Here is a 56,553-nt window from a genome sequence, read left to right as displayed (position 1 = left end):
CCGACCACATCGTGGTGATCAATCAGGGCACGCCTCTGGCCGATGGCACTCCGGAACAGATTCGTGACAATCCCGATGTGATCAAAGCCTACCTGGGGGAAGCGTAAATGCTGCAGTTCGAAAACGTTTCCACCTTCTACGGCAAGATCCAGGCGCTGCACAGCGTCAACGTGGAAGTGCGTCAGGGTGAAATTGTCACCCTGATCGGTGCCAACGGTGCCGGCAAGTCCACCCTGTTGATGACCCTGTGCGGCTCACCACGCGCCCACAGCGGCAGTATTCGCTATATGGGCGAGGAACTGGTCGGGCTGGAGTCGTCGATCATCATGCGCAAGAGCATTGCCGTGGTGCCGGAAGGCCGTCGGGTGTTTGCGCGTCTGACCGTTGAAGAGAACCTGGCGATGGGCGGCTTCTTCACGGAAAAGGCTGATTATCAGGAGCAGATGGACAAGGTCCTGCAGCTCTTTCCACGCCTCAAGGAACGCTTCAATCAGCGCGGCGGCACCATGTCCGGTGGCGAGCAGCAGATGCTGGCCATCGGTCGAGCACTGATGAGCAAGCCCAAGCTGTTGTTGCTGGACGAGCCTTCGCTGGGTCTGGCGCCGATCATCATCCAGCAGATTTTCGAGATCGTCGAACAGCTGCGTCGCGATGGCGTGACGGTGTTTCTGGTCGAACAGAACGCCAACCAGGCCCTGAAAGTCGCCGACCGCGCCTACGTACTGGAAAACGGCCGCGTGGTCATGCAAGGCACAGGCGAAGAACTGCTGGTCGATCCGAAAGTGCGGGACGCGTATCTGGGCGGGTAAGCGCACGCCACGCCCCTATAGGCCGAAACGGTTTTGCAGGAGCGAATCGGGTGACGCTTCGCTTGTTCGCGAAGGCGTTCGTTTAAACGATGTATTTTCGTCGAACAAAACAGCCCTTTCGCGAACACGTTCGCTCCTACTGTCAGCGTCAAACCTGAACGATAGTCAAAGCCACTGCTCGCGCGATAAGCATCCCGACCCTTGTGATGCACCTCCAGTCTGAGTAACGTGGCGGCACTTGTCTGGAGACCACATCATGTTCGCTGCCCGTTCCGTCCTCGTATTTGCTCTTCTACCGCTGTTTGCCGGGTGTCAGTTGCTCGGTAAACAGGCCGAGGAACCGAAGGTTTCCACGGCGGGCATGCTCCGTATGCAGGGCGACCTGACCGGAGAAAACGGCCAGCTGCTGTTCAAGCCTTGTAACGAGCAGCGTCGCTACGTGGTCAAGGATCGCGGCAACACCGGTATTCTGCAGGAAGCGGCCTCGCTGGCGGACAGCAAGGGCACGGTGTTTGCCGATCTGCGCGGCAGTTTTGCTGCGAGCAAGGCGGCCAACAGTGACGGACAGCTGGACCTGCATCAGTTGTACCGCGTCGAACGTCCCGGCCAGGCCTGTGAAGACCTCAATTTCAAACGCCTGACATTGCACGTCAATGGCAACAAGCCCGCCTGGAACGTCAATGTCAGCGGCAAGGGCATGGTTCTGGAGCGCGAGGGCGTTGCCCCACTGGCGTTGCCCTACGTGGAAGAGAAGCTGCCGGACGGCAGTTTCAGCATCAGCAGTGAAGCCAACAACCAGCGCATCGAGATCTGGGTCGCGCCACAGCGCTGCGTCGACAGCGTCGACGGCTCGGTGCAACACCTCACCGCAGAGCTGCGCATCAACGGCCAGGCCCAGCGTGGCTGCGGTTATTACGGCGGTTCGCGCGACGACTGATCGCCCAGGCTCGCCGCCAAAGGGGTTCAGCGCTTATAATCGCCGGTTCTTGTAGTGCTGTCGGGCTGAACCTGCGGCCCGAAAACTGGACCCCTTAATGTTACGAATCACCGAACTCAAGCTGCCGATCGATCATCCGGAAGAAGACCTGCGCGTTGCGCTCTTGAAGCACCTGGGTATCGACAGCGGCGAACTGCTGGACTTTACCCTCTTCAAACGCAGTTACGACGCGCGCAAAAAGTCTTCCGAGCTGTGCTTCATCTACACCATCGACTTCCAGGTCAAGGATGAAGAGGCACTGTTGCGCAAGCTGGCCAATGACCGCCACGTCGGCCCGGCACCTGATGTCAGCTACAAAGTCGTCGGTCACGCTCCCGAGGGCCTGACAGAGCGTCCGATCGTCGTGGGTTTCGGACCCTGCGGCATTTTTGCCGGGCTGCTGCTGGCGCAGATGGGCTTCAAGCCGATCATCCTCGAGCGCGGCACCGAAGTTCGCCAGCGCACCAAGGACACTTGGGCACTGTGGCGCAAAAACGTGCTCAACCCCGAATCCAACGTGCAGTTTGGCGAGGGCGGTGCCGGGACCTTTTCCGACGGCAAGCTTTACAGCCAGATCAAGGACCCGAAATTCATCGGCCGCAAGGTGCTGCACGAGTTCGTGAAGGCTGGCGCGCCGGAAGAAATCCTCTATGTCAGCAAGCCGCATATCGGCACGTTCCGCCTGACGGGCGTGGTCGAGAACATGCGCCATCAGATCGAAGCACTGGGCGGCGAAGTGCGCTTTCAGCAGCGCGTGACCGACGTGATGATCGAGGATGGCCAATTGCTGGGCGTGCAGCTCGACAGCGGCGAGCAGATCGAGTCCCGGCACGTGATTCTGGCGCTGGGCCACAGTGCCCGTGACACCTTCCGCATGCTGCACGGCCGTGGCGTGTTCATGGAAGCCAAGCCGTTCTCGGTGGGCTTCCGCATCGAACACCCGCAATCGTTGATCGACCGCGCGCGACTGGGCAAATATGCCGGTCACCCGAAGCTCGGCGCAGCCGATTACAAACTGGTGCACCACGCCAGCAACGGCCGCTCGGTCTACAGCTTCTGCATGTGCCCTGGCGGCACGGTCGTGGCAGCCACATCAGAGCCCGGCCGAGTGGTCACCAACGGCATGAGCCAATACTCACGCAACGAGCGCAATGCCAACTCGGGCATCGTGGTCGGTATCTCGCCGGAACAGGACTACCCTGGCAGCCCGCTGGCCGGTATCGAGTTGCAGGAGCGTCTGGAATCCCACGCCTATCTGCTCGGCGGCAGCAGCTACGAGGCTCCGGCGCAACTGGTCGGCGACTTCATTGCAGGCAGGGCCTCGACCGCTCTGGGCAGTGTTGAACCGTCCTACAAGCCGGGCGTGAAGCTGGTGGACCTTGCCGAGGCCCTGCCCGCCTTTGCCATTGAAGCTATTCGCGAAGCGTTGCCTGCGTTCGACAAGCAGATCAAAGGCTTCTCGCTGCACGACGCCGTGCTGACCGGCATCGAAACCCGTACCTCGGCACCGCTGCGCATTACCCGCGGGCCGGCGCTGCAAAGCCTGAACACCAAAGGCCTTTACCCGGCCGGTGAAGGCGCTGGCTATGCGGGCGGGATTCTCTCGGCTGGCGTGGACGGCATTCGGGTGGCTGAAGCGCTGGTGCGCGACATGCTGGGGATCGAGGGCTGACCCCAGGAAACAGGGCGTTCGATACATCGTTTTCGTGAGCAATGGGCATGGTATTCACGCCCATTTACGCCTGGCAATAAAAAACCCCGAGCATTGCGGCTCGGGGTTTTGCTGTGCGGTGTTGCAGATCAGTGAGTAACGCGGCTGGTGCCGTTGACGCTCATGATGCGCACACGCTCGCCGACCCGGAAAATCTCGTTTTCCTGAACCTGCTGCACGTAGGCACGCATGCTGCCGTCATCCTCACGCACGGTGATTTCAACACCTTGCGTACGGGTCAGGCCTTCCTCGGTCGCCGAACCCAGCAGGCCGCCGGCCACTGCGCCGATCACCGCTGCCACGATACTGCCGCGACCGCCACCGATAGCGCTGCCGCCCACACCACCAACGACTGCACCTGCCGCGCCGCCGATCGGGGTCTTGGTGCCCTCGATCTTGACCGGACGCAGGGATTCGATCGTTCCCATGCGAACTGTCTGTACGGTCCTGGCCTCGTCACGGGAGTAGGAATCACCGGTCAGATTCGAGGTACAGCCGCCCATCATCAGTGCCATGGCAGTGAACGAAGCAACCAGAAGAGCAGACTTGCGCATAAAAGGAATCTCCAGAGGAATCAGTGGCCATTAGACTACCCGACAAAGGCGCTGTCACGGCCCCGAGCCCGCAAATTAAATTGATTCAGGCCTCATACAGCCACGGCCCGTATAACGCTCAGACGATTGGCCAGACGAATAATTCAATCAGGGTGCAAGGCGCTCGCGTGTCCATCTGTCGTCTATCAAACGATAGTTCAAACGGTCGTGAAGTCGACTGGAGCGACCCTGCCAGAACTCGATCCGCTCGGGCAAAAGACGATAGCCACCCCAGTGCTCGGGGCAGTGTGGCTGGGTGTCTGCGAAGCGTTGTTCCGTCTGTCTGATCAGACCTTCCAGTTCGTCGCGATCGGCGATCACACGACTTTGTGGCGAGGCCCATGCACCCAGACGGCTGCCCAGAGGGCGCACCTGGTAATAGGCGTCGGATTCTTGCGCAGAGACTTTCTCGACCCGCCCCTCGATACGCACCTGGCGCTCCAGTGTCGGCCAGAAGAAGGTCATCGCGGCAAATGGACGTGCAGCGATCTGCTGGCCCTTGGCGCTTTCGTAGTTGGTGAAAAACGTAAAGCCCTGAGTGTCCAGGCCCTTGAGCAGCAGGACGCGGCAGTGGGGACGTCCTTGCTCATCAACCGTCGCCAATGTCATGGCGTTAGCCTCGACCGGCGGCTGCTCGGTGTTCACCGCGTCGGCAAACCATGCATGGAAGAGTGCAAAGGGCTCGTCCGGCGATTGCGCTTCGGTCAACCCGTCGCGCGTGTAATCACGGCGCATATCGGCCAGGGTCTGGGTCATGGTCTGGTTCCTGCGAGGTCACGGATCGACCCCACGCGAAGCGTCAGTGACGATCCGCGTGGGTGCTGACAGGCTTAGTTACTGGCCTGGCTGTCATCCTTCTTGGCGGGCGTTGCGGTTTTGGCCGGGGCCTTGGCGGTGGTTTTGGTCGCTGCCGGCTTCTTGGCCGCTGCGGTGGTCTTGGCTGGCGCGGCCTTCTTGGCGGTGCTGGCTTTGGCCGGTGCAGCTTTCTTGGCGGTGTCTTTCTTCGCAGTGGCTTTCTTCGCAGGTGCGGCGGCAGGTGCCGGGGTGACTGGCTTGACGTCCTGGGTCGCGACCATGGTCGGTGCAACTGGCGGCAGTGCGTAGCGGCTCATCAGCGCGCGCATGGTGTCCTGCGGCGTCATGAGGATCTCGACCCGGCGGTTGAGCGCACGCCCCTGCAGACTGTCGTTGGCGGCGCGCGGCATCACCGCCCCCATGCCACGCTGGCTCAGGCGATTACGCTCCAGGCCACTGAGACGGAAAATCGCGGCAACCGACTGCGCACGCTCCTGGCTGATCTTCTGGTTGGCTTCGGTAGGACCCGAAGTGTCGGCATGACCGAGAATCAGCACGGCAGTTTTCTGATCGCCTTCTACCACCTTGGCCAGACGGGTGATCGGCCCCAGCGTGTTGGGCAGCAGCATGGCCGGACGGTCGGGGTTGAACGAGCTGTCGACGGGCGCGGTGATTGCCAGCAGGTCTTCGCGACGCTCCAGCTGGAAAGGGCTGTCCTTGATTGCAGCGCGCAGGCGCGGCTCGTATTCGTCCAGCCAGGCCTGGGTCACTTTCGGATCAGGCATCGGCAGCGCTTTCGGCTCGTCCTTGGCGGAGTCATTGCCAAACGGCCACCACCACTTGCTGTCGGTCTCCGACTTGGCAACCATCGCCGGTGCAGCAGGCTTGGCGGCCGGCTTGTCGGCCACGGCATCAGGTTTGGCCTGCGCGTTATCGTTCGAGCCGAACGGCCAGTACCACCGCGCGCTGTTTTCAGCACCTGCCTCAGGTGCCGGCGTTGCAGCAGCCTTGGCAACCGGAGCCGGCGCCGGGCTCGGTGCCGGAGCCTTGGCAGCGGTGCCTGCGTCAGCGGAGTCGCTGCCGGAACCGAACTGCCACCAATGGCCTCCGGTTGCAGCAGAGTCGGATTGTGGGGTTTGCGCACAGCCGGTCACGGCGATGCACAGGGCGAGAACGAGGCTTTTATTAGACGACATGGGTAACCCGCAACGGTTTTGATCAGACAGAAGGACGTAACTACGCCGGTATAACATGCATAAAGATGCAGTTGGAAAAAGAAACCGTCGTACGGTTCCTGTTACAGCCATTTAACTGACAGTCGGTATGAAACAAGCACTTATAGCCGATACTTACTGCAAACACTCACGCAGAACCCCGACCAGTTTCTGAGCGCGTGGGTCCATCAGAATGTACGGCCCCAAGGTGTTGGTAACGAAGCCAAAGGCAACCTCGTCATCAGGATCGGCGAAACCCACCGAGCCGCCCGCCCCCGGATGGCCAAAGGCCTTTGGCCCCAGGCCGTAAGTCGCGTTGGCAACGCCCGGCTGATCGAGCATGCAGCCCAGTCCCAGACGGGTCGAGGTCAGTAATGTCTTGTCCTGACCGAGGCTGTGTTCACGGGTCAGCTCATTGAGCATGTCTGCTTCAAGCAGGCTGCCATCGAGCAGACCGCTATAGAAACCGGCAAGACTGCGCGCATTGCCGTGACCGTTGGCGGCTGGCTGCTGCATGCGGCGCCACTCCGGCTTGTTGGTGCTGGTCATGATCGACGGCGGGTTGGTGAACGCCTTGGCTGTGATCGAAGCCGGTTCGCGCATCGTCGCCTGAAGCACGCGCTGGGCAGCGTCGTCACCGGCATTGCCTTTGCCGCGCGCGATGTGGGCCACGCGATGAAACTGGTCATCCGCCAGGCCCACATGAAAATCCAGCCCCAGCGGGCGGGCGATACGCGCAGCAATGGATTCACCGGGACCTCGACCATCGGCGCGGCGCAGCATCTCGCCCACCAGCCAGCCATAGGTGATCGCTGCATAACCATGCCCCTGACCCGGTGTCCACCAGGGTTCTTCGGCGGCCAGGGCGGCGGTCATGGTGTCCCACTGGTAAAGCGCTTCGGCAGGCAACGGCTCACGCAACGCGGGCAGGCCGGCCTGATGGCAGAGCAATTGGCGCAGGGTGATGGAGGCCTTGCCCGCCGCGGCGAATTCGGGCCAGAGCCTGGCCACGGGTTCGTCCAGCTTCAACTTGCCCTCTTCGACCAGTTGCAGAACCGCCACGCTGGTGAAGGTCTTGGTGCAGGAGAACAGGTTGAGAATGGTGTCGGTGTGCCAAGCCTCGGCACCGTCCTTGTCGGCAGTGCCCGCCCACAGATCGATGACGGTCTGGCCGCCGACCTGAATGCACAAGGCAGCACCGCGCTCCTGCGGGTCGTCAAAGAGCGCCGCAAAGGCTTCACGTACTGCTTCGAATTGAAGTTCGTAATGACCCTGGATCTGCAACGGCTGACTCCTGACTGGCAACATGAGCCTGGCGACAGGCTAAATGGCGCGTATTGTTTCAGCGATCGAGCGCTTTGGGAACAGATGTGAAACGCTCTTCATCTTTGGCTCAGGTTATTTCCCGGCGGAACGGTGGCAGCGCATTGAGAATCGCCTTGCCATAGCGCTGGGTGACCACGCGTCGGTCCAGCAGCGTGATGGTGCCGCGGTCCTCTTCGGTACGCAGCAAGCGGCCACAGGCCTGTACCAGACGCAACGAGGCATCCGGCACGGCGATCTCCATGAACGGGTTGCCACCACGCGCTTCGATCCACTCGGCCAGCGCGGCCTCGACCGGATCATCCGGCACCGCGAACGGGATCTTGGCGATGACCACGTGTTCGCAATAGGCGCCGGGCAAATCCACACCCTCGGCAAAGCTGGCCAGCCCGAACAGTACGCTGGACTCGCCGCTGTCGACGCGTGCCTTGTGCTTGTTGAGGGTTTCCTGCTTGGACAGATTGCCCTGAATGAACACCTGCTTGCGCCAGTCACGGTCCAGGCCGTCGAAGACATCCTGCATTTGCTTGCGCGACGAATACAGCACCAGCGTGCCTCGCGAACCTTCCACCAGACCCGGCAGGTCGCGAATGATCGCTGCGGTGTGGGCCACCGAGTCACGCGGGTCGGCCTTGAGGTCCGGCACGCGCAGCACACCGGCATCGGCGTGATGGAACGGGCTTGGTACCACGGCGGTCACCGCCCCCTTGGGCAGGCCGGCACGCATGCGATAGCGGTCGAATTTGCCCAGCGCGGTCAGGGTCGCCGAGGTAACCAGCGCCCCGTAGGCGATGTTCCACAAGTTGCGACGCAGCATTTCCGCCGCCAGGATCGGGCTGGCATTGACCTCGATATCGAACATTGCACCGCTGTCGGCCAGGGTCAGCCAGCGCGCCATTGGCGGGCTGTCTTCCGGATCTTCGGCGGTGAAGGCTGTCCACAATTCCCAGTTGCCATGCGCGCGGGCCAGCAGGCTGCCGAACAGCGGATACCATTCTTCGGCCTGATGGCTGGCGATGCCGATGTTGACCTCACCGTCCATGCCTTCCTTGAGCAGCTCGGTCAGGCGCGTGAACAGGTCGTCGAGGCGCGCAAAGCCCTTCTTGAGCTCGATGCCCATCTCGCGGATGTGCTCGGGAATCACGCCGCCGACAAAGCGATGACGTGGACGCTCGCGGCCCTGCATGTCTTCACCGGCGCGGAAATCCGCCAGTTGCTCGCAGGCACCGAACATGAACTGCTGATGGCCCTTGATCTCGCGGGCCAGCTCCGGCACCTGCTCGATCAGCTTGCCCAGATCACCGGGCAGCGGATGCTGGGCCAGCAGCTTGGCGAGGTTCTTGGCGGTCTGTTCCAGCCAGTCGGCGGTCGATTTCAAACGGGTGTAATGGGCAAAGTGGCCGATGGCCTTGTCCGGCAGGTGATGACCCTCGTCGAAGACATACAAGGTGTCACGCGGGTCCGGCAGCACTGCACCGCCGCCAAGTGCCAGGTCAGCCAGTACCATGTCGTGGTTGGTGACGATCACATCGACCTTGCCCATGCCTTCCCGCGCCTTGTAGAAGGCGCACTGCTGAAAGTTGGGGCAATGCCGGTTGGTGCACTGGCTGTGATCGGTGGTCAGACGCGCCCAGTCCTGATCGGCGAGTTCCTGCGGCCAGCTGTCGCGATCGCCGTCCCACTTGTTGCCCGCCAGCTTCTGCAACATGCTGGTGAAAAGCTTCTGACTGGCCTCATCGACCTCGATCTTGAAGCCTTCTTCCTCGAACAGCTGCGCGGTCGCGTTGGTCGCGTCACTTTCCTGCAGCAATGCGTCGAGCTTGGACAGGCACATGTAACGCCCGCGCCCCTTGGCCAAGGCGAAGGTAAAATTCAGACCGCTGTTGCGCATCAGGTCCGGCAGGTCCTTGTAGACGATCTGTTCCTGCAGGGCGACGGTCGCGGTGGCGATTACCAGCCGCTTGCCTGCCGCCTTGGCAGTGGGAATCGAGGCGATGGCATAGGCCACGGTCTTGCCGGTACCCGTCCCGGCCTCGACGGCCACTACCGCAGGATCGCCCGAACGACGGCCCTCTTCATCGGTGTCAATGTCCCCCAGCACCTTGGCGACTTCAGCGATCATCAATCGCTGGCCATAGCGCGGCTTGAGGCTCTTGGCTTCGAGGAAACGCGAGTAAGCGCCCTGGATCTGGGTTTTGAGTTCGGTACTGATCATTGGCTTCGGTTCGGGGGCACGGCTAAAAAGGCTGGATAAATTTTCAGTAGTTCTGAGTGGGCGCTATCATAGCGCGCTAAATCCATCCGCGCAGAACGGAGTGTCCGATGACCGCTTTTTCTACTGTCTATACATTGCATCTGCTGGCTGCCCTGGTGTGGGTTGGCGGGATGTTTTTCGCCTGGATGGTGTTGCGCCCAGCAGTCATTGCAGCACTTGAAGGCCCTTCTCGCCTGAAAGTGTGGGTCCAGGTGTTTCCGCGCTTCTTCGCCTGGGTCTGGGCTGCGGTGGTGCTGCTGCCGATCACCGGCATCGGCATGATTCAGCTCAACTTCACCGGCTTTGAAACCGCGCCGCGTTATGTGCAGATCATGATGGGCCTGTACGTGGTCATGGTTGCGCTGTTTTTGCGTATCCAGTCATTGCAACTGCCGGAGCTGCGTCGTGCCGTGGAAACCGAACAGTGGGCCGAGGGCGCCGCGGCTTTGGGCCATATCCGCCGCCTGGTCGGCATCAATCTGATTATCGGTCTGGCCGTGGTCATGCTCGCCGCTGCTCGTCCGGGCCTTTGAGGTAAAACGGAACATCGCGGGGCACTGGCGGTGACACCGCGCACAGCTTGCGGGCGTTTTCCTGCCCGATCGGTCATCTTCTGCGCCTGATATCCAAGGCATTCAACATCTTGAAACAGTTTGGCATGGGCTGTGCAAACGTTTGCGATCAGCAGTACGCGCCCACGAAAAGGAGCTTCAATGCCACAGCCGCCGTTCACTCGACCCGCAACGCCCTCAAGATTTCTCATGCCTCTGCTGTTCGCCGCCGCTGCGGCGATGCCATGCACCAGCGCGCTGGCACAGCCCGCCGCTACCGAAGACTCGGCGCAGGGCGAAGCACTCAGCCCGCCTGCCTCGCCCAAGGAAGGTAAAGGCGCGTATTTTTCAGACTGGTTCAACCAGGACCTGACGCTGATCGGCAGCAAGGACATCAGCTTCGGCCCCAAGCCTAACGATGACATCTACCTGGAGTACGAATACTTCGGCCGCAAAGGGCCGTTCGAGCTGTATGGCTATGTCGACGTACCGAAGATTCTCGGCATCGGCAATGATAATGACAAAGGCGTCTGGGACCATGGCTCGCCGCTGTTCATGGAGCACGAGCCACGCGTCTCGATCGACTACCTCGCCGGGCGCAGTCTGGCCATCGGTCCGTTCAAGGAATGGTACGTCGCCTTCGACTGGATCTATGACCACGGCAGCAATACGGCAAACCGGGCCAACACCCTGTACAGCGGCCTGGGCACTGACATCGATACCCACTCGCGGGTCAATCTGTCGGCCAACTTCTATGGCCGCTACCAGTGGGAGAACTACGGTGCCAGCAACGAATATTCGTGGGACGGCTATCGCGCCCAGCTCAAATACATCGTACCGATCAGCACGTTCGACAACGGCGCCTCACTGACCTACATCGGCTTCACCAACTTCGATTTCGGCTCGGACCTCAAAAACGATCCGGCACGCACCGGCAACTCCACGGTCGCCACCAATGTGCTGCTTTACGCCTTCACGCACCTGCGCTTCACCCTGGTTGGCCGCTACTTCCACAACGGCGGCAACTGGCAGGACGGCAGCGAGCTGAACTTCGGCGATGGCAACTTCCGCGCGCGCTCCGACGGCTGGGGCTATTACGCAGGCGTGGGTTACCAGTTCTGAACCTTATTATGACGACAGGAGTTTTCATGAAACACACTACTCGCAACGCCCTCTGCACCACGCTGGCACTGCTCAGCCCGGCTGTCTGGGCGGCTACCGCGCCGGTGGCACCGGTCACGCCCAAGGTCATGCTGGTCGCCATGTTTGCGCCCGAAGCACAGAACTGGATCGACCGGCTGCATCTGACCAAGGAGATCCAGGTGCCCGGCCTTGCCGCCGAGTACCCGGCCATCCGCTGCAATGATCAGGACGTCTGCCTGCTGGTCACCGGCATGGGTCAGACCAATGCCGCAGCATCGACTCTGGCCCTGGCCCTGTCGCCGCAATTCGACCTGCGCAAGACTTACTTCATCGTCGCGGGCATTGCCGGCATCAACCCGCACCACGGCACACTCGGCACCACGGCCTGGGCGCATTATCTGGTGGAATTCGGCACGCAGTGGGAAATCGACTCCCGCGATGTGCCCAAGGAATGGCCGACCGGTTATCTGGGCATCAACACCAAGGGTCCGAACGAGAAGCCGCCACTGGATTACAAGACCGAAGTCTTCGAGCTCAACCCCAAGCTGCAGGCCAAGGCGTTTGCCCTGTCGCACAAAGTGACCCTCAGCGAGAGCAAGGAATCAGCAGCCTGGCGAGTCAAATACCCTTATGCGCCTGCCAACCAGCAGCCGCAGGTCACGCAGTGCGACACGCTGGCAGGCAATACCTGGTTTTCCGGCACGCGTCTGAGCGAGCGTGCGGAAGTCTGGACCAAGCTGCTGACCGACGGCAAGGGCGTGTATTGCACCACCCAGCAGGAGGATAACTCCACCTACGAGGCTCTGTTGCGAGCGAGCAAGGCCGGCAAGGTCGATGTCAATCGCCTGGCTGTCGTGCGCGCGGGTTCCGACTTCGATCGTCCGTATCCGGGTTACAGCGAGGTGGACAACCTGCTCGAGTACGCCGATCAGGGTGCCTTCGTCCCGGCGCTGGAAAACCTCTACCGCACCGGCAACCCGCTGGTGCAGGCGATTGTCGGCGACTGGAAGAATTGGGAGAAAGGCGTACCGCAATAATGTGATGTGAAGCGGGTCGCGACTGTCCGGATCATGGCCTTGCACCTGATCCGGACAGGCTCTCGCAGATTACAGACGTTGCAGAATCAACGCGCCTGCCGGTCCCGGAGCACCTGGCAGACCGGGCTCACCCTGTCTGCCAGCCTTGCCGCCTTCAGCGCGGTAGACGATACAGCCTTTGGACGCACCGCCCTTGCCTGCCTTGCCGCCCTCGCCCCCCTTGCCCGCCGCACCACCCGCGACATTCACCTTGATGCGCTCGGCCGGATAGCTCTGTGGCAGTTCAAGACGCACCTGTGCGCCCGCAGCGCCATCGTGACCATTACCGCCGCTGTCGCCGTTATAACCACGCCCGGCATGGCCCCAGGTACAGCCCGGGTCTTCGCCCGTGCCGCCGTCCAGCCCGGCATAGCCTGGGCTGCCTGCGCCACCACGGGCGTCAATCGACAGTTCTTCGGCATTCAGGCTCTGCAGGCGCAGGGTCAGGTTGCGCCCTGGCCGTGCCGGTTTCTCGAAAGTACCCGGCGCGCCCCGCGCGGTGATCTGGCTGCCGGTGCCGAACTCACCGTGCAGCACGACCATATTGAACGCCTGCACACCAGGGACGATGGCGATTCGCGCTTCGTGCCCCAGCACCAGCTCGCCAATCTTCACATCATCGATCCCGGCCGGGATCAGCAGAGTGCCGTAGTCGGCCACTTCAAGGCGCTCGACCTGCAGAACGCTGCTGTTGCCAGGCAGACGCATCAGCGAGTGTGGCGCAACGATAATTGCCTGGGCCATGGCCAGAGGGCTGAACAGTGCCGCCAGCAGAACGAGCTTACGCATGAGTGTGCCCCCTGACCGAACGGCCGATGGATTGAACGTGAAAGATGCCGAAAAGAATGATTTTGCCCCGGTCGCGCCACGGATGCCGGCGACCGCGCAGGCTGCCGTTGAACAGAATCAGCTCCAGCAAATGAGTCAACAACAGCACCGCGCCTGCCATGTCGATCATCACGCCAAACGGGCTGGGCGCCTCAATCGCCGCGTTGACCAGCACCACCAGCCAGAAGCCCAGCATCAATATCTTTCCCAGCCCCCAAAACACCTTCATTGCCTGCCCACCCCTTGTCATGATCCATTACGAAATTGCAGTCTTCGCATGCTTTTCGTCGCCGCACAGTAGACGTGCTGTACGCCGAATATGCCAGCGGTGTGTTGAAAAAGATCCGCAATGATCTCGACGCAAGACAATGTTTGTGTTCGGCAATACTGCAATCAAGGATAGCGGACACCAAAAAGCCCTGTCACAAAGGATGCAGGGCTTTTTGCAGGACCTCTGATATGTATCGAGCCTGTCAGGCCTCGCTGGGAGTCTTGGCCTGGACGACTGGACGTACCACCGGCACCGGGCGCTTGTACCACCAGACACCTGCCAATACTGCAGCAACGCCAACCCATTGCACGAACGTGAGCTGCTCATCGAAAAAGAAGAAACCGATCAAAATCGCCACCACCGGACGGGCCAGTGCAGAAATAGAGGCCAGTACCACATCGACGTGCCTGAGTGCATATGCCATCAGGCCATGGCCGAGAAGCTGGCTGATCAGCGCGAGCAACGCAATGACCACCCAGCCGTACAGGGTGTCCGGCAGAACCTTCGGACTGGTGAGCAAAGCGATGGGCAGTAACAGCACTGCACAGGTAAAGCTGTTCCAGATAATAATCTTGCGAGACGTGAAGCAGTCGCGCAACGACTTGATCATGATCAGGTAGATCGCATAGAAAAGCGCCGAGTTGAGGGCCAGCAGGTCGCCGGTCACGCTCTGACTGGAAAATGCCACGCTGGCACTGCCGTCAAACACCAGCAGACACGCCCCGCCGATACTCAGGGCCAGCGCCAACACTTGATAGATGCCGATTTTTTCCTTCATGAACAGATAGGACAGCAGCGCCACGAACACCGGGGACAGGTTCATCAGGACCGACGTGTTGGCCATGCTGGTCAGCTTGACCGCCCAGTGATTGGACAGCAGATCCACACACGACACCACGCCCGACAGCACCAGCAACCAGAGCATCGCCCGCCGGCTGCGCGCCGTACCGACGGTCCCGGTCTCAGTGTTTTTACCTGCTGGCCAGGCAGCCAGCGCAGAGGCCATACCGCCCGCCATGAACATTCGCAGCATCAGGGTAGACGTGGCATCCACTTCACTGAGTTTGACGAACGCAATGGCGGAGGCCACACCGATGGTACTTATGATCAGTGCCAGAACGGGCAGAAACGCCTTATTACCCACCTTCATGACGGTCCCTCGAAGTTATAGGAGTTGAGTGGCGCAATGAATGCCGCCGAACTGCTTTTGATGCTCTGTACAGGCGATCAGATGAACATGACAGTCATGCTCAGCCAACTGATCAAGCAGGCGCACCGGTGCGTTCTGATCGATCCAGACATGGTTGCCCAATGACAATGCATTTGCGCACCATGCAGCCATCATTTCTTCGTCCAGCGGTATCAGCCCGATACCCGCGACCTGTGCTGCCTGGCGAAGCGTCAGGTCCTTGTCAGTCAGTTGCCAGCCCGATGACACGCGCCGATAAACGTTGACCAGGGATCGGTCGGCTGCGTCCGCTCTTTTCGCGTCGACCAGCAGGGCGTTGCGCAGCAGGCAGGCGTAGTGATCCAAGTGAAACTGTTCCGGATTGCGCCATACGTCCTGCACCGCCAGCACAACTTCACCCTTGAGCAGGTTTGAAGCCAGCAAGAACTCCAGCACCGGGAGCTCGGTACGAAAGCCGATGTTGATCACGGATACGCGTTCATTTTCCAGATAGTCGCCGCCCTCGAGCACCTGATCGAGTTCGACGGGAACGTGACCATGTGCAGCGACCACCTGCTTCACCACATCAACCTCACGCGCCCTGTCCTGACGCTTCAGACGCCCGAAAACCGGCTGTCCACCTACGTTCATGAAGTGGTCACGCGGAAACAGAAGTCCGTACAGCGGTTGAATCCGGTAGCTCTCGTAGGTAGCGTCCGGACTGATCCGGCCCAACTCGTCATCGTCATGCAGCCGCAGCTCAGGCTGGTTGATGATGATTTCGGCCAACTCCTGCCGACTGCAGCGGAACAATTGCTGGTGAGCAAGCTGCTGGCGCCCGTGTTCGACGTTGTCGGCAAAGCGCAATGCATGCCTTGCCAACCGCCGCATATCCTCGATGGCGACATGCGGACCGTCCTCGCTGAACAGCGCATCGGACAGGAAGACGGTCGGGAAACCCGCTGCATTGAACGAACTGGCCATAGCCATGACATCGGCATCTGCCTGCCGAAGCGAATACGGCTGCTGCGATTCCATGAATACCGACATGGAAACAGGCTGCACGACAGAGGGAAGCTGCAGGAGCACTTTCATCCAGGGTTCCAGAAATCAGGTTGCGCGGATCGACGTCTGCAAAATATTCATGCACTGCACAATGGCCTGCTCTATCGCAGCCTGGCTGTCGGCGGCGAAGTGCAGTCTGGCGGGGATATCCTCGTAGCTGAACGCACTTGAATCGCCCTGAGACTGCACGCTGCTATAGGTCAGCAGCGGATGGGAGAGCTCCATCTGCGGATCGAAGGTGAACCCGCCGGGGAACGGATTGGGCATCATCAGAAAACCGGTGACTCGGGTGTCTAACGGAGCGATAGCCACTTCGAGCGCGGCGCGGGTCCAGAGCTCATACAGGTCGATCCCCTCGCTGCGCAACGCGACAAACGGAATCTCGCCGCCACCGACGCGACCGCCGATCTCCAGAAACACCAGCTCGCCACGACGCTCGATGATTTCCAGGTGAATGGCCTGGTTGTGCAGGTTGAGACGCAGGCAGACTTCTTCGGTGAGCGCGCGAACCCGCGCGATGAATGCCCGGTCATCGACTGTGACCGAGCCGAGCGGCAGGCCGTTGCGAAAGTCCAGGCAGGTGTTCAGGTACTTGGACACCTTGAAGTACGGCATGCTGTCGGCCGCCAGTATCGCGTCGACATGATAAATATCGCCTTCTATATATTCTTCGACTTCGTAGCCATTGAAATCCGGCAGGTCGGGTATGTCTTCCAGGCGTTCGATCTTCACCACGCCGTCCGAGGCGGCGCCAACCTGGGGTTTCAGGATGACCGGAAAGCCGTGCTCGCGACAGAAGGCTTCGACGCCGCTGCGCGACGCTACATTCCGGTACTGAGGATAACGAACCGAAGAACCGGTCAAGGCTTCCTTCATGCTCGCCTTGTTACGGCACAGCAGGTTATCGGCGACCTTGGCACCGGGTATGTTGAATTCGGTACGCACCAGCGCAGCGGCATCCAGATCGTATTCCGAAAAGGCGATCACGAAATCGACGGGCTGACGACGATGAATGGCCCGCGCTTCCTGAAGTATCAGATCGGCGTCCAGTACGCTGACTTCGACCACATTGGCGCTGACCTGCGGATCAATCAGTCGCGAGTGCCCTGCCAGTGATATGTAGGAGACATCGACCTGCGAGTGATCGATGTAGTTGCGATAGTCCGAAAGCTCGTCGTCATAGCGGTTGATGATCAGGACATGCTTCATACGATTCCAACCTCTGTGTGTACCCGCCCGACGAGGCTTCTTACAAGCGCCTCGTCGGCGCCGCCGAACATGACGTAGCCAATTCTTGAGGTCCAGTCCTGATCGGAGCCCAGAGCATCCCCGGACCGGTAATACACCTGATGCGAGAGGTAATACGGACTGTCGAAAATGTCGGAGAGCCCCTGCAGTTCGGTAAATTCGCTCTTGTCGCCTCGGGGGATGAAGGCGATGGCACTGACGCCGTTCGCACATGGCACGGCGCGACTGTCGATGTCCAGGTACTCACACAGCGTCTCTTTGGCCAGGTCAATGCCGCTGGCACGCCTGATCAACTCGACGATATTGTCGCCTGGAAGGCGGGCCGCCAGTTCAACCGCCACCGGCTGGCCTTGTGGCGTTACACGCAGCTCCAGATGGAACGGCCCGACGTTGAGCTTTATGGCCTCAAGCACCGCCAGCGAGTATTCGGTCAGCACCTTGCGAAACCCTTCGTCATAGCCCTGGCCCACAATGTGACCGACTTCGACGAAGTACGGCTCCGAGCCGAGCAGTTTTTCCGTGATGGACGCAAGGGTGACGCTGCCATCGCTGCGCACGATGCCTTCGACACTGTATTCCGTGCCGGGAATGTACGCTTCGACAATCAGCCGGCCACTGGCAGTAAAGCCGATGTCGTCGGGCAATGATTGACGGAATGTCTCCACCGCTTCGACCAACTCTTCATGGCTGTAGAGCTTGCGCACACCGATGCTGCCCGCCATATCGATCGGCTTGACCACAGCCGGAAAGCTGAAACCCTCCGGCACCGATACCGGGGCGTGGGCATCCAGAAGGAAAAAGCCGATAGTGCTCAGCCCCGCGTCAGTCAGCCGACTGCGGAAATTGAATTTGTTGCGCACTTTCTGTACTGCACTGTCGTGCAGATGCGTTGTGCCTGACGCAGCCCCCAGGCGCGCGGCCATGGGCACGGCGTACTCCACACCGGGAAGAACGGCGCGGATGTTTCCCAACTCATTGATTTTCTCTAGCTGTGCATCGAAATCACCGGTGTCGATTTTGATGACCTGACGTACCTTGGCCCGCAACTCAGCGTTGAGCTCCTGCTCGCCACCGTCACAGGAAAACACATAGACATCGACGCCCAGTTGCTGCGCCGCATTGATATAGTTAATGCCGGATGAAACAGGATCAATGACAACGATGGACATGGCTCAGTCTCCGACTATCCAAAACTTTCAAGTTCACACAAGGGAAGGTTCTTTAACTTGCCGATCACCCCATCCGACCCGACGCCGATGGTGAGCGTGTCGTGCATCAAGTGTTCGCCAATGGCGAAGTCAGGGTGGGTCCATTCGGAAAATGGAAAGTTGGTGACCTGAACGTCGCATTCAACCGTCTTGCGGAAGACCTCTATACACCCCGCGTGATAATCGCTTAGGCCTGCACGATTGACGGCGTAAATGGCAACTTCACTAATACCGTACTTCGCCACCAGTTCCTGCGCACGGCTCAGTGCCGCCCCCATTCCACTTCCACCGCTCACGACATTCAAACGACTCAGGGACTGTTCATAGACCGGCAAGGCAGGACTTGCAATTGAATACTCCAACGGTTCGCCAATTGGCCACTGCACCAATAAGCCCGAGAACAGGCCACCCTCACGCAACTTCACATGGCAGGTCAGGCTGTCGTAATCCTTGCCACCCAAGGTGACCACGGAATAACTTCGTACCGCTGAACCCTCGGGGTATTTCAAGCTGATGACCGACTTGGCGTTATAAAAAACCTTTTTGACCTCAAGCACGACTTCCATGATTTGCCCGGACAGAATCCGTTTGCTTTTCAGCCTGGCCTTATGAAAAGTGCTGATCGCAACGCGGATATCAATATCCGTTTCAGCACGACTGACGCATGGCAAAAAGGCTTCATTCAAGGCAACGACTTTTCCCTGTTCCAGAACGCGACCCGAAACAAGTGTGCACTTGCACACTCTGCACACCCCTTTGAGACACCCCCTTACCAACGCTTCATGAGGAAGGGCATCGGTAAGGGGGTGCTGACTCTCGGCGGTGTAAGTCTGGTCTCCAATACGAACACTGTAGATTGCCATTACACCGACCTTGAGTAAGGTGTATTAAAGCGTTGCTGCACGCAGGGCCTGGAAGTACTCACCGACCATCGGCACGAATGCCTTGATATGAACGACAGCCTTTTGCAGATCCTTCTCGTCCTTGATAACCGACGCCAGCATGTTGTTCATCATGCCGCTGTGGTCCTCGGCTTCGTCGAAAGCCACGTGCGAAGCCGCTCCGCTGACCGCTGGCTGGCCCATGCTGGCGCTGGCCTTCTGAGTGATGAACGAGCTGTACTTGTCGCCGTAGTATTCGAGGAACCAGTCCCAGGTGATCGCGGACAATGGCCCGAACTTGCTGACGCAGAAGTTCAGGTAACCCATGAGTTTCCAGGTTTCCGGAAAGGCGAACTGCGCCTGAATATCGGAAGGGGAATAGCCGTACGTAGCGAGGTCCTGACCGAACATTTCGTCGTGGCCGAACTCATCATACAAATAGTAGGACAATTGTTTGGCCGCGGAAATGTTATCGACCGCCGCAACCTGTACAGCCCGTGCGTCCAGTTCGTTGTTCATGTGAATGCGGATCACGCACTCCAGGATATGACGCTTGTAATAAGACTCATTGAACCAGTCGCCTTTATGGAACTCGCCCATGACAGTGTCTTTTTTGAATTCTGCTTCCAGGCAGGCATCAACGGTGCCTTCAAGCGTCTTTAGCATCTCAGCGGTGGATATCATCAGTTGCTTCTCTCCATGTTAATCATTAATGGCTTAATGACATTTAATGTTCAGCGTCATGCTGAACCGTGTTATCCGTATCACAACAAAACAAAAGACCGACGGCCTGAACCGCGAGCAAAAGCTGATCGAGTGGTCAAACAGCGATTGCGTAAAACAAAAAATGACGTCAAACAGGCGCCCCTGCCTATTACCAGATGCGGCAGCTGAACAACCAGCGCTTTTTTAATAGCTGTACCGGCACGCACCCGGATGACCCGGGCAATATCATTGCTTTGCGTATTCAAGGCGCACAGAAAAGCGGTTCATCATAATGAACGTTGTACGCCTAATAGCCCATGGCCAGAATATCCTGCATGCCCGCCGGACACACAGTAAGTGCCACGCCTTTATCAAGGCATCGCAGAAAATACAATTGAGTTACATTGAGGGTGTTTAGGCGTCGCGTCCATGCAGTCACTCTTGGGATCCAATTTGTGCCGGGGATCCTAATACCTCTTAAAACAGCTTGCAAGTAACTTTATAATCTAAGTATCTGCCAAATGGCTTAATGAACCAGTCGCTGCACCTGAAGGCCTGTGAACGACGCTTTCCAGACCTCGCCGGGCAGGCTAGTCTTGTCAGCCAACCAGAGGACTTTCAATGACCGTCGGCTACTCGAACCGTACGCCCCAACAAGCGCTGGCTGCCTTGCTCGATCGCTATGCGCCGCAGCGCCTGCTGTTGATCGGCGCTCAGGCGTTCCCGGCGTTGCAGGCCTTTCAGGAGGCCCATCCGCAGACCGAGGTCGCGCTGGCCGAACCCGGTGCGCTGCCTGCCCATCTGGCTGCGCAACGTTTCGATCTGGCGCTGGTGGTCGATTGCCTTGAGCACATCCCCAAGCGTACCGGCCTGGAACTGTTGGGTGGCATCCGCAACCTCAACGCCAGCCGCATCGCGGTGCTCGCCGATTTGCAGGCCTGCGGCTGGCAGGAGACGGATTTTTTCTCGCTGGCGCTGCAGTCCAGCGAACGCTTCGCCCGCAACGAGCAGGTACTGAACCTGTTTACGTACGACTTGCGTGAGTACAAACAGGTGCCCGACTGGCTGAACGCGAAGTACTGGGCCAACCCGGAGAATTTTGGAAAGTATTGGTGGTGACCTATGAGTAGTGCCATTTGCCCTTGCGGCAGCGGCGATCTGTTGCTGGCCTGCTGCGGTCGCTATCACGCAGGTCAGCCTGCACCCGGCGCGGAAAAGCTGATGCGCTCGCGTTATAGCGCCTATGTGTTGGGGCTGACCGACTATCTGGTACAGACCACTCTGCCGGTGCAGCAAGACGGGCTGGACCGTGAGGCTATCGCGCAGTGGAGTGCGCAGAGCACTTGGCTCGGGCTGGAGGTGGAAAGCTCGGAGGTGTTCGGCGGCAAGCCGGAGCATGCGTTCGTGACCTTTACTGCTCGCTGGCATGACGGCAATGGTGAGCACAGTCATAAGGAGCGTTCGTCGTTCGTGCAGAATCAGGGCCGCTGGTATTTTATCGACTCTACCGTGCCGTTGAGGGCTGGGCGTAATGATGCGTGTCCGTGTGGCAGTGAGCAGAAGTTCAAGAAGTGCTGCTCGGCTTATGTGGACTGAGTTGCGTCTCTTTACTTGAGCGTCGAGAACTCTGCGGTTGACCATCGTTCCCACGCTCCGCGTGGGAACGCAGTTCGTGACGCTCTGCGTCACACAGCGGTCTGCCTTATCAGGTGGATTGGGCTCACCTTAAAACTCCAATTGCGCCGAGAACGCGACGGTGCGTGGGTCGCCCAGGTAGCTGCTGTTGAGCCAGTATTCCTTGTTGGTCAGGTTGCTGACATTGACGCGCAGTGTCAGGTCGTTTTCTGAGAGGCGCAAACGGTAGCGGGCTCCGGCGTCGAAGGTGGTGAAGGACGGCAGGTCGTTTTCGTTGCTTTGATCGGTGTATTGTTTGCCGGTGTAGAACGCCCCACCAGTCATGGCCAAGCCTGGTACCGGGTTGATGTCGTATTCGGCATAGACCTTGGCCAGTTGTTTGGCGACGTTGGTCGGTACGTTGCCTTCATCCGCGGCGACGCCGGTTTTCTTGATTTTCGGGTCCAGTAAGGTGAAGCCGCCCACCACAGTCAGTTCCGGAATGACCTTGCCGGTGACGCTGAATTCCAGGCCGTTGTTTTCCTGACGTCCGTCAACCACGTAAATGTTGCCACCCGTGGTGTAGCCGTTGGGCTTTTCGATGTTGAACAGCGCCAGGGTCAGCAGGGTTTCGCCCAGCGTCGCCTTGGCACCAATTTCGTATTGCTCGCTGATTTCAGGCGCAAACGCCTGGCCGGCATTGAGCGTACCGCTGGGCGCGACGCCACCCGATTGCAGGCCTTCTATATACGTCGCATAGGTGGTCAGCCACGGCAGTGGTTTATAGACCAGCGAGATGTTTGGCGAGGTCTTGCTTTCATTGTATTTCGTCTCGGTTTCCGCCGAGCCGAACGCCTTGGCATAGACGAACTCGTTGGCGTAGGTTTTGATCTGCGTGTTGGTCACACCCAGGATTGTTGACCATTGTTCGTTGAAGGTGATGACGTCACCGATCAGGACATTGTTGCTTTCCGAACTGTTGGCCAGGCGCTGGTCGCCATGCCCGATCGAGTACGACGGTTTACCGACCTGAGGCGTCTGGTCCAGCGGTATTGTGCCCACCGGCGAGGTGTATTGCGGGCCTGGCTGATCGGGCGTGTACGGGATGTGATCCTCGTACTGTTTCTGGCGCGAGGTATTGCCCTGATAGCCCACGGTGACCTTGTGACCGATGAAACCGGTATCGAACGCCGCATCGAGAAACAACGAGCCGGTCTTTTCTTCGGTTTCAATCGGGGCGAAGGCATAAAGCGGCTGCGAGTAAAGACCCGCGCTGTAGACCGTCGGCCCGGTGTAGGTGTTCTCCGAGGTGTACTGCTGGGCAGCGAAGGCTGCGCGCAAGGTGAACGTATCGTTCAAGCGCCATTTGGCGCGAACACCGGCCTTGTCGGACTCATAATCGGAAAACGACCACTTCTGGCTGTAGAGCTTGTCGTTGTCCAGTGATGCCGCGCTGGGACGCAGGGACTGGTCACCGAAATACCAGTAGCTGGTCAGGCCGCGAATCTCGGTCTTCTTGTGCGAGGCGTCGAACTGCACCAGCAGATCGTCGGACACGTTCCAGTCCAGCGCCAGGGAAATCATCTCGCGACGCCGCTTGTTCAGATCGACGGCCGTTTCGCCATCCTGGGTCAGCACATTGAGGCGATAGGCGAATTTGCCCTCGCTGTCGATCGGCCCGCCGAAATCACCGTGCAGGTAGTAATTCTCACCCCCGGCATTGCCCAGGGTGACGCTGTTGTAGCGTTGATAGGTCGGGCGCTTGAGCACGTAATTGACCAGCCCGCCCGGCGAGGCCGGACCATACAGGAAGCCGGTCAGCCCGGTGATGACTTCCAGCTGTTCCATCTCTTCCATGTAGTTGCTGCCGTCGGCACCGTTGGTGAAACGCAGGCCATCATTGGCGATGTTCAGGCTGCCCGCGCTGCTGAAACCACGAATGTTGACGGCACTGGCGTAGCCGGCGCTGGTCGGCGAGTACATCTGCGTGAACGGGTTGTGCTTGATGACATCGTCCAGCGAGGTGGCCTGGATGTTTTTCAGCAATGCCTGAGGCGTGACGCTGATGGAATAAGGCGTGTCCTGCAGCCTCATGCCACCCAGAGCGCCGACGCTGCTGACGGTCTCGCTGCGATAACCCGCTGCTTCCGAACCTTCGAGGGGCGTGCTATTGGCGTTGATGTTGACGTCCGACAGGTTCAAGGCGTTCTGTTCCATGACCATCAGCGTGTAGGTGCCGGCGCTGCTCTGCACCAGTTGCAGACCGCTGCCACGCAGGGCCTCGCGCAAGGCCGTCGCCGCATCGAAATTGCCTTTCACCGCCGAGCTGGTTTTGCCGGCGACCAACGCCGGGTCAAGACTCAGTGCCAGACCACCCTGGCTGGAGATCCGATTCAGCGTGGTCGCCATCGGGCCTGCGGGCAGATCATAGGCAACCACGCTGGCCTGCTGCGCCGCCATCGACAGCGGGCTGGTCAGAGGCGTGCACAGGGCGATCGCCACGGCCAACAGACTGGGACGCAGAAGGGTGTCTAACGAACGGGACATCGGGCAACTCCTGATGGAATACTTCTCAATGCCTGTTAGCCGGACGAACGCTCGAAAGTAACAGGGCTGATTGAAAATAATTCCGTTTCAGGATTCAGCGGGCTCGCAGCATCACTCCGGGATGATCTTCAGATGCGACGTATCGGGCGCCTCCTGCGACTCGGGCTTTTCCACCTGTCCCATGTCGCTGCCCACCGGGGCCAGGCTCAAACGCGAGAGATCCAGCAGCGGCGCAACAGGCTGAGGCTTGCCGGGCAGCAACTCGACGCCCGCTTCTGCAACCGAGTAGTCCGGCGCATCGACGTCCACAAAAGCCGCCATGTAAGCGTCGCGCGGTTTGATCTGCAAACGCCCCGGACTGACCGAGGTCTTGCGCAACCAGGTCGGTGCGTCGGGCGGCGGCGCCAGTTCGACTTCTTCCATGGGCGGTGGCGTATTCATTTCCAGCACACGCACCAGAGCACCTGCGCGCTCCAGGGTGGCGCGGTATTTTTCTGCGGTTGCGGCGTCGAGATTGTTTTTCAGAACCAGTCGGCGCCCCGAGAACAGGAGGTCCAGACGTTCAGCATCCGCATTGAACAGCTTGCCAAGGTTAGCCCTTACCTTCTCGGGTTGTGCTCCGGCGACGAGTTCAGCGCTGAAGACAATTTCGTAGAGATTCATGGAAGAAGACACCGATATGCACGTCAGTAAAAGTATGGCGTAGCGTGATACAGCGCAATAAGCGCGTTGCCGTTGAACGTCGAGTTGGTAGACTCAGGCGTCAAAGGGAGCACATCCATGTTTTTTCAGGCGCACATTACAAGAATCATAAGCCTTGCGTTGATCCTGTTCGGGCTCGGCGGATGCTCACTCCTGAGTTTTGACCGCACTCAGGAACCGGAAGTGCATTTGCTGAAGGTCCAGGTGGTCAAGGCAAGGCTGACACAGCAGGATTTCAAGCTGTACTTCGAAGTTGAAAACCCCAACGAAGACAGCTTGCTGGTGCGTGGCCTGAAGTACAAGATCACCCTCAATGACGTGGTCCTCGTCGATGACACGTTCAGCGACTGGTTTGTCGTCGACGGTAATAGCCGCAAAACCTTTGTGGTGCCGATTCGCACCAACCTCTGGCGCTACGCACGGTACATCGCTCAACTGCTGAAAAAGCCTGATGAGCCGATCCATTATCGGCTGGACGGCAAGCTCAAGACCGGCATCGTGTTCAGGCACAACGTCCGCATCGGCACATCAGGCGATGTGCTGCCGCACGACCTGATCCAGCGCCGATGATCATTCCGGCTATCCGCCCAGCTTGCCCTTGATCAGTTCCAGAAGAAACTTCCAGATGTCCGCGGCCCACAATGCCCGATTGACGGCACTGATAAGCGCACCGCCGAACGATCCCAGCAGAAACCCCACGCCCGTGGTGTTGCGCGGGTCTGCCACGCCAAGGTAATCACTGGCAATGCCGGTGAGAAACACAGCACAAGCCACACCGGTCACCAGAAAAACCAGCCAGGCACGCCAGTCAAGCAGACCTGCCTTATGCCACCAGCCAGAAATGATCGCACCCACCAGACCGGCTACCAGCCATTCGCCTCGGTCTGCCAAACCATTCAAGATATCCATCGCTTCTGACTCCGTTCAAGAAATACAGCCGTTCACGAACACAGAAAAATTCAGACACTGGGGGACCTGCCGGGAATTGCTGCGGCGTCGGGACCGTTCAAAAATCAAAAAATTAAGCATGCTTAAAAAAACAGGCAAACATATGCCATCAACCCACCGCGCTACCGGGCGAGCATCAGAGGCTTGAGGTCAATTATCGATGTAGCGCTGCCAGCCGATCCTTATCGAACCGTCTGGCTGACGGTCAATCTCGATGCCTTCGGTCTCTTCGATTTCCTGCAGCACCACGTTCCAGCTGTCCAAGGGCTCATCATCACGACGGACGACGATGACCCACTGGGTCTTTTGAACATTCGGCGCGGAGACCAGCCGTTGAATGCGCTTGCCGATCTGTTCGTAGGAAGACCTGCCTGTCGATCCATTATTACTGCCAGCCATGATAGCCTCCGAGGCATAACTGTATATAAATACAGTATTCCAGCTGCATGAACCTCGCAAGCATTTCGTAGGACGTGTCCTGCCGAGCATCTTGGACAAAAATGCCCGCACGCCCTGCCACGCAGGGCTTACAGCCTGCCGGTCATCCTCACGGCCACGCCGATAATGCGACAGTCGGCACCGCACTCGATCATTTTGTACGCCGGGTTCAAGGGCTTCAGGTAGCGTGTGCCACCATCCTCGACCAACTTCTTGAACGTCGCCTCGTTGCTGGCGGGCAGCTTGGCGATGACCAGCCTGCCAGGCTGCACGTCGGCCTCCGTGTCCACCAGAATCAGCATCCCTTCCGGCACGCTGACGCCGGTGGGTGCGGTCATCGAATCGCCCTTGACCTCCAGCCAGAACGCCGGCCCCTTGGAGTCGTAGTCGGAGATTTCATAGCGGTCGGAAAAACCGTCGGGGTAAGGCTGAACCGCCTCTTCCCACGAGCCTGCCGAGACCCAGCTGATCACCGGATAACGGAAGGACATTTTCGGCTGATCGATCAGCGCAACGTTGGCGTCGAAGGCAGGCGCCTTTTCCGGCCCCTCGCCAATCGCCAGCCACTCGGCACGAAAGCCCGTGGCACGAGCCAGTGCGTAAAGGTTTTCCGGCCTCAGGCTCTTGCTTTCTCCGCTGATCCACTGGGTGACGGCAGAGTTGGCCACGCCGCAAAGGGCGGCAATCTCACCTTTCTTCAGGCCACTGGCGGCGATTGCCCTGGCGATGCGTTCCTGTCGGGTCATGGAGTCGGCTCTGCACATGGAATAAAGAACGCTGAAAAACGCTCGACTAAAACTAAGCATACTTAAAAATCGATGCTATGCGAATCCTGATATGGCGATACTGCTTTGCCATGATTTGCGGGATAATGCGCGCCAGTTTTAATTGCGGAGTAAAACCGATGAACCAGCAAGCCCATGTGCATGGCCCCGATTGCGACCATGATCACGATCACCACGACCACCAGCACGGCCATGTACACGGTCCGAACTGCGGTCACGCCCATCAGGAGCCAGTGCGCAATACCCTCAAGGATGTCGGTCGTAACGATCCCTGCCCATGCGGCAGCGACAAGAAATTCAAGAAATGCCACGGCGCGTAAGGCGCGGAGCATTCTGACGACGGCCTGCATTGCAGGCCGTTTTCATTTGAGTGTGCTGCCTGCCTTCAGTTAGGGACCTAAGGCATGTAGCCACTGGCTGCCATGTAGCGCAGAGCGTTGCGAACTAAAGGCGTCTGGTCAGCCTCTGCAAAATCCTGAAATAAACTAGTCCGTGCCGCTTGCGTGCGGCTTGCCTGCTCTCTAACGTAGCGGCTTTTGTACGTTACCCCTCCAGGAGCTTGCCCATGGCCTCGCCAGCCCTTCGTCATTTTCTACCCCGATTCGGCGCTGCCGCCGCTGCGGCGAGCTTCCTGAGCCTTGCCGGCTGCCAGTTGGGCGGCGGCGATCCCGAGACCGTGCTGCCTGTTTCCGGGACGTTCCCGCTCAAAGGGCTGGCGCAGAACGTTTCGGTGCGCCGCAACACGATGGGTATGCCGCTGATAGAAAGCAGCAGCTACCACGATGCGCTGTTCACGCTCGGCTACGTCCATGCCGGTGATCGAATCGGTCAGATGCTCGGCATGCGCCTGCTGGCGCAGGGCCGTTTGTCGGAAATGGCCGGCGCCGAGGCGCTGGACGTCGACCGCCTGATGCGCTCGGTCAACCTCAAGCAGAATGCCAGCGACCTGTACAACGCCGCATCGCCACGCTTGAAACGCTTCTTCGATGTCTATGCGCGCGGCGTGAACGCCTACCTGTTCCGTTATCGCGACAAGCTGCCTGCCGATATCGCCAGTTCGGGCTATAAGCCGGAATACTGGAAGCCGGAAGACTCGGCGCTGATCTTCAGCCTGCTCAACTTCAGCCTGTCGGTCAACCTGCAGGAAGAGCTGTCGGCGCTGGTTCTGGCGCAGAAAGTCAGCGCGGACAAGCTCGCCTGGCTACTGCCGACCTACCCTGACGAAGAATTGCCATTTGCCGAAGCCGACAAGCTCAAGGGCCTGAACCTGAACAATCAGGTCACTGGCCTGAGCGATCTGAACAGGATCGCTCTGCAGCTCTCGGACCTGAACATGCTCGGTGTCGCGGCCTCCAGCAACTGGGCCATCGCGCCACAACGCAGCCGAAACGGCAAGAGCCTGCTGGCCAGTGACATGCAGTTGCCTGCCGGGCTCAATTCTGCCTGGAGCTTCGTGCAGATCCGCGCACCGAAATACCAGGTGTCCGGTGTCACCATCGCCGGTATGCCGCTGGTGCTCAGCGGTTTCAACGGCAAACTGGCGTGGAGCATGAGCAACGTCAAGGGCGACAACCAGGACCTGTTTCTGGAGAAGATCAAGCGCGAAGGCAACCGCGTCTCCTATATGGCTGACGGCAAATGGCTGCCAGCGGCGGCTCATCAGGAAACCTTTCTGGTCAAGGGCGGCAGCCCGCTGCGTGAAACCGTGTACGAAACCCGCCACGGCGCGCTGCTCAACGCCTCTGCAACCCCGCCCGGCAACGGTTTTAGCCTGGCGCTGCAGGTTCCGAACTTCAAGGACGACAAGAGCCTGGATGCGTTCTTCGACCTGTCCCGTGCGCCTAACGTCGAGAAAGCCTTCGATACCAGCCGCGAGATTCGGGCGATCACCCTGAACATGATCTTTGCCGACGCCTCGAACATTGGCTGGCAGGTCACCGGCCGCTTCCCGAACCGCCGTGAAGGCCAGGGCCTGCTGCCTTCGCCGGGTTGGGATGGCAAGTACGATTGGGACGGCTTCGCCGATTCGATGCTCCACCCCTATGATCAGGACCCGCGCCAAGGCTGGCTTGCAGCGGCCAACCAACGCACGATTCCGAAAGGCTACGGCATGCAGCTCTCCAACTCGTGGGGCTACCCGGAGCGCGCCGAGCGGATTGCCGAACTCGCCAACGGCGGCAAGCAGGACCTGCGCAGCACCATCGCCATGCAATACGACCAGACCACGACGTTCGCCGCCAAGCTCAAGACCATGTTCCAGGCGCCGGGCATGAGCAAGCCGCTCAAACAGGCTATTGATGCTCTGCCCGAAGCTGAGCGCAACAAGGCCCGCGAAGCGCTCACGCGCCTGATGGCGTTCGATGGCAAGCTCAGTGCGACTTCGGCTGATGCGGCGCTGTACGAGCTGTTTCTGCAGGAAAGCGCCAAGCAGATTTTCCTTGATGAGTTGGGCCCGGAAACCAGCCCTGCCTGGCAGGCACTGGTGGCCAACGCCAGTTCATCCTACTCGCCACAGGCCGACCACTTGCTGGGTCGCGATGACAGTCCGTTTTGGGATGACGTCAAAACCGCGCAGAAGGAAGATAAACCGGCCATCCTTGCGCGCAGTCTGGCGGCCGCCATCACCAGCGGCGACAGCCTGTTGGGCAGCGATCACAAGGCCTGGCAATGGGGCAAACTGCACCGCGACAACTGGGTCTCGACCAGCCCGTTGGCCAAACAATTGGGTGGCGGCGAGTTCAACCGTGGCGCCACACCAGCGGGGGGTGATCACACGACGCTGAACGTGTCCGGCTTCGAGTGGGGCAAGGGCTTCGACGCCCGCATGGCACCCGGTCTGCGCATGATTGTCGACTTCAGCCTGGTCGAACCGATGACCGGCCTGATCAGTACCGGCCAATCCGGCAACCCGGCCAGCCCGTATTACGCCAACAGCATCGAGCCGTGGCAGAAAGGCCAGTACCAGTCGATTCCGGTGCAACAACAGAACTACGAAAAGGGCTACGGCAAACAGCGCCTGACGCTGACGCCGGGCAAGTAAGTGCCGAAAGGGAGCATGGGCACGAGGGTGTTCTCCAGGACACCTATCGTTCCCACGCTCCAGCGTGGTAATGCCTTTCGTGACGTTCCGCGTCACACAGCGGTTCTGTGGTGTCAGGTGGATTTAGGCTCGACTCAAGTCACCTTTTCGCCCCTCGGCGAGTTACTTTGATGAGGCCAAAGTAACCAACGCCTTTCGCTCCGGTTTCCGGCCCGACTTCGTCGGGTTCCTTCGCCCTGTCACTTACGTCGCACTCGGCGTCGTCTGTGCCATCGCGACAAAAAAGCGCTTTTATGCACGATAGTGTTCTTTTGGACATTTATCGCACCTCACGCTCCGCAGCCCTCACGCAAACTCCCCGAACTTCCAGATCCTTACCGGCTCATAGCTAACAAGCCCATCCATACGGTTGCCCCATGGATCTTGTCGTTGCACGCCCCGAAGGTTTGTACTGCCCACCCGGTGATTTCTACATCGATCCATGGCGTCCTGTCGAACGGGCAGTCATCACTCACGCGCATGGCGACCACGCCCGTACCGGCAACGAGCATTACCTGTCGGCGGCCAGTGGCGAGGGCATTCTGCGTTCGCGCCTCGGGCAGGACATTAATCTGCAGACCCTGGAATACGGCGAAACCATCACCCATCACGGCGTGAAACTGAGCCTGCATCCGGCCGGGCATGTGTTGGGGTCGGCGCAAGTGCGACTGGAATACCAAGGCGAGGTCTGGGTTGCTTCCGGCGATTACAAAGTCGAGCCGGACGGCACGTGTGCGGCCTTCGAACCGGTGCGCTGTCATACCTTTATCACCGAATCGACCTTCGGCCTGCCGATCTATCGCTGGGCACCGCAGGCGCAGATCTTCGAAGGCATCAACCAGTGGTGGCGTGCCAACGCAGCCCAGGGCAAGGCCAGCGTGTTGTTCGCCTATTCGTTCGGCAAGGCCCAGCGCATTCTGCATGGCATCGACGCGCAGATCGGGCCGATTCTGGTCCACGGCGCCGTTGAACCGCTGAACCGTGTGTATCGCGAGGGCGGCATCTACATCCCCGAAACCCAATACGCCGGCGATTTCAAAAAGACCGATCCCGCACTGCGCCAGGCGTTGATTCTCGCCCCGCCTTCGGCAGGCGGCAGCAGCTGGATGAAGCGCTTTGGGGAATACAGCGATGCGTTTGCCAGCGGCTGGATGATGCTGCGCGGTACACGACGCCGGCGCGGTGTGGATCGTGGTTTTGTGCTGTCCGATCACGCCGACTGGCCGGGCCTGCTATGGGCTGTCGAACAGACCGGCGCCGAACGCGTCATGGTGACCCACGGTTCGGTCGGCATACTGGTGCGCTACCTGCGTGAACTGGGCCTGGATGCGCAAGGCTTCAGCACCGAATACGGCGATGAAGAAGACAGCAACCCGGCAACCAGGGAACCCGAGGCGGCAGGCACGGGTGAGGCTCAGTCATGAAAGCTTTCGCTGAACTCTACGCACAACTGGACGCGACTACGTCAAGCAACGCCAAACTTGCCGCCATGCGCGACTACTTCGAAAAGGCGGCAGCAGAGGACGCCGCCTGGGCGGTGTACTTTCTGTCAGGCGGACGTCCACGGCAACTGGTGCCTACTCGTGTGCTGCGCGAGCAGGCAATGACCCTGGCAAATCTGCCGGAATGGCTGTTCGAAGAAAGCTATCAGGCGGTCGGCGACCTGGCGGAAACCCTGTCGCTGTTACTGCCCCAGGCCGACCACAGTAATGACGAAGGTCTGGCCACCTGGATGGAAGACAAGCTGTTGCCATTGCGCGGCCTGCCGCCTGAAGAACTCGCCGAGCGGTTGCCGCTGTTCTGGTCGCAGCTGGACCGCAGCAGCCTGATGGTCTGTATCAAGCTGATCACCGGCAGCTTCCGCGTCGGCGTGTCCAAGCTGCTGGTCACCCGTGCGCTGGCAGCGCTGGCAGACATCGACAGCAAGCGTGTCGCACAACGACTGGTGGGCTACACCGACCTGTCGCACCGACCCAGCGCCGAACGCTATTTGAAGCTGATCGCGCCTGAATCCGAAGATGAGCACGCCCAACGCGGCGGCCAGCCCTACCCGTTTTTTCTCGCCCACTCCCTGCAACAGCCCGCCGATCAGTTCGAGGAGTTGCTCGGTCCGGCGCAGAACTGGCAGGTGGAATGGAAGTGGGACGGTATTCGCGCGCAACTGGTCAAGCGTGACGGACGCTTGTGGATCTGGTCGCGCGGCGAGGAGCTGGTGACCGACCGTTTTCCAGAGTTGCACAGCCTGGTGCAGTGCCTGCCGGACGGCACGGTGATCGATGGCGAAATCGTGGTTTGGAAAGCTCCCGATGCGAACCCCGATGCCGATGCGGAGTTTGCCTTGAACAGCGATGCGCCTGCGGCTGCGCCCTCGGTTCAACCGTTCGCCCTGCTGCAACAGCGCATAGGCCGAAAGACGCTCGGCAAAAAGATTCTTGCCGACGTTCCGGTCGTGGTGCTCGCCTATGACCTGCTGGAGTGGCAAGGCGATGACTGGCGCAGTCGCCCGCAACATGAGCGCCGTGCGCAACTGGAAGCGCTGATCGAAACCTGCCAGAGCGAGGTGCTGATGCCCTCCCCGGTGCTCAGCGGGAAGGATTGGCTCGATCTGGCCACCCAGCGCGAGGCCTCTCGCAGCCTGGGCGTCGAGGGCATGATGCTCAAGGCTCGCGACTCGTTGTATGGGGTCGGTCGCACCAAGGACATGGGGGTGTGGTGGAAATGGAAAATCGATCCGTTCAGTGTCGACGCCGTGCTGATTTACGCGCAACGCGGTCACGGACGACGCGCCAGCCTGTACAGCGACTACACCTTTGCAGTGTGGGACGGCCCGCCCGACGCCAGTGAACGCACCCTGGTGCCGTTCGCCAAGGCCTACTCGGGGCTGACCGATGAAGAAATGCGCAAGGTCGACGCCATCGTTCGCAAGACGACGGTGGAGAAATTCGGGCCGGTCAGCAGCGTCACCCCGACGCTGGTGTTCGAGCTCGGCTTTGAAGGTATCGCGCTGTCGAAGCGCCACAAGAGCGGCATCGCAGTGCGTTTTCCGCGCATGCTGCGCTGGCGGCAGGACAAGCCGGTCGCCGAAGCCGACAGTCTGGCGACGCTGCAGGACCTGCTGAACTAGAGCACCAAAAAGGCGCACTCAAAATACCGCGCACCTTTTTGAGACACCAACGAACGAATCATCCCGTCTCCACGCAGGAAACTTCCCGATTCGTTACCAATCTTCCGCTCTTTCTTACCTGAACAAGCATCTTGTGTCGGACCGGGCGATGAACACCAGCCCTGTAAGCGCGCATGGGCGGCCTATTGCCAGCCGTTTATATGAAATAGCGACAACCCCTTATATTTCAAACGCACGTTCGTTCCTCTGGTTCGGAAATTGCTAACCAATGCCTGTCTGGCACTTGCCGGTAGCACGCTTCGCGTATTCCCAACGCCCCATTTAAGGTTTTAAGGACTGAACAATGAAAAAAGCATGGCTGACTCTTTCTGCACTGGCTCTGTGCATCGCCGCCGGTAACACCATGGCCAAGGAATACAAGGAACTGCGCTTCGGCGTCGATCCATCTTACGCACCGTTCGAGTCCAAAGCGGCCGACGGCAGCCTGGTCGGTTTCGATATCGATCTGGGCAACGCGATCTGCAAAGAGCTGAAAGTCACCTGCAAATGGGTCGAAAGCGACTTCGACGGCATGATCCCTGGCCTCAAGGCACGCAAATTCGACGGCGTCATTTCCTCGATGACCGTGACCCCGGCTCGCGAAAAAGTCATCGACTTCTCCAACGAACTGTTCTCCGGCCCGACCTCGCTGGTGTTCAAGAAAGGTGCAGGCCTGACCGCCGACCCGGCCAGCCTGAAAGGCAAGACCGTGGGCTATGAGCAAGGCACCATCCAGGAAGCCTACGCCAAGGCCGTACTGGACAAGGCTGGTGTATCCACCAAGGCCTATGCCAACCAGGACCAGGTTTACGCCGACCTGACTTCGGGCCGTCTGGACGCTTCTATCCAGGACATGCTGCAGGCCGAACTGGGCTTCCTCAAATCGCCAGCCGGTGCCGACTACGAAGTCAGCAAGCCTGTCGACAGCGAACTGCTGCCGGCCAAAACCGCCATCGGCATTGCCAAGGGCAACAAGGAACTCAAAGCGCTGCTGGATAAAGGCATCAAGGCGATGCACGACGACGGCACCTACGCTGAAATCCAGAAAAAACACTTTGGCGACCTGAATCTCTATAGCGGTAAATAACACCCCGACGCCCATCGATTTCGGCGATGATTCGTCGCCCGATCGGTGGGCGTTTTTGTTGGTAACAAGGCCTATCCATGCTCGATGCACTCATGCAAAACCTGGGACTCTCGGCATTCAGCCTGAAGGGCTTTGGCCCGCTGTTGCTGGAAGGCACCTGGATGACCGTCAAACTGGCTGTGCTGTCGCTTGCTCTGAGCATTCTGCTCGGACTGATCGGGGCCAGCGCCAAACTGTCGAGCTCGGCGCTGCTGCGCGTGCCGGCGCAAATTTACACGACACTGATCCGTGGTGTTCCGGACCTGGTGTTGATGCTGCTGATTTTCTACAGCCTGCAAACCTGGCTCACCATGCTGACCGACGCGATGGAATGGGAATACATCGAGATCAACCCGTTCGGCGCAGGCGTCATCACCCTGGGCTTCATCTATGGTGCGTATTTCACCGAGACGTTTCGCGGCGCGATCCTGTCCGTACCTCGCGGTCAGGTGGAAGCAGCGACAGCCTATGGACTGAAACGCGGCCAGCGCTTTCGTTACGTCGTGTTCCCGCAGATGATGCGTTATGCGCTGCCGGGCATCGGCAACAACTGGCAGGTGCTGCTCAAGGCGACTGCGCTGGTGTCGATCATCGGCCTGGCCGATCTGGTCAAGGCGTCACAGGACGCGGGCAAGAGCACCTATCAGCTGTTCTACTTTCTGGTGCTGGCGGCATTGATCTACCTGCTGATCACCAGCGCCTCGAACTTCGCCCTGCGTTGGGCTGAGCGGTATTACGCCGCAGGCAGCCGGGAGGCACAGCGATGATCGAATTGCTGCAGGAATACTGGAAGCCCTTCCTTTATACAGATGGCGTCAACGTCACCGGCCTGGCGATGACCATGTGGCTGCTCAGCGCCTCCATCGCCATCGGCTTCTGCGTGTCAATCCCGCTGTCGATTGCGCGGGTGTCGAAAAACCGCTGGGTGCGCTGGCCGGTGCAGTTCTACACCTACCTGTTTCGCGGCACGCCCCTCTATATACAGTTGCTGATCTGCTACACCGGTATTTACAGCATTGCTGCGGTGCGTGAACAGCCGATGCTTGATGCGTTCTTTCGCGATGCGATGAACTGCACGATCCTGGCCTTCACTCTGAACACCTGCGCCTACACCACGGAGATCTTTGCCGGGGCGATCCGCAGCATGGCCCACGGCGAAGTCGAAGCGGCCAAGGCCTACGGCCTGACCGGCTGGAAGCTTTACGCTTACGTGATCATGCCGTCGGTGCTGCGCCGTTCGCTGCCGTATTACAGCAACGAAGTGATCCTGATGCTGCACTCGACCACCGTGGCCTTTACCGCCACGGTGCCGGACATCCTGAAAGTAGCGCGGGACGCCAACTCTGCCACTTTCATGACCTTCCAGTCCTTCGGTATCGCCGCCGTCATGTACCTGACCGTGACGTTCATTCTGGTCGGGCTGTTCCGCCTTGCCGAACGCCGCTGGCTGGCCTTTCTCGGCCCGGCCCATTAATCAGGACTGAACATGCGCCACCACACCCATGACTTGCTGTCGCCAGTGCCCGGCACTGGCCGGCAGATCCACAGCTTCCATTACGGTCCGCAAAACGGCACCGGCAAAGTCTATGTCCAGGCGTCGCTGCATGCCGATGAGCTGCCAGGAATGCTGGTGGCCTGGTACCTGAAGCAGCGTCTGGCCGAACTGGAAAATGCCGGGCGCCTGCTGGGCGAAATCGTTGTGGTGCCCGTCGCCAACCCGATCGGTCTGGAACAGGTGCTGATGGACACCCCGCTGGGCCGCTACGAGCTGGAAAGCGGCCAGAATTTCAATCGCTGGTTCAGCGATCTCGGCACTCAGGTCGGTGATGACATTGCAGCCCGACTGACTGCCGACGCAGAGCACAACCGCGCACTGGTCAGGGACAGCCTGCTGGCGGCGCTGAATGCCTTGTCGGCGACCACCCAGTTGCAATCGCTGCGCCTGACCCTGCAGCGCCTGGCCTGCGACGCCGACATCGTGCTGGACCTGCATTGTGATTTCGAGTCGGTCGAGCACCTGTACACCACGCCCGAGGCCTGGCCAAAAGTCGAACCGCTCTCACGCTACCTGGGCGCGCAAGCCAGCCTGCTGGCAACCGACTCAGGCGGGCAGTCGTTCGATGAGTGCTTTACGCTGGTCTGGTGGCAATTGCAGCAACGCTTTGGCGAGCGTTTTCCGATTCCCATGGGCAGCTTTTCAGTGACTCTGGAGCTGCGCGGACAAGGCGATGTGAACCATGCGCTGGCCAGCCGCGACTGTCAGGCGATCATCCATTACCTGATCGACGCTGGCATCATCGACGGCGATCTGCAGCCGCTGCCTGAACTGCTCTACCCCGCTACGCCACTGGCAGCGGTCGAACCGGTGGCTACGCCGGTCGGCGGCCTGCTGGTGTTCTGTGCGATGCCTGGCGAACACGTCGAGGCCGGCCAGCTGATTGCCGAGGTCATCGACCCGATCAGCGACACCGTGACCTGCATCCATGCCCTCAACGCAGGCCTGCTGTATGCGCGTTCGCTGCGCCGCATGGCGACTGCCGGCATGGTCATTGCGCACATCGCCGGCACCCAGGCCTATCGCAGCGGCTATCTACTTTCTCCTTGAGGACCTGTCATGCAAAAACTGACCATCGATGGCCTGCACAAAAGCTATGGCGACAATCACGTGCTCAAAGGCGTATCGCTCAAGGCCAGCAGCGGTGACGTCATCTGCCTGATCGGGGCCAGCGGCTCCGGCAAGAGCACCTTTTTGCGCTGTATCAATTTTCTCGAACAACCCAGTGACGGGGCGATGAGCCTGGATGGCAAGCAAGTGCGCATGGTCAGCGACAAGGACGGCATGCGCGTTGCCGACCCCGATGAGCTGCAGCGTATCCGCACGCGGCTGGCGATGGTGTTTCAGCACTTCAACCTGTGGGCGCACATGACCGTGCTGGAAAACATCACCATGGCGCCGCGCCGGGTCCTGGGCGTGCCCAAGGCCGAAGCCGAGGCGCGCGCGCGCAAATACCTGGAAAAGGTCGGTCTGCCGGAGCGTGTTGCCGATCAGTACCCCGCGTTTCTTTCCGGTGGTCAGCAGCAGCGCGTGGCCATTGCCCGTGCGCTGGCGATGGAGCCGGAAATCATGCTCTTCGACGAACCTACCTCCGCGCTGGACCCGGAGCTGGTCGGTGAGGTGCTGAAAGTCATTCAAGGCCTGGCTGAAGAAGGCCGGACGATGATTCTGGTGACCCACGAAATGGGTTTCGCACGCAAGGTGGCGAGCCAGGTGGTGTTCCTGCACCAGGGCCAGATCGAAGAGTCCGGCCACCCGGACGAAGTACTCAACAATCCGAAAAGCGAGCGTTTGCAGCAGTTCTTGAGCGGCAATCTGAAGTAGCACCGATTGCTGCGTACACACGTCTGCCCCCCCCTCAAATCTCGTTCCCACGCTCCAGCGTGGGAATGGCCTTCATGACGCTGCGCGTTATAAACAGGACGCAGAACGTCCAGAACGGCATGTCGACGCGGAGCATCGGCACGATGGGTAATCCAGGAGCGATCAGCCACATAACCATTTAAAACTATTACCCTTTCTCTGCTGTCTCTGACTTAACGCCACTCAGAGCACACTCAAACGGATGAGCAGACCCACCGATTTCGCTCGACGATGGTTTCTCGCCCGGGGCTGGAAGCCCTTTGCGTTTCAGAAGGAAGTTTGGGCAGCGGTAAAAAACGGCGAGTCCGGATTGCTGCATGCCAGCACCGGCTCGGGTAAGACCTACGCCGTGTGGTTCGCTGCGCTCAACCGCTTCGCCAAAGCCAATACGCTCACCGCTGACAACAAACCCCGCAAACGCAAACCGCCCGCTGAACCGCTGAGTGTCCTATGGATCACGCCCATGCGCGCCTTGGCCGCCGATACCGCCAGAGCCCTTGAGGCCCCGTTGGCTGAACTGGATATCCCGTGGTCAGTCGGCTTGCGCACCGGCGATACCAGCGGCAGCGAACGGGCCCGGCAGAGCCGGCGGCTGCCCTCTGCCCTGATCACCACCCCTGAAAGCCTGACGCTGCTGCTGACCCGTGCCGACGCTCAGGTCGCCTTGTCGACACTGAAGATGGTGGTGGTGGACGAATGGCACGAGCTGATCGGCAACAAGCGTGGCGTGCAGTTGCAACTGGCCCTGGCGCGCCTGAGGCGCTGGAATCCGCAACTGATCGTGTGGGGCATTTCCGCGACGCTGGGCAATCAGCAACACGCGCAGCAGGTGCTGATCGGCGACGGCGGCGTGGCCGTGCAAGGCAAGATCGTCAAGGACTTACAGGTCGATACGCTGTTGCCGCCGTCCATCGAACGCTTCCCGTGGGCCGGGCATATGGGCTTGCGCATGTTGCCGCAGGTCGTTGCCGAGGTGGAAAGCAGCGCGAGCTGTCTGGTGTTCACCAACACTCGGGCACAATCGGAAATCTGGTATCAGGCGCTGCTAGAAGCCCGCCCCGACTGGGCCGGGTTGATTGCCCTGCATCACGGGTCGCTGGCGCGAGAGGTCCGAGACTGGGTCGAGCGCGCGTTGAAAGAAGGCGCACTCAAGGCTGTGGTGTGCACCTCCAGCCTGGACCTGGGCGTGGACTTTCTACCGGTGGAGCGCGTGTTGCAAATCGGCTCACCCAAAGGTGTCGCGCGCCTGATGCAGCGCGCCGGGCGCTCAGGCCACGCGCCGGGTCGCCCCTCGCGCGTAACGCTGGTGCCGACCCACAGCCTGGAGCTGGTCGAAGCCGCTGCCGCTCACGACGCCGTCGAAGCACGGATGATCGAACCCCGCGAATCACCGCTCCAGCCGTTGGACGTGCTGGTCCAACACCTGGTCAGCATCGCTCTGGGCGGTGGTTTCCTGCCTGATGAGCTGCTCGCCGAGGTACGCAGCGCCTGGGCTTACCGGGACCTCAGCGACGAGCAATGGCAATGGGCGCTGGCGTTTGTCCGCAACGGTGGCCACTCGCTGACCGCCTACCCTGATTATCGCCGTGCCGAACCTGACGAGGACGGCGTCTGGCGCGTCCCCGATGCGCGTCTTGCCAGACGTCACCGCATGAGCGTGGGGACCATCGTCAGTGAGGCCACCGTCAACCTGAAATACTGGAAAAAAGGTGGCGGCGGTGGCTCGCTGGGCAGCGTCGAAGAAGGCTTCATCGCCAGACTCAAACCCGGTGACGGCTTTCTGTTCGGCGGACGCTTGCTGGAGCTGGTTCGAGTGGAAAACATGACGGCCTACGTCAAGCGCGCGACCGGCAAAAAAGCCGCCGTGCCACGCTGGAATGGCGGTCGAATGCCGCTGTCCAGCGAACTGGCGGATGCCGTGGTGGAGAAGTTCGATGCCGCTGCACGAGGCGAATTCAACAGCCCGGAAATGCGCGCCATCAAACCCCTGCTGGAAGTACAGCAGCACTGGTCAGGGCTGCCACGACGCGACACATTGCTGGCCGAAACACTCAAATCCCGCGAAGGCTGGCACCTGTTCCTCTACCCGTTCGCCGGCCGACACGTGCACTTGGGACTGGGCAGCCTGCTGGCCTGGCGCCTGAGCCGGCATCGGCCGCTGACCTTTTCCATTGCCGTCAACGACTACGGGCTGGAGTTGCTCAGTGCCAGCGAGATCGACTGGGCGCAAGCGTTGCAGGCTGACCTGTTCAGCGAAACGGATCTGTTAGCCGATATTATCGCCAGCCTGAACGCTGGCGAGCTGGCCCTGCGACGCTTTCGGGAAATCGCGCGCATCTCTGGCCTGGTATTTTCCGGCTACCCTGGCGCGGCCAAGAGCAATCGTCAGCTTCAGGCATCCAGCGGACTGTTCTTCGAGGTCTTCAAGCAGTACGACGCGGACAACATGCTGCTGACCCAGGCCGAACAGGAAGTCCTGCGTCAGGAACTGGACCTGCAGCGTCTGGAACTGACGTTGCGCCAGATCAACAGCCGCACGCTGGACCTGCACGCAATAAAGCGCGCGACCCCGCTGGCCTTTCCATTGCTGGTCGAACGCTTTCGCGAAAGCCTCAGTTCGGAGAAACTTGCCGACCGCATCGCGCGAATGGTCCGCGACCTGGAGAAAGCCGCCGGCCCGGAGACTGAACAATGAACCCGTATCTGGCTGTCACGCTGGCAGGAGAAGAGCTGTGGTTGCTGGCCGACAAGGCCATCTACTACCCCGCCGAACGATCCTTGCTGATTGCCGATGCGCACTTTGGCAAGGCGGCCGCCTATCGCAAGCTCGGCCAGCCGGTGCCGCACGGCACTACACAGGAGAATCTGCGCCGCCTGGACAGCCTTTTGAAGGCCTATCCCTGCGATCATCTGATCTTTCTGGGCGATTTCCTGCACGCGCCGGAATCTCACGCGGTCGGCACGCTGGCGGCGCTGGAACACTGGCGGGCAGAACGCTCGACACTGCGCATCACACTGATCCGCGGCAACCATGACAAACGGGCTGGCGATCCACCCGCTTATCTGGGCATTGATGTGGTCCCCGAGCCCTTGGCACTCGGGCCATTTGCACTGCAGCACGAGCCCGATCCGCACCCTGACCTGCACGTACTGGCCGGGCACGTTCATCCGGTGTATCGGCTACACGGGCGCGGTCGGCAAAGCTTGCGGCTGGCGTGTTTTTACCTGGGCCGGCAAGTCAGCCTGCTGCCAGCCTTCGGCGAATTCACCGGTGGTTTTCAGATTCGTCCCGCGCAGGACAGCACGGTCTATGTGACCGGCGGTGATGCGGTGTGGCGAGTGGCATAACGTAGCCGGTCGCCCTATAAAAAACTGCCCACTGCTCGCGAGAGCAGCAGGCAGTCTTGTGATAATCAGGCCACAGGTGCAGGTGGCGGCTCGTCCGGAACAGTTGGCCCGCCTGGCTCGGTAGGCTGAAACGGAGTGTCGGGGCCTGGATCGCCCGGGATCCCGCCACCGACCATGTTCAGCTCCGGGCTGAGATCGGAATGAGCCATCAATGACCAGGCGAGCAGCCCGATCTCGTTAAGCGGAGATTGAACCTGTTCAGAGATTTTGAAAGTAGTCTTCATAGGGCACTCCAGATCAAAGGCCTTCGCACGTAATGAATGATGCGAAAGCATGTGAGCAGATAGAGTGCGGAATAGAGTATTAATTCAATTCCACTAGTCACCTGAAGCGCAAATCAGGTGCGTGGCAGGGTGACGCCACGCTGGCCCTGGTACTTGCCACCCCGATCCTTGTAGGACACTTCACACTCCTCATCGGACTCCAGGAACAGCATCTGCGCCACGCCTTCGTTGGCGTAGATCTTGGCCGGCAGTGTCGTGGTGTTGGAAAACTCCAGCGTTACATGGCCTTCCCACTCTGGCTCGAGCGGCGTGACATTGACGATGATGCCGCAGCGCGCGTAGGTGCTCTTGCCCAGGCAGATCGTCAGAACGTTACGCGGAATACGGAAATATTCCACCGTGCGCGCCAGCGCAAACGAGTTGGGAGGGATGATGCACACGTCGCTCTTGATATCGACGAAGCTTTTTTCATCGAAGTTTTTCGGATCGACCGTGGCCGAATTGATGTTGGTGAACACCTTGAATTCGTCGGCGCAACGCACGTCGTAGCCGTAACTGGACACCCCGAAAGAGATCACCCGATCGGCGCCTTCGCCACGTACCTGGCGCTCTACGAAGGGCTCGATCATCCCGTGTTCCTGCGCCATGCGGCGAATCCACTTGTCCGATTTGATGCTCATGGCGGTGTCCTGAATAGCGAGGTGAAAAAGATATCCGGCATCTTACCGGGCTGAGGCCGACGGTTCAAAGGCAACAGATCGCGAGTTTGCGTGACTGGCCGGGCTGTTTCGCTGTGAATGGAAATAATCATCAACAGACCATTGGCACGTTCGGAAAAAAGGGTTAAGGTGGCGTCACTGTGTTGCTTGTGTCACTGAGAATCTCTACACGATGTTGAATTTCGATCCAACCATCTCCATGAATTTTCCAGCTCTTTGCACTCAGTCTCGGCCAGGGCTCTTCCTACGCCGCAGTTAACTTTGTCCAAGGAGATATACTATGTCCAATCGCCAAACTGGTACCGTTAAGTGGTTCAACGATGAAAAAGGCTTCGGCTTCATCACTCCACAATCCGGTGACGACCTGTTCGTGCACTTCAAAGCTATCCAATCCGACGGCTTCAAAAGCCTGAAAGAAGGCCAACAGGTTTCTTTCATCGCTACCCGCGGTCAGAAAGGCATGCAAGCTGAAGAAGTTCAAGTTATCTAACTTGTACTGATTCGCTTAAAAACCCCGCCCTTAAAAGCGGGGTTTTTTATTGCCCGTCTTTTGACCTCTCGCCGGCTGAGCACCTGCTCTACAGCTGACCGGAACGAGAGAAGCAAAGCACCTCCCCCGCCCGATCATCGCTATCCAATCAGTCGTCGCTTACCGAAATGGTCGGCATGGCTGGACTTGCAGCTTCCTGCAACACGATCCGTGCACCGACATGACGTGCCAGCTCCTGATACACCATCGCAATCTGACTCTCCGGCTCGGCAATCGCCGTAGGCTTGCCGCCATCTGCCTGCTCGCGAATCAGCATCGACAGCGGCAGTGACGCCAGCAGCTCGACATCGTACTGCGTCGCCAGCTTCTCGCCGCCACCCTCACCGAACAGATGCTCGGCATGGCCGCAGTTGGAGCAGATGTGCACCGCCATGTTTTCCACAACACCCAGTACCGGAATGTTAACCTTGCGGAACATCTCGACACCCTTTTTCGCATCCAGCAGGGCCAGATCCTGTGGCGTGGTAACAATCACGGCACCCGCCACCGGGACTTTCTGCGCGAGCGTCAACTGGATATCACCAGTGCCGGGCGGCATGTCGATAACCAGATAATCCAGATCATTCCAGGCAGTCTGCGTGACCAGTTGCAGCAACGCCCCCGACACCATCGGTCCGCGCCAGACCATCGGCGTGTTGTCGTCGGTCAGAAAGGCCATCGACATCACCTCGATGCCATGCGCCTCGACCGGCACGAACCACTTCTGGTCCTTGATCTTCGGCCGCGTGCCTTCGGGAATACCGAACATCACCCCTTGGCTAGGCCCATAGATATCGGCATCGAGGATACCGACGCGTGCGCCCTCGCGAGACAGTGCCAAGGCCAGGTTGGCGGCGGTCGTGGACTTGCCGACACCGCCCTTGCCGGACGCGACGGCAACAATGTTTTTCACATTGGCAAGCCCCGGGATCTGGCTCTGGGCCTTGTGCGCGCTGATCACGCTGCTGATGGCGACCGTGGCCGAACTGACGCCTTCCAGGTTCTCGATGGCAGTTTTCAACACTTGCGCCCAGCCGTTCCTGAACAGGTCGGCGGCATAGCCCAATTCGAGTTGCACGCTGACCTGTGCCCCCTGAATATCGATGGACCGGACGCAACCGGCAGTGACCGGATCCTGATTCATATAGGGGTCGGTGTACTGGCGAAGAATCGTCTCCACCGCTGCGCGATTGACTGCGCTCATGGGCTTACTCCGTAAAAAGACTGACTGAAACAGCCGACTATCGTACCTGTTCTGCCAACAGCCCACATGATTTCACTGAACCGCGGCCCACCTTTCAGGAGCATTCCCACAACCGCACGGGTGAAAAAAATCGTTCAGACCTTTATAGTGGCCGGTCTCCGTTTCACTTCAAGTAGCCGAGCCCCATGTCCGAGCCACGCAAGATTCTCGTTACCAGCGCCCTGCCCTATGCCAATGGTTCCATCCACCTTGGCCACATGCTCGAGTACATCCAGACCGACATGTGGGTGCGTTTTCAGAAGCACCGCGGCAATCAATGCATTTATGTCTGCGCGGACGACGCCCATGGCTCGGCGATCATGCTGCGCGCCGAAAAGGAAGGCATCACGCCAGAGCAACTGATCGCCAACGTCAAGGCCGAACACAGCGCCGACTTTGCCGACTTCCTGGTGGATTTCGATAATTTCCACTCGACGCACTCGGACGAGAACCGCGAGCTGTCGAGCATGATCTACAAGCGTCTGCGCGATGCGGGTCATATCGCGACGCGCTCGGTTACCCAGTACTTCGACCCGGAAAAGAAAATGTTCCTGGCCGACCGTTTCATCAAGGGCACCTGCCCGAAATGTGCGGCCGAAGACCAGTACGGCGACAACTGTGAAAAGTGCGGCGCCACCTACGCCCCGACGGACCTGAAAGACCCCAAGTCGGCGATTTCCGGTGCCACGCCGGTGCTCAAGGACTCGAAGCACTTCTTCTTCGACCTGCCTGCGTTCGACGCCATGCTCAAGAGCTGGACACGCAGCGGCACCCTGCAGGACGCCGTTGCCAACAAGATCGCCGAATGGCTGGACAGTGGCCTGCAGCAGTGGGACATCTCCCGCGATGCGCCCTATTTCGGCTTTGAAATTCCCGACGAGCCAGGTAAATACTTCTACGTGTGGCTCGATGCGCCGATCGGTTACATGGCCAGCTTCAAGAACCTGTGTGCGCGTCGTCCGGACCTGGACTTTGATGCGTACTGGGGAAAGGGCGCGACCACCGAGCTCTATCACTTCATCGGCAAGGACATCGTCAATTTCCACGCACTGTTCTGGCCAGCCATGCTGGAAGGTGCGGCCTTGCGCACGCCGACCGGCATCAACGTACACGGCTACCTGACCGTCAATGGTCAGAAGATGTCGAAATCGCGCGGCACCTTTATCAAGGCACGCACCTACCTCGACCACCTGCCGCCCGAGTACCTGCGCTATTACTACGCGTCGAAGCTGGGCCGTGGCGTCGACGACCTCGACCTGAACCTCGAAGACTTCGTGCAAAAGGTCAACTCCGACCTGATCGGCAAGGTCGTCAACATTGCCAGCCGTTGCGCCGGGTTCATTCACAAGGGCAACGCCGGCGTGATGGTGGAAGCCAATGCGGCGCCCGAACTGACCGACGCGTTTCTGGCGGCTGCACCCAGCATTGCCGACGCTTACGAAGCCCGCGACTTCGCCCGCGCCATGCGCGAGACCATGGCCCTGGCGGACCGCGCCAATGCCTACATCGCGGAAAAAGCGCCATGGGCGCTGGCCAAGCAGGAAGGCAAACAGGATGAAGTACAGGCTGTATGCGCGCTGGGCATCAACCTGTTCCGCCAGCTGGTGATTTTCCTCAAGCCGGTGCTGCCGAATCTGGCCGCCGATGCGGAAAAATTCCTCAATGTCGAACCACTGACCTGGGCAGACCACAAGACCTTGCTGGCCAATCATCAGCTCAACCCGTTCTCGGCACTGATGACCCGTATCGATCCGGTCAAGGTCGAGGCCATGGCCACTGCCTCCAAGGAAGACCTGACCGCTACCGACTCGTCGGCGGACACCGCACCTGCCGGTAATGGCGAACTCGCCAAAGACCCACTGTCGGCGGAAATCGACTTTGACGCTTTTGCCGCCATCGATCTGCGTGTTGCACTGATTCTCAAGGCCGAACACGTGGAGGGTGCCGACAAGTTGCTGCGCCTGACCCTGGACATCGGAGACGAGCAGCGCAATGTCTTTTCCGGCATCAAGAGCGCCTACCCGAACCCGTCCGAACTCGAAGGCCGTCTGACCATGATGATCGCCAACCTCAAGCCGCGAAAAATGCGCTTCGGCATTTCGCAGGGCATGGTGATGGCGGCAGGCCCCGGCGGTGAGGAGATCTATCTGCTCAGCCCCGACAGTGGCGCCAAGCCAGGCCAGCGCATCAAGTAAAAAACGACGCAGGGCCCGGTATCCTGCCATCAGGCGGATACCGGGCCTTTACGCATTCGCAAGCTCCCTGATCTGTCCGATAATGCTGCTCTCTCGATAGACAGAACACCTGTTGGTCACCTGGCAAGACCATGACTGAATTGATTCGCCTGCTTCCCGACGTGGACCTGATCCGCAGTATCGACGCCCTTCTGCCGCAGACTCAGTGTGGCAAGTGCGGCCATCCCGGCTGCAGGCCCTACGCCGAGGGCATCGCTGGCGGTGAAGCCATCAACAAATGCCCACCGGGCGGCGATGAAACGATAGTCCAGCTGGCCGAACTGCTGTCTGTTCCGGTCCTGACACTGGATATGCAACGCGGCACTGCACCTGCGCAGGTTGCCTTCATTCGCGAAGCAGAGTGCATCGGTTGTACCAAATGCATTCAGGCCTGCCCCGTGGATGCCATTCTTGGCGCATCCAAGCTGATGCACACCGTGATTATCGACGAATGCACAGGTTGTGACCTGTGCGTTGCGCCGTGCCCGGTGGATTGCATTGAAATGCATCCGCTGCCGCTGGCCACGGTCACGCCCATCGTAGGTGGTCTGGCCCCTACCGCCGAGCTGCAGGAGGCGCGGCAGCGCAAGCGTAGCCATGCCCGGATGCGTTTCGAAGCACGAAATGCGCGCCTGCACCGTGAACAGCAAAAGCGGCTGGCAGAGCGCCTTGCGCGGTCACAGCGCATTGAATCCGCTCGTAGTGTGCTGCCTCAATCCGCCGTCGCTCTCGACCGCAACGACAAGCCTGCCGGACCGGATGAAGCGGTGAAAAAAGCCCGAATTGCGCTGGCCATGAGCCGCTCGCAGCTCAACAAGTCACTCAAGGCGTTTGGTCACCCTCCCATTGCGGAGCAGGCTGCCAGGCTTGTGGAATTGCAGCGCGAATACGAAGCTGCCGAGCAAACACTTGCAGCACTTCTGCCCCCCCCCCGCACAGGCTGATTCCGAGGAAAAGCTCCGCTCATGAATGCCGCAAAACGCCAGGAAATCTTTCGCAGGCTGCATGAGGACAATCCGGACCCGAAAACCGAATTGGCCTACACCACGCCGTTTGAACTGTTGATAGCCGTCATCCTTTCCGCCCAGGCCACCGACGTAAGCGTCAACAAGGCGACTGCCAGGCTTTACCCGGTCGCCAATACACCACAGGCCATCTACGAACTGGGTGTAGAGGGGCTTTCCGAATACATCAAGACAATCGGCCTCTACAACAGCAAAGCCAAAAACGTGATTGAAACCTGCCGCATGTTGGTGGAGCTGCACAACGGTGAGGTACCGCAAACCCGAGAAGCACTCGAGGCGCTGCCGGGCGTCGGGCGCAAAACCGCTAACGTGGTGCTCAACACCGCTTTCCGCCAGATCGCGATGGCGGTAGACACGCATATCTTTCGCGTCAGCAACCGCACAGGCATCGCGCCAGGGAAAAATGTGGTGGAAGTGGAAAGGCAACTGATGAAATTTGTGCCGAAAAACTACCTGCTCGACGCCCATCACTGGTTGATTCTGCACGGGCGCTACGTTTGCCAGGCCCGTAAACCGCGGTGCGGCAGTTGCCGTATAGAGGATCTATGCGATTACAAGGCAAAAACGTCCGACGATTGAGCCAGACAGCTCATTGCTGCCTTGTCGATTGAAAAAATCTTTTTTACCCACCTGTGGATTGTCGATATAAGAAGCGCCAGAGAGCCCAAGCCCTGGAGTCGACTTCATGAGCACTGATAACGAACAATTGGACGTAGACGACGACCTTGTCTCCGTCGACACGGACGACACAGAACCAGTGACTGTCGAGCCGGCGAAGACCAACCTGAGCAAACGACGCACCATCGACAACCTGCTTGAAGAACGGCGTTTGCAGAAGCAGTTGGCTGATTATGACTTCGATTTCTAGACAGCCCTGAAACCTCGCACTGACTTGCTCGATCAAGGCATTTGAAGCCTCTCGCAGAAGAGGCTTCAATACGTGATCACTACGAAAGATGAAGGCTCGACAGCCGACCTGCACAACCGGGCATCAGCCACAGCTCCTTTTAGACAATTCCTTACTCAGACAAGCCCGTTACGCTGCGCAAGCTCGATCAGATCGACCAGCGAATGCGCGTTGAGCTTGAGTAATAAACGCGTTTTGTAGGTACTGACGGTCTTGTTGCTCAAAAACATGCCATCTGCAATTTCCTTGTTGGTCTTGCCTCGGGCCAACTGCTGCAGAACCATCATCTCCCTGCCGGAAAGCCGGTCGACCATATCCGACTCACTCGCGTTGCCCATACTGGAGCGAACAGTGTGCAACGCCTGGTTGGGAAAGTAGCTGTACCCTGACAGTACCGCCTTGATGGCACTGAGAAGCTCGGTCAGATCCTGCTGCTTGCAGACATAGCCGGCGGCCCCGGCCTGCATGCAGCGCATGGAGAAGTGGCCCGGCGCCTGGGAGGTGAGGATCAGAACCTTGAATGGCAACGTCATGGCTGACAGTCGGGCGATTACCTCCAGCCCGTCGAGCTTGGGGATACCGATATCGAGAATGACGATATCCGGGAGGTGCTCACGCGCCAGTTGCAGCGCATCCACACCGTTGTCAGTCTCCGCGATGACCTCATAGCCATGACGCTCCATCAGCATGCGTACAGCAAGGCGAATGACGGGATGATCATCCACGATCAGCACTTTATTCATGGGCAGTCCATTTTTCGCTATTCGAATTTTCAGAGCCAGCACAATAACTTAGTCGTTTACTGCTTTGCATGGCGCTCACCCTTGTGGACTGACAGCCAAAGACCATTCCTACAATTACAGCAGAAACTTCCTACAATACTTGGCAGGAACGTACATTTTTTATTAATTCTCACAAAGCCTTCCTTTCCGGAACCTGGTGAATTTTGTTGCTGATCGCTGCAGCACAAGCATCGCAGCATCAGTAGATAAATGCGTACAGCAGACGATCGCCGAACTCTTACATTCAAAATGCGGCCCTGTTGCACCTGTTAACAGTATCGCCAGAGCATTCCTGCATCAGCGTCACAAATCGACCCGACACATGGCTTATCGCCAGCAATTTAAAACCAATTCCCTTTAGCTGAATCATTTAAAAAACAGGTCGTTCCCTGCGTTCCCGATTGAGCACATCTGCTGTTAAAGCCTATTGCTAACGATCTGCGGCGTGGAAGGCGACATCTGCCCATAACGCCCCTTAGCAGGGTGACTGAAAAGTTTCTGCATGCGGATGCCCTAACCTGCACACCTATGATCGAAGACCATTGGACACACCCCACACACTAAATACGTAAATAAGGTTTAAAAATTACACATTATTTACAAAATTTCGTACAAATATTTATTTAAGGAGAATCCTCACAAAACAGCAAGAAAAATCCTACAAACAAATACATAGCATCAACGTGCCATACCTCTATGAACTGCTCATTGACATGCCTCTACTCAACAAGCTCCATTCTCTTACTGTCGCAAAATCTTACATACACCCTGGCATAACCCTACATCATTCAAGACCATAAGTAGCTCTTTCGACACGTAGCAAATACCATTTTTCATTTCAAAGCCAGACGTATTCTTTCGAATAGGAAACGGACTACACGATTAGCAGACGTGACATTACAACTCGTAAGACATTATAAAAACCGCTCGGTCAATTCTTATAACTTGCCATTTTTCCCTTGCAAAATTTATTACCACTCGTTACTTTTTTAACAGCAACTTTATTACTTACTGCCCTTGAACACGCGCCACTATAAGAAACCCTGTTGCTGCGCACTGTACTTGCGCACGTGCCTATGCGATGTGTTTAAGCAGGCTCCATGTATCGCGCGGTCGGATTAATTCCGGCACTGGGTATATCACCAATCCGGCATCGCTGCCTTCTGAAAACTCTCGGGGCGCCTGGCAACTCTTTTGAATGGGCCCTGTGTATAACCATGTTCAAAAAGGGATGTACCATGAACACTAAATACGCTCGTACGCGGCCACCCACCTCCACCCCCACCGCCTCTGATCTCATCACCGCAGTGGAAGCCTTTGTTGCCAGCGGTGGCGTCATAGCCGTCATACCCGAAGGAGAGGCCGCAGGATTAGCCGCCCCCTCATCCACTCGTACACAACCTGCCGTAGAACACGGACTTGAACACGCGGGCAAAGTGCAGCAACTGAAATACCTGGCGGCCAAGGGTGCCGGTTTTACCGCGTTACAGTATTCATTGCGAATGAGTAAAAGGGATGTGCGCCGCCTGGCGACAGAAAATGGCGTGACCGTTAACCTCAGCCAGCCCTTGCTTACCCCCCGCAGGGAGGCCCTTGATGACGTTACGGACATCGATGACGTCGTTGCAGGTCACGCCATGCATTACTCGGCATTGGGCTACACCGCGTCCGAGATTGCCGGGATACTCGATCTGAGCCTTCGCCAGGTACTCGGCATCGGCAAGGCGTACCGGTTTGAGTTCAGCCAGCGACGGGAGAGCGACTGACGCTGAATAACGAGGCAAAAAAGAGACAGCGTGCGATACCTTTCAGGGAGCCGATGGAAAACTCTGTTATTCCCGGCCCTGAACGTCTACAACTGTTGTAGGAAAACACTAAAACAAATAAGCACTTTTTCGACGCTAACGGTAAGAAGATATTCAACGACTGAATACCCGTGACACATGATATTTCTGCAGTCGGCTACACGCTGCTATCTTGCATAGTACATGTACCCTGTATATCAACCACCGGTTTCACTGGCTCAACGTCTTTTTACATGACGTCCGGAAGGAATGCCCCTTTCGATAGTATTTGAAGTGCAGCCCTGTACGGGCTGCACGTGTCGAACAACTTGCGGTATCAGAACAGCTTGCGGCCCTTGTTGGCTGCAATCCGCATGCGCAGTGCGTTGAGCTTGATGAAGCCCGCTGCATCGGCCTGATCGTAGGCGCCTGCGTCATCTTCAAACGTGGCAATGTTGGCGTCGAACAGCGAATCATCCGACTTGCGACCGGTGACGATCACATTGCCCTTGTACAATTTCAGACGCACAACGCCGTTCACGTGAACCTGAGACGCGTCGATCATCTGCTGCAGCATCAGACGCTCAGGGCTCCACCAGTAGCCTGTGTAGATCAGGCTGGCGTATTTGGCCATGAGTTCGTCCTTGAGGTGGGCGACTTCGCGGTCCAGGGTAATGGATTCGATGGCGCGGTGAGCACGCAGCATGATGGTGCCACCAGGCGTCTCGTAGCAGCCACGGGACTTCATGCCCACATAACGGTTTTCAACGATATCCAGACGGCCGATACCGTTTTCGCCACCGATGCGGTTCAGGGTCGCCAGCACAGTGGCCGGGGTCATTTCGACGCCATCCAGCGCAACGATGTCACCATTGCGATAGGTCAGCTCAAGGTAGGTCGCAACGTTTGGCGCGTCCTCAGGGGACTTGGTCCAGCGCCACATGTCTTCTTCGTGCTCGGTCCAGGTGTCTTCCAGCACGCCGCCTTCATAAGAAATGTGCAGCAGGTTGGCATCCATGGAGTACGGGGATTTCTTCTTGCCGTGACGCTCGATGGGAATGTTGTGCTTCTCGGCGTAGTCCATCAGTTTTTCACGCGACAGCAGATCCCATTCGCGCCATGGAGCAATGACCTTCACGCCTGGCTTGAGCGCGTAGGCACCCAGCTCGAAACGCACCTGATCGTTACCCTTGCCGGTCGCGCCGTGGGAAATGGCGTCAGCGCCGGTTTCGTTGGCGATCTCGATCAGACGCTTGGCGATCAACGGACGGGCGATGGAGGTACCCAGCAGGTACTCGCCTTCATAGACGGTGTTGGCACGGAACATCGGGAAGACGAAATCACGCACGAACTCTTCGCGCAGGTCATCGATGTAGATTTCTTTCACGCCCATGGCCTGCGCCTTGGCGCGTGCCGGCTCGACTTCTTCACCCTGACCCAGGTCAGCGGTAAAGGTCACCACTTCGCAGTTGTACGTATCTTGCAGCCACTTGAGGATTACCGAAGTATCCAGGCCACCGGAATACGCGAGAACTACCTTGTTTACGTCCGCCATGCCATCACTCCACCGGGTTGTACGGAAAACCGCTGATTCTACCGTTCAAACCAGCAAATTTACAGGGGCGCGACAGCTTGTGACGACAAGGCGACGTCTGGCAGGAGCCTTTTACAGGTCTTAAGAAGTGTGTGCTGCGCTGGCAGACGCAACCGGCACCGGGCGCTCATCGGGCGCGACGCGTTCAAGGTGCACGTTCACCCGACGGTTGCGCGCACGATTGGCTTCATTGGTGTTGGGCGCCAGCGGGTAGCGCTCGCCATGAAAGCGCAGGGTGATTTGCTGCTCGGGTATGCCTTGAGCCTTGAAATAATCCATGACCGCCAGCGCGCGACGGCGGGACAGGTCACGGTTGGTGAGGCGATTGCCACTGTTATCCGAATGGCCGTCCAGTTCGATACGATTCACGGTCGGGTCGGCCTTCAAATAAGCCACCATGTTGTCCAGACGCGCTTTGGCACGCGCATCCAGCTCGATACCGCCGCCCGGGAAACCCACTTCGGCCTGTTTGATCTGATCGAAGTTCATCGGCAACAGCTTGGCAGTGCATGCCTGGTAATCGCTGAATGCCTTGCTGAACTTGACCGGCAGCAGACGCACTTCCATCTGGCCGCCGTCTCGCGTGTAGTGGCGAATGAGCGGACTGCGACCGTCCATCAGACCGCTGATCAGACGTCCGGCCTGGGCTTGGGAGGTATTGAAGGGAATGTCGCCATTGCTGACGCGCACCGATCCCAGGTTGATATCGCCGCGACCCGGTTGCCACGGTGCCGCAGCGGCCAGCAATGTCGCGGAGCCGTTACCGAGCATGTTGTACGAAGCCTTGAGGCGAAACGTCGCCTGCTCGCCCGCGCGGCGCACGAACTCACCGGCACCGAAGTCGGTGATCGGTTGAGTCAGACGGCACTCGAACTGATCGCCTTCGACCTTCCACTCGATGCTCTCCAGACGCGTCTGGAAACTGATAGCCATCGCCGGGAGGCTGGCAAACAGGCTGAGCAGGGCTAAATATCGCTGGCGCACGGGAGGCTCCACTGGAAATGAACGCGAAACAGAAAATTACCGACTGACAAGGGAGCTATCGGTAACTTCATGCAAAACTTGATAGCGGATGCCTGAGAGAGTCTTTTCCGGTAGCATTCCCAGCGAGTTTGACCCGCCTGGAATCCCCAATGTCTGACCGCCTGACCCTCCTGCGTCCCGACGACTGGCATATTCACCTCCGTGACGGAGCTGTCTTGCCTCATACCGTTGCTGACGTAGCGCGAACTTTTGGCCGCGCAATCATCATGCCCAACCTCGTGCCTCCGGTGCGCAATGCGCAGCAAGCCGATGCCTATCGCCAGCGCATTCTGGCTGCACGCCCGGCCAGCAGCCGCTTCGAACCGTTGATGGTGCTGTACCTCACCGACCAGACCACGCCCGACGACATCCGCACCGCCAAGGCCAGTGGTTTCGTGTATGCGGCCAAGCTGTATCCGGCTGGCGCGACCACCAACTCCGATTCCGGTGTCACCAGCATCGACAAGATCTTTCCCGCTCTCGAAGCCATGGCCGAAGTCGGCATGCTGTTGCTGGTGCACGGGGAAGTGACACGTGGCGAAATCGATGTGTTCGATCGCGAGAAGGTCTTCATCGATGAGCACCTGCGTCGTGTAGTCGAGCGCTTCCCGACCCTCAAAGTGGTGTTCGAACACATCACCACCGGTGAAGCGGTGCAGTTCGTCAATGAGGCTTCAGCCAATGTCGCGGCGACCATCACCGCGCATCACCTGCTGTACAACCGCAACCACATGCTGGTCGGCGGGATTCGTCCGCACTTCTATTGCCTGCCGATCCTCAAGCGCAATACGCATCAGACGGCCCTGCTCGACGCGGCCACCAGCGGCAGCGGCAAGTTCTTCCTGGGCACCGACTCGGCGCCGCACGCCCAGCATGCCAAGGAAAACGCCTGCGGTTGCGCCGGGTGCTACACCGCCTACGCAGCCATCGAGTTGTATGCCGAAGCTTTCGAGCAGCGTAACGCTCTGGACAAGCTGGAAGGCTTCGCCAGCCTCCACGGTCCGGCGTTCTACGGCTTGCCAGCCAATCAGGACACCATCACGCTGGTGCGTGACGAGTGGACCGCCCCTGCCAGCCTGCCGTTTGGCGAGTTGACTGTTATCCCGCTGCGCGCTGGTGAAAAGCTGCGCTGGCGTCTGGAGGAACACGCGTGAGTGAAGATCATTTTGACGACGAACACGAAGGCCACGGCGGTGGCGGCGGTTCCCGTCACCCGATGGCGGCGCGCTTTCGCGGCTACCTGCCCGTGGTCGTCGACGTAGAAACCGGCGGTTTCAATTCAGCCACCGATGCCTTGCTGGAAATCGCTGCGGTGACGATCGGCATGGATGAAAAAGGCTTCGTGTTCCCGGAACACACCTATTTCTTCCGCGTAGAACCGTTCGAGGGTGCCAACATCGAAGCGGCGGCGCTGGAATTCACCGGCATCAAGCTCGATCACCCGCTGCGCATGGCTGTCAGCGAAGAAACCGCGATGAACGACATCTTCCGCGGCGTGCGCAAGGCCCTCAAGGCCAATGGCTGTAAACGTGCGGTGCTGGTAGGCCACAACGCCAGCTTCGACCTCGGCTTCGTCAATGCCGCGGTTGCGCGGATGGACATGAAGCGCAACCCGTTTCACCCGTTCTCCAGCTTCGACACCGCCACCCTCGCCGGCCTGGCCTATGGTCAGACTGTGCTGGCAAAGGCCTGTCAGGCTGCCGGCATCGACTTCGACGGACGCGAGGCGCACTCGGCCCGTTACGACACCGAGAAGACCGCCGAGCTGTTCTGCGGCATCGTCAATCGCTGGAAAGAAATGGGCGGCTGGGAAGATTTCGACGACTGAGGTCGTCACGTCTGTGAATGGACCGGCCTTGTGCCGGTTTTTTCATGTCCGGAACTCGACCATCCCGAGGCCGACCGGTAATGCGATTCCTGCGAAAACAACCGCTCATCGCTCGACCTGAATACAACCCAAAACAGTTTTGACAAGCATTCTCATTAACATTAAGCTCCTCGGCACCAAGCAATAAACCAGCGACGGTCCATAGCTTATGTATGTTTGCCTCTGCCAAGGTGTCACCGACGGTCAAATCCGGGATGCAATTCTGGAAGGCTGCTGCAGTTATCGTGAAGTCCGTGAAACACTGGGCGTTGCGAGTAAATGTGGAAAATGCGCCTGCCTGGCAAAGGAAGTGGTGCGTGATACGCTGACCGAGCTGCAAACCAGCCATGCCTTGCTGGCCTATCCGGCAAAATTTTCAGCTGCCTGAATCCCCTCTTTTAAAGAACCGGACACCGCGTCCGGTTTTTTTATGCCTGTAATTCAAGCGCTTAGCGTCAAGATGCGGAACTCAAACATTCTTATTCCTATTTAATTTCACTTATTATTCAACAACTTAGGTTTGACAGGCGTTTAAGCTCAGCTCACACTCGGCACTTATATACACAAGCCACCGGCAGGACCTCGAACATGAAAGGCGACATTACCGTCATCCAGCATCTCAACAAGATCCTCGGGAACGAGCTGGTCGCTATCAATCAGTATTTCCTGCATGCGCGCATGTACGAAGACTGGGGTCTGAAAAAGTTGGGTGGCCACGAATATAAAGAGTCCATCCATGCGATGAAGTACGCTGACAAGCTGATCAAGCGCACATTGTTTCTGGAAGGGCTGCCAAACCTGCAGGACCTGGGCAAGATCCTCATCGGTGAGCACACCAAGGAAATGCTGGAGTGCGACCTGAAGATCGAGCAAAAAGGTCTGGCCGATCTGAAAGCCGCGATCGCTCACTTCGAGACCGTCGGTGACTTCGGCAGCCGTGAGCTGCTGGAAGACATCCTTGAGCCCAAGGAAGAGCAAATCGACTGGCTGGAGACTCAGCTGGGTCTGATCGTAAAAGTCGGTATCGAGAACTACCTGCAGTCGCAGATGGGTGACTGATTCCCCATAGCGCCGCAATGAAAAAGCCCGCCTCAATCGAGAGCGGGCTTTTTCTTGTGCGTAAAACCAGGCTGGAGCGTACGAAGCGATAATCGCGACTATCGTGCGACGCTCTGCGCGAGGCTTTACTCGGCCTTGGCGGCGGATGCTTCCTTGACCAGCGTCTGCAACGAACCGTCAGCCATCATCTCGGTAATGATGTCGCTACCACCGACCAGCTCACCGGCAACCCACAGTTGCGGGAAAGTCGGCCAGTTGGCGTACTTTGGCAGGTTGGCGCGGATTTCAGGGTTTTGCAGAATGTCGACATAGGCAAACTTTTCGCCACACGCCATCAATGCCTGGGAAGCCTTGGCCGAAAAGCCGCATTGCGGAGCGTTCGGAGCGCCTTTCATGTAAAGCAGAATGGTGTTGTTGGCAATCTGCTCTTTGATCGTTTCGATGATATCCATGGAGCACCTCGGCTGAAATATCCGACTCAGTTGTCGGCACGGTGGCGCATTGTAACGAAATCCC

56 protein-coding genes and 1 pseudogene (1 of these 57 running past the window's edge) are annotated in these 56,553 nt (G+C 58.9%); 32 read left to right on the top strand and 25 right to left on the bottom strand.

The annotated features are described in order from the left end of the window. The 4 genes from livG to BT119_RS20100 all read left to right on the top strand — a co-directional run. Positions 1-107, top strand: partial view of a high-affinity branched-chain amino acid ABC transporter ATP-binding protein LivG gene (gene livG, locus BT119_RS20115; protein WP_003314434.1) — the end only. It extends 661 nt beyond the left edge of the window; the window shows 107 of its 768 coding nt (coding positions 662-768); the start codon falls outside the window, past its left edge; it ends in the stop codon at positions 105-107. Next, positions 108-809, top strand: a complete 702-nt coding sequence (locus tag BT119_RS20110) for an ABC transporter ATP-binding protein (protein WP_002554807.1) — start codon at positions 108-110, stop codon at positions 807-809. Positions 810-1,065: 256 nt separating this feature from the next. Beyond that, a complete protein-coding gene (locus BT119_RS20105; protein ID WP_003363504.1) occupies positions 1,066-1,746 on the top strand; it encodes a COG3650 family protein in 681 nt (226 codons plus the stop codon). Between the two features lie 97 nt (positions 1,747-1,843). Further along, positions 1,844-3,457: an NAD(P)/FAD-dependent oxidoreductase gene (locus tag BT119_RS20100; protein ID WP_003431164.1), complete on the top strand. Its 1,614-nt coding sequence runs from the start codon at positions 1,844-1,846 to the stop codon at positions 3,455-3,457. A gap of 128 nt (positions 3,458-3,585) precedes the next feature. On the opposite strand, the gene BT119_RS20095 is transcribed toward BT119_RS20100, so the two are convergent. The 5 genes from BT119_RS20095 to dinG all read right to left on the bottom strand — a co-directional run bounded on the left by BT119_RS20095 (position 3,586) and on the right by dinG (position 9,636). Beyond that, positions 3,586-4,050: an outer membrane lipoprotein gene (locus BT119_RS20095; protein ID WP_003363510.1), complete on the bottom strand. Its 465-nt coding sequence runs from the start codon at positions 4,048-4,050 to the stop codon at positions 3,586-3,588. Positions 4,051-4,197: 147 nt separating this feature from the next. Next, the gene (gene pdxH / locus BT119_RS20090) at positions 4,198-4,845 is read right to left on the bottom strand and encodes a pyridoxamine 5'-phosphate oxidase (protein WP_003363512.1); all 648 of its coding nucleotides are present in this window, start codon (positions 4,843-4,845) and stop codon (positions 4,198-4,200) included. 74 nt (positions 4,846-4,919) lie between these two features. Then, complete coding sequence (locus BT119_RS20085; protein WP_072366800.1) at positions 4,920-6,080, bottom strand: OmpA family protein; 1,161 nt, start codon at positions 6,078-6,080, stop codon at positions 4,920-4,922. A gap of 153 nt (positions 6,081-6,233) precedes the next feature. Further along, positions 6,234-7,382: a serine hydrolase domain-containing protein gene (locus BT119_RS20080; protein ID WP_072366798.1), complete on the bottom strand. Its 1,149-nt coding sequence runs from the start codon at positions 7,380-7,382 to the stop codon at positions 6,234-6,236. Between the two features lie 109 nt (positions 7,383-7,491). Further along, positions 7,492-9,636, bottom strand: a complete 2,145-nt coding sequence (dinG, locus tag BT119_RS20075; protein WP_003402334.1) for an ATP-dependent DNA helicase DinG — start codon at positions 9,634-9,636, stop codon at positions 7,492-7,494. Positions 9,637-9,743: 107 nt separating this feature from the next. On the opposite strand from dinG, the gene BT119_RS20070 reads away from it, so the two are divergent. The 3 genes from BT119_RS20070 (at position 9,744) to BT119_RS20060 (ending at position 12,406) form a co-directional block, all read left to right on the top strand. Beyond that, on the top strand, positions 9,744-10,208 hold the full coding sequence (locus tag BT119_RS20070) for a CopD family protein (RefSeq protein WP_072366796.1): 465 nt from the start codon (positions 9,744-9,746) through the stop codon (positions 10,206-10,208). Between the two features lie 180 nt (positions 10,209-10,388). Further along, a complete protein-coding gene (locus BT119_RS20065) occupies positions 10,389-11,348 on the top strand; it encodes a nucleoside-specific channel-forming protein Tsx (protein WP_072366794.1) in 960 nt (319 codons plus the stop codon). A 26-nt stretch (positions 11,349-11,374) separates the two neighbouring features. After that, complete coding sequence (locus tag BT119_RS20060; protein ID WP_072366792.1) at positions 11,375-12,406, top strand: purine-nucleoside phosphorylase; 1,032 nt, start codon at positions 11,375-11,377, stop codon at positions 12,404-12,406. 69 nt (positions 12,407-12,475) lie between these two features. On the opposite strand, the gene BT119_RS20055 is transcribed toward BT119_RS20060, so the two are convergent. The 8 genes from BT119_RS20055 to BT119_RS20020 form a co-directional block, all read right to left on the bottom strand. Further along, positions 12,476-13,234 carry a hypothetical protein gene (locus tag BT119_RS20055; protein WP_072366790.1) on the bottom strand — a complete coding sequence of 253 codons (759 nt, stop codon included), beginning with the start codon at positions 13,232-13,234 and terminating at the stop codon, positions 12,476-12,478. Then, a complete protein-coding gene (locus BT119_RS20050; RefSeq protein ID WP_003363526.1) occupies positions 13,227-13,502 on the bottom strand; it encodes a DUF1145 domain-containing protein in 276 nt (91 codons plus the stop codon). The genes BT119_RS20055 and BT119_RS20050 overlap by 8 nt, the downstream gene beginning before the upstream one ends. Positions 13,503-13,746: 244 nt before the next feature. Continuing rightward, on the bottom strand, positions 13,747-14,694 hold the full coding sequence (locus BT119_RS20045) for a DMT family transporter (RefSeq protein WP_072366787.1): 948 nt from the start codon (positions 14,692-14,694) through the stop codon (positions 13,747-13,749). A gap of 15 nt (positions 14,695-14,709) precedes the next feature. Next, positions 14,710-15,807: an arginine deiminase family protein gene (locus BT119_RS20040; protein WP_072366784.1), complete on the bottom strand. Its 1,098-nt coding sequence runs from the start codon at positions 15,805-15,807 to the stop codon at positions 14,710-14,712. A gap of 15 nt (positions 15,808-15,822) precedes the next feature. Beyond that, positions 15,823-16,986, bottom strand: coding sequence for an ATP-grasp domain-containing protein (locus BT119_RS20035; RefSeq protein ID WP_072366782.1), 1,164 nt, complete (start codon positions 16,984-16,986; stop codon positions 15,823-15,825). After that, positions 16,983-18,194, bottom strand: a complete 1,212-nt coding sequence (locus BT119_RS20030; protein ID WP_003363536.1) for an ATP-grasp domain-containing protein — start codon at positions 18,192-18,194, stop codon at positions 16,983-16,985. Before BT119_RS20030 ends, BT119_RS20035 begins: the two co-directional genes overlap by 4 nt. 14 nt (positions 18,195-18,208) lie before the next feature. Continuing rightward, the gene (locus BT119_RS20025) at positions 18,209-19,096 is read right to left on the bottom strand and encodes a 2Fe-2S iron-sulfur cluster-binding protein (protein WP_003431187.1); all 888 of its coding nucleotides are present in this window, start codon (positions 19,094-19,096) and stop codon (positions 18,209-18,211) included. Between the two features lie 24 nt (positions 19,097-19,120). Continuing rightward, the gene (locus tag BT119_RS20020) at positions 19,121-19,798 is read right to left on the bottom strand and encodes an iron-containing redox enzyme family protein (protein WP_072366780.1); all 678 of its coding nucleotides are present in this window, start codon (positions 19,796-19,798) and stop codon (positions 19,121-19,123) included. Positions 19,799-19,844: 46 nt separating this feature from the next. Between BT119_RS20020 and BT119_RS20015 the strand changes: the two genes are divergently transcribed. From BT119_RS20015 to BT119_RS20005, 3 genes are all read left to right on the top strand, one after another. Further along, a complete protein-coding gene (locus tag BT119_RS20015) occupies positions 19,845-20,027 on the top strand; it encodes a hypothetical protein (protein ID WP_072366774.1) in 183 nt (60 codons plus the stop codon). A 413-nt stretch (positions 20,028-20,440) separates the two neighbouring features. Further along, a complete protein-coding gene (locus tag BT119_RS20010; RefSeq protein WP_003363541.1) occupies positions 20,441-20,938 on the top strand; it encodes a DUF6231 family protein in 498 nt (165 codons plus the stop codon). A 3-nt stretch (positions 20,939-20,941) separates the two neighbouring features. Beyond that, positions 20,942-21,415 (top strand): YchJ family protein, encoded by a 474-nt coding sequence (locus BT119_RS20005; RefSeq protein WP_003431189.1) that lies wholly within the window; start codon positions 20,942-20,944, stop codon positions 21,413-21,415. A gap of 129 nt (positions 21,416-21,544) precedes the next feature. Here the strand turns inward: BT119_RS20005 and BT119_RS20000 are convergent, their stop codons facing one another. Beyond that, positions 21,545-23,980, bottom strand: a complete 2,436-nt coding sequence (locus BT119_RS20000; RefSeq protein ID WP_003431191.1) for a TonB-dependent receptor — start codon at positions 23,978-23,980, stop codon at positions 21,545-21,547. A 111-nt stretch (positions 23,981-24,091) separates the two neighbouring features. Further along, positions 24,092-24,643 (bottom strand): hypothetical protein, encoded by a 552-nt coding sequence (locus BT119_RS19995; RefSeq protein WP_054082123.1) that lies wholly within the window; start codon positions 24,641-24,643, stop codon positions 24,092-24,094. A 117-nt stretch (positions 24,644-24,760) separates the two neighbouring features. Between BT119_RS19995 and BT119_RS19990 the strand changes: the two genes are divergently transcribed. Further along, positions 24,761-25,252 (top strand): LEA/WHy family protein, encoded by a 492-nt coding sequence (locus BT119_RS19990; protein ID WP_003363550.1) that lies wholly within the window; start codon positions 24,761-24,763, stop codon positions 25,250-25,252. Positions 25,253-25,261: 9 nt separating this feature from the next. Here the strand turns inward: BT119_RS19990 and BT119_RS19985 are convergent, their stop codons facing one another. From BT119_RS19985 to BT119_RS19975, 3 genes are all read right to left on the bottom strand, one after another. Continuing rightward, positions 25,262-25,591, bottom strand: a complete 330-nt coding sequence (locus tag BT119_RS19985) for a hypothetical protein (protein ID WP_003314406.1) — start codon at positions 25,589-25,591, stop codon at positions 25,262-25,264. A 189-nt stretch (positions 25,592-25,780) separates the two neighbouring features. Further along, positions 25,781-26,029, bottom strand: a complete 249-nt coding sequence (locus BT119_RS19980) for a DUF1654 domain-containing protein (protein ID WP_003363552.1) — start codon at positions 26,027-26,029, stop codon at positions 25,781-25,783. 128 nt (positions 26,030-26,157) lie between these two features. Then, positions 26,158-26,814 carry a LexA family protein gene (locus BT119_RS19975; RefSeq protein ID WP_003431195.1) on the bottom strand — a complete coding sequence of 219 codons (657 nt, stop codon included), beginning with the start codon at positions 26,812-26,814 and terminating at the stop codon, positions 26,158-26,160. Positions 26,815-26,972: 158 nt separating this feature from the next. Between BT119_RS19975 and BT119_RS19970 the strand changes: the two genes are divergently transcribed. The 11 genes from BT119_RS19970 to pdeM all read left to right on the top strand — a co-directional run bounded on the left by BT119_RS19970 (position 26,973) and on the right by pdeM (position 40,987). Continuing rightward, on the top strand, positions 26,973-27,173 hold the full coding sequence (locus BT119_RS19970; protein ID WP_003431196.1) for an SEC-C metal-binding domain-containing protein: 201 nt from the start codon (positions 26,973-26,975) through the stop codon (positions 27,171-27,173). Between the two features lie 245 nt (positions 27,174-27,418). Next, the gene (locus BT119_RS19965) at positions 27,419-29,893 is read left to right on the top strand and encodes a penicillin acylase family protein (protein WP_072366772.1); all 2,475 of its coding nucleotides are present in this window, start codon (positions 27,419-27,421) and stop codon (positions 29,891-29,893) included. A gap of 416 nt (positions 29,894-30,309) precedes the next feature. Further along, a complete protein-coding gene (locus tag BT119_RS19955) occupies positions 30,310-31,356 on the top strand; it encodes a ligase-associated DNA damage response exonuclease (RefSeq protein ID WP_060708186.1) in 1,047 nt (348 codons plus the stop codon). Further along, positions 31,353-33,056, top strand: coding sequence for an ATP-dependent DNA ligase (locus BT119_RS19950; protein ID WP_003431199.1), 1,704 nt, complete (start codon positions 31,353-31,355; stop codon positions 33,054-33,056). The genes BT119_RS19955 and BT119_RS19950 overlap by 4 nt, the downstream gene beginning before the upstream one ends. Before the next feature lie 343 nt (positions 33,057-33,399). Continuing rightward, complete coding sequence (locus tag BT119_RS19945; protein ID WP_003363566.1) at positions 33,400-34,182, top strand: transporter substrate-binding domain-containing protein; 783 nt, start codon at positions 33,400-33,402, stop codon at positions 34,180-34,182. 77 nt (positions 34,183-34,259) lie between these two features. Then, positions 34,260-34,988, top strand: coding sequence for an ABC transporter permease (locus tag BT119_RS19940; protein WP_003363567.1), 729 nt, complete (start codon positions 34,260-34,262; stop codon positions 34,986-34,988). Beyond that, entirely contained in the window at positions 34,985-35,695 is a 711-nt protein-coding gene (locus BT119_RS19935; RefSeq protein ID WP_003363569.1) for an ABC transporter permease, read from the top strand. Before BT119_RS19940 ends, BT119_RS19935 begins: the two co-directional genes overlap by 4 nt. 12 nt (positions 35,696-35,707) lie before the next feature. Next, positions 35,708-36,826, top strand: coding sequence for a succinylglutamate desuccinylase/aspartoacylase family protein (locus BT119_RS19930; protein WP_072366769.1), 1,119 nt, complete (start codon positions 35,708-35,710; stop codon positions 36,824-36,826). Positions 36,827-36,835: 9 nt separating this feature from the next. Then, complete coding sequence (locus BT119_RS19925; RefSeq protein WP_003431202.1) at positions 36,836-37,600, top strand: ABC transporter ATP-binding protein; 765 nt, start codon at positions 36,836-36,838, stop codon at positions 37,598-37,600. Positions 37,601-37,841: 241 nt separating this feature from the next. After that, positions 37,842-40,334 carry a ligase-associated DNA damage response DEXH box helicase gene (locus tag BT119_RS19920; RefSeq protein ID WP_072366767.1) on the top strand — a complete coding sequence of 831 codons (2,493 nt, stop codon included), beginning with the start codon at positions 37,842-37,844 and terminating at the stop codon, positions 40,332-40,334. After that, complete coding sequence (pdeM, locus tag BT119_RS19915; protein ID WP_003363575.1) at positions 40,331-40,987, top strand: ligase-associated DNA damage response endonuclease PdeM; 657 nt, start codon at positions 40,331-40,333, stop codon at positions 40,985-40,987. The genes BT119_RS19920 and pdeM overlap by 4 nt, the downstream gene beginning before the upstream one ends. 65 nt (positions 40,988-41,052) lie before the next feature. Here the strand turns inward: pdeM and BT119_RS19910 are convergent, their stop codons facing one another. Together BT119_RS19910 and dcd are read right to left on the bottom strand one after the other, a co-directional pair. Beyond that, the gene (locus BT119_RS19910; protein ID WP_003363577.1) at positions 41,053-41,271 is read right to left on the bottom strand and encodes a hypothetical protein; all 219 of its coding nucleotides are present in this window, start codon (positions 41,269-41,271) and stop codon (positions 41,053-41,055) included. 113 nt (positions 41,272-41,384) lie between these two features. Then, positions 41,385-41,951, bottom strand: coding sequence for a dCTP deaminase (gene dcd / locus BT119_RS19905; RefSeq protein WP_002554836.1), 567 nt, complete (start codon positions 41,949-41,951; stop codon positions 41,385-41,387). Between the two features lie 319 nt (positions 41,952-42,270). On the opposite strand from dcd, the gene BT119_RS19900 reads away from it, so the two are divergent. After that, positions 42,271-42,480: a cold-shock protein gene (locus tag BT119_RS19900; RefSeq protein WP_002554837.1), complete on the top strand. Its 210-nt coding sequence runs from the start codon at positions 42,271-42,273 to the stop codon at positions 42,478-42,480. Between the two features lie 148 nt (positions 42,481-42,628). Here the strand turns inward: BT119_RS19900 and apbC are convergent, their stop codons facing one another. Next, positions 42,629-43,723 carry an iron-sulfur cluster carrier protein ApbC gene (gene apbC, locus BT119_RS19895; RefSeq protein WP_003431222.1) on the bottom strand — a complete coding sequence of 365 codons (1,095 nt, stop codon included), beginning with the start codon at positions 43,721-43,723 and terminating at the stop codon, positions 42,629-42,631. A gap of 185 nt (positions 43,724-43,908) precedes the next feature. On the opposite strand from apbC, the gene metG reads away from it, so the two are divergent. The 4 genes and pseudogenes from metG (at position 43,909) to BT119_RS19875 (ending at position 47,889) form a co-directional block, all read left to right on the top strand. Then, positions 43,909-45,957, top strand: coding sequence for a methionine--tRNA ligase (gene metG / locus BT119_RS19890; RefSeq protein ID WP_003363581.1), 2,049 nt, complete (start codon positions 43,909-43,911; stop codon positions 45,955-45,957). Between the two features lie 131 nt (positions 45,958-46,088). Continuing rightward, positions 46,089-46,965, top strand: a pseudogene (rsxB, locus tag BT119_RS19885) (electron transport complex subunit RsxB). Next, a complete protein-coding gene (gene nth, locus BT119_RS19880; RefSeq protein WP_003363585.1) occupies positions 46,962-47,600 on the top strand; it encodes an endonuclease III in 639 nt (212 codons plus the stop codon). The pseudogene rsxB and the gene nth overlap by 4 nt, the downstream one beginning before the upstream one ends. 106 nt (positions 47,601-47,706) lie before the next feature. Then, positions 47,707-47,889: a PA3496 family putative envelope integrity protein gene (locus BT119_RS19875; protein WP_003363588.1), complete on the top strand. Its 183-nt coding sequence runs from the start codon at positions 47,707-47,709 to the stop codon at positions 47,887-47,889. A 155-nt stretch (positions 47,890-48,044) separates the two neighbouring features. On the opposite strand, the gene BT119_RS19870 is transcribed toward BT119_RS19875, so the two are convergent. After that, the gene (locus tag BT119_RS19870) at positions 48,045-48,671 is read right to left on the bottom strand and encodes a response regulator transcription factor (RefSeq protein WP_002554843.1); all 627 of its coding nucleotides are present in this window, start codon (positions 48,669-48,671) and stop codon (positions 48,045-48,047) included. Positions 48,672-49,948: 1,277 nt separating this feature from the next. Here BT119_RS19870 and BT119_RS19865 point away from each other — a divergent pair. Continuing rightward, complete coding sequence (locus BT119_RS19865) at positions 49,949-50,476, top strand: hypothetical protein (protein ID WP_058397258.1); 528 nt, start codon at positions 49,949-49,951, stop codon at positions 50,474-50,476. 355 nt (positions 50,477-50,831) lie between these two features. Here the strand turns inward: BT119_RS19865 and BT119_RS19860 are convergent, their stop codons facing one another. Both BT119_RS19860 and BT119_RS19855 read right to left on the bottom strand, forming a co-directional pair. After that, positions 50,832-52,049, bottom strand: a complete 1,218-nt coding sequence (locus BT119_RS19860; protein ID WP_003363593.1) for an argininosuccinate synthase — start codon at positions 52,047-52,049, stop codon at positions 50,832-50,834. A gap of 120 nt (positions 52,050-52,169) precedes the next feature. Next, positions 52,170-53,072 (bottom strand): flagellar protein MotY, encoded by a 903-nt coding sequence (locus BT119_RS19855; RefSeq protein WP_003363596.1) that lies wholly within the window; start codon positions 53,070-53,072, stop codon positions 52,170-52,172. A 149-nt stretch (positions 53,073-53,221) separates the two neighbouring features. Between BT119_RS19855 and pyrC the strand changes: the two genes are divergently transcribed. The 4 genes from pyrC (at position 53,222) to bfr (ending at position 56,037) form a co-directional block, all read left to right on the top strand. After that, positions 53,222-54,265 (top strand): dihydroorotase, encoded by a 1,044-nt coding sequence (gene pyrC, locus BT119_RS19850; RefSeq protein WP_003363598.1) that lies wholly within the window; start codon positions 53,222-53,224, stop codon positions 54,263-54,265. After that, positions 54,262-54,939, top strand: a complete 678-nt coding sequence (gene rnt, locus BT119_RS19845) for a ribonuclease T (RefSeq protein WP_003363600.1) — start codon at positions 54,262-54,264, stop codon at positions 54,937-54,939. The genes pyrC and rnt overlap by 4 nt, the downstream gene beginning before the upstream one ends. Before the next feature lie 208 nt (positions 54,940-55,147). Beyond that, on the top strand, positions 55,148-55,366 hold the full coding sequence (locus BT119_RS19840) for a bacterioferritin-associated ferredoxin (RefSeq protein WP_003350768.1): 219 nt from the start codon (positions 55,148-55,150) through the stop codon (positions 55,364-55,366). 200 nt (positions 55,367-55,566) lie between these two features. Next, complete coding sequence (gene bfr / locus BT119_RS19835) at positions 55,567-56,037, top strand: bacterioferritin (protein ID WP_002554851.1); 471 nt, start codon at positions 55,567-55,569, stop codon at positions 56,035-56,037. A 125-nt stretch (positions 56,038-56,162) separates the two neighbouring features. On the opposite strand, the gene grxD is transcribed toward bfr, so the two are convergent. Further along, positions 56,163-56,489 carry a Grx4 family monothiol glutaredoxin gene (gene grxD / locus BT119_RS19830; protein WP_002554852.1) on the bottom strand — a complete coding sequence of 109 codons (327 nt, stop codon included), beginning with the start codon at positions 56,487-56,489 and terminating at the stop codon, positions 56,163-56,165. Positions 56,490-56,553 lie beyond the last annotated feature (64 nt).

The sequence above is a fragment of the Pseudomonas sp. NFACC10-1 genome (genome assembly GCF_900119195.1).
In the GTDB taxonomy this organism is placed as follows: Bacteria; Pseudomonadota; Gammaproteobacteria; order Pseudomonadales; family Pseudomonadaceae; genus Aquipseudomonas; species Aquipseudomonas cerasi.
The sequence above is the reverse complement of the archived record's forward strand: the minus strand, read 5'-3'. Positions and strand labels throughout refer to the sequence as shown.

Excerpts from the sequence above, each read along its gene's own strand:
- bfr (WP_002554851.1), top strand. The coding sequence starts at position 55,567 with ATGAAAGGCGACATTACCGTCATCCAGCATCTCAACAAGATCCTCGGG.
- BT119_RS19870 (WP_002554843.1), bottom strand. The coding sequence starts at position 48,671 with ATGAATAAAGTGCTGATCGTGGATGATCATCCCGTCATTCGCCTTGCT.
- BT119_RS19975 (WP_003431195.1), bottom strand. The coding sequence starts at position 26,814 with ATGACCCGACAGGAACGCATCGCCAGGGCAATCGCCGCCAGTGGCCTG.
- BT119_RS19985 (WP_003314406.1), bottom strand. The coding sequence starts at position 25,591 with ATGGATATCTTGAATGGTTTGGCAGACCGAGGCGAATGGCTGGTAGCC.
- apbC (WP_003431222.1), bottom strand. The coding sequence starts at position 43,723 with ATGAGCGCAGTCAATCGCGCAGCGGTGGAGACGATTCTTCGCCAGTAC.
- BT119_RS20005 (WP_003431189.1), top strand. The coding sequence starts at position 20,942 with ATGAGTAGTGCCATTTGCCCTTGCGGCAGCGGCGATCTGTTGCTGGCC.
- BT119_RS19875 (WP_003363588.1), top strand. The coding sequence starts at position 47,707 with ATGAGCACTGATAACGAACAATTGGACGTAGACGACGACCTTGTCTCC.
- BT119_RS20040 (WP_072366784.1), bottom strand. The coding sequence starts at position 15,807 with ATGAAAGTGCTCCTGCAGCTTCCCTCTGTCGTGCAGCCTGTTTCCATG.
- BT119_RS19995 (WP_054082123.1), bottom strand. The coding sequence starts at position 24,643 with ATGAATCTCTACGAAATTGTCTTCAGCGCTGAACTCGTCGCCGGAGCA.
- BT119_RS19840 (WP_003350768.1), top strand. The coding sequence starts at position 55,148 with ATGTATGTTTGCCTCTGCCAAGGTGTCACCGACGGTCAAATCCGGGAT.
- BT119_RS20065 (WP_072366794.1), top strand. The coding sequence starts at position 10,389 with ATGCCACAGCCGCCGTTCACTCGACCCGCAACGCCCTCAAGATTTCTC.
- BT119_RS20100 (WP_003431164.1), top strand. The coding sequence starts at position 1,844 with ATGTTACGAATCACCGAACTCAAGCTGCCGATCGATCATCCGGAAGAA.
- BT119_RS20020 (WP_072366780.1), bottom strand. The coding sequence starts at position 19,798 with ATGATATCCACCGCTGAGATGCTAAAGACGCTTGAAGGCACCGTTGAT.
- pyrC (WP_003363598.1), top strand. The coding sequence starts at position 53,222 with ATGTCTGACCGCCTGACCCTCCTGCGTCCCGACGACTGGCATATTCAC.
- BT119_RS20060 (WP_072366792.1), top strand. The coding sequence starts at position 11,375 with ATGAAACACACTACTCGCAACGCCCTCTGCACCACGCTGGCACTGCTC.
- pdeM (WP_003363575.1), top strand. The coding sequence starts at position 40,331 with ATGAACCCGTATCTGGCTGTCACGCTGGCAGGAGAAGAGCTGTGGTTG.
- BT119_RS20110 (WP_002554807.1), top strand. The coding sequence starts at position 108 with ATGCTGCAGTTCGAAAACGTTTCCACCTTCTACGGCAAGATCCAGGCG.
- BT119_RS20050 (WP_003363526.1), bottom strand. The coding sequence starts at position 13,502 with ATGAAGGTGTTTTGGGGGCTGGGAAAGATATTGATGCTGGGCTTCTGG.
- nth (WP_003363585.1), top strand. The coding sequence starts at position 46,962 with ATGAATGCCGCAAAACGCCAGGAAATCTTTCGCAGGCTGCATGAGGAC.
- BT119_RS19955 (WP_060708186.1), top strand. The coding sequence starts at position 30,310 with ATGGATCTTGTCGTTGCACGCCCCGAAGGTTTGTACTGCCCACCCGGT.
- BT119_RS20055 (WP_072366790.1), bottom strand. The coding sequence starts at position 13,234 with ATGCGTAAGCTCGTTCTGCTGGCGGCACTGTTCAGCCCTCTGGCCATG.
- BT119_RS19940 (WP_003363567.1), top strand. The coding sequence starts at position 34,260 with ATGCTCGATGCACTCATGCAAAACCTGGGACTCTCGGCATTCAGCCTG.
- BT119_RS19930 (WP_072366769.1), top strand. The coding sequence starts at position 35,708 with ATGCGCCACCACACCCATGACTTGCTGTCGCCAGTGCCCGGCACTGGC.
- BT119_RS19935 (WP_003363569.1), top strand. The coding sequence starts at position 34,985 with ATGATCGAATTGCTGCAGGAATACTGGAAGCCCTTCCTTTATACAGAT.
- BT119_RS20095 (WP_003363510.1), bottom strand. The coding sequence starts at position 4,050 with ATGCGCAAGTCTGCTCTTCTGGTTGCTTCGTTCACTGCCATGGCACTG.
- BT119_RS19920 (WP_072366767.1), top strand. The coding sequence starts at position 37,842 with ATGAGCAGACCCACCGATTTCGCTCGACGATGGTTTCTCGCCCGGGGC.
- BT119_RS20045 (WP_072366787.1), bottom strand. The coding sequence starts at position 14,694 with ATGAAGGTGGGTAATAAGGCGTTTCTGCCCGTTCTGGCACTGATCATA.
- grxD (WP_002554852.1), bottom strand. The coding sequence starts at position 56,489 with ATGGATATCATCGAAACGATCAAAGAGCAGATTGCCAACAACACCATT.
- BT119_RS19965 (WP_072366772.1), top strand. The coding sequence starts at position 27,419 with ATGGCCTCGCCAGCCCTTCGTCATTTTCTACCCCGATTCGGCGCTGCC.
- BT119_RS19910 (WP_003363577.1), bottom strand. The coding sequence starts at position 41,271 with ATGAAGACTACTTTCAAAATCTCTGAACAGGTTCAATCTCCGCTTAAC.
- metG (WP_003363581.1), top strand. The coding sequence starts at position 43,909 with ATGTCCGAGCCACGCAAGATTCTCGTTACCAGCGCCCTGCCCTATGCC.
- BT119_RS19980 (WP_003363552.1), bottom strand. The coding sequence starts at position 26,029 with ATGGCTGGCAGTAATAATGGATCGACAGGCAGGTCTTCCTACGAACAG.
- BT119_RS20105 (WP_003363504.1), top strand. The coding sequence starts at position 1,066 with ATGTTCGCTGCCCGTTCCGTCCTCGTATTTGCTCTTCTACCGCTGTTT.
- BT119_RS20000 (WP_003431191.1), bottom strand. The coding sequence starts at position 23,980 with ATGTCCCGTTCGTTAGACACCCTTCTGCGTCCCAGTCTGTTGGCCGTG.
- BT119_RS19860 (WP_003363593.1), bottom strand. The coding sequence starts at position 52,049 with ATGGCGGACGTAAACAAGGTAGTTCTCGCGTATTCCGGTGGCCTGGAT.
- dcd (WP_002554836.1), bottom strand. The coding sequence starts at position 41,951 with ATGAGCATCAAATCGGACAAGTGGATTCGCCGCATGGCGCAGGAACAC.
- BT119_RS19990 (WP_003363550.1), top strand. The coding sequence starts at position 24,761 with ATGTTTTTTCAGGCGCACATTACAAGAATCATAAGCCTTGCGTTGATC.
- BT119_RS19900 (WP_002554837.1), top strand. The coding sequence starts at position 42,271 with ATGTCCAATCGCCAAACTGGTACCGTTAAGTGGTTCAACGATGAAAAA.
- pdxH (WP_003363512.1), bottom strand. The coding sequence starts at position 4,845 with ATGACCCAGACCCTGGCCGATATGCGCCGTGATTACACGCGCGACGGG.
- BT119_RS20025 (WP_003431187.1), bottom strand. The coding sequence starts at position 19,096 with ATGGCAATCTACAGTGTTCGTATTGGAGACCAGACTTACACCGCCGAG.
- BT119_RS19950 (WP_003431199.1), top strand. The coding sequence starts at position 31,353 with ATGAAAGCTTTCGCTGAACTCTACGCACAACTGGACGCGACTACGTCA.
- BT119_RS19970 (WP_003431196.1), top strand. The coding sequence starts at position 26,973 with ATGAACCAGCAAGCCCATGTGCATGGCCCCGATTGCGACCATGATCAC.
- BT119_RS19945 (WP_003363566.1), top strand. The coding sequence starts at position 33,400 with ATGAAAAAAGCATGGCTGACTCTTTCTGCACTGGCTCTGTGCATCGCC.
- BT119_RS20070 (WP_072366796.1), top strand. The coding sequence starts at position 9,744 with ATGACCGCTTTTTCTACTGTCTATACATTGCATCTGCTGGCTGCCCTG.
- BT119_RS20015 (WP_072366774.1), top strand. The coding sequence starts at position 19,845 with ATGTTCAGCGTCATGCTGAACCGTGTTATCCGTATCACAACAAAACAA.
- BT119_RS20030 (WP_003363536.1), bottom strand. The coding sequence starts at position 18,194 with ATGTCCATCGTTGTCATTGATCCTGTTTCATCCGGCATTAACTATATC.
- BT119_RS20085 (WP_072366800.1), bottom strand. The coding sequence starts at position 6,080 with ATGTCGTCTAATAAAAGCCTCGTTCTCGCCCTGTGCATCGCCGTGACC.
- dinG (WP_003402334.1), bottom strand. The coding sequence starts at position 9,636 with ATGATCAGTACCGAACTCAAAACCCAGATCCAGGGCGCTTACTCGCGT.
- BT119_RS19925 (WP_003431202.1), top strand. The coding sequence starts at position 36,836 with ATGCAAAAACTGACCATCGATGGCCTGCACAAAAGCTATGGCGACAAT.
- BT119_RS20035 (WP_072366782.1), bottom strand. The coding sequence starts at position 16,986 with ATGAAGCATGTCCTGATCATCAACCGCTATGACGACGAGCTTTCGGAC.
- BT119_RS19865 (WP_058397258.1), top strand. The coding sequence starts at position 49,949 with ATGAACACTAAATACGCTCGTACGCGGCCACCCACCTCCACCCCCACC.
- BT119_RS20010 (WP_003363541.1), top strand. The coding sequence starts at position 20,441 with ATGACCGTCGGCTACTCGAACCGTACGCCCCAACAAGCGCTGGCTGCC.